This window comes from Streptomyces nogalater, assembly GCF_039532885.1.
In the GTDB taxonomy this organism is placed as follows: domain Bacteria; phylum Actinomycetota; class Actinomycetes; order Streptomycetales; family Streptomycetaceae; genus Streptomyces; species Streptomyces nogalater.
In genome coordinates this window covers 53,141-110,363 of the sequence record NZ_BAAASM010000002.1, presented here as the reverse complement: position 1 = coordinate 110,363, position 57,223 = coordinate 53,141, and the positions used below count along the sequence as shown (strand labels likewise).

General features: G+C 72.6%; 52 protein-coding genes, 1 tRNA gene and 2 pseudogenes (1 of these 55 only partly in view). 31 read left to right on the top strand and 24 right to left on the bottom strand.

The window, feature by feature from the left end:
- Positions 1-273, top strand: partial view of a glycoside hydrolase family 6 protein gene (locus tag ABD350_RS02450; RefSeq protein WP_344345960.1) — the 3' portion only. Its footprint begins 1,467 nt before the window's first position; only the last 273 of its 1,740 coding nucleotides appear in the window; its start codon lies beyond the left edge, outside the window; the stop codon is at positions 271-273.
- A 144-nt stretch (positions 274-417) separates the two neighbouring features.
- Complete coding sequence (locus ABD350_RS02445; protein ID WP_344345958.1) at positions 418-1,329, top strand: class I SAM-dependent methyltransferase; 912 nt, start codon at positions 418-420, stop codon at positions 1,327-1,329.
- A 45-nt stretch (positions 1,330-1,374) separates the two neighbouring features.
- Here the strand turns inward: ABD350_RS02445 and ABD350_RS02440 are convergent, their stop codons facing one another.
- Positions 1,375-2,067 (bottom strand): glycoside hydrolase family 75 protein, encoded by a 693-nt coding sequence (locus ABD350_RS02440; RefSeq protein WP_344345956.1) that lies wholly within the window; start codon positions 2,065-2,067, stop codon positions 1,375-1,377.
- 201 nt (positions 2,068-2,268) lie between these two features.
- Here ABD350_RS02440 and ABD350_RS02435 point away from each other — a divergent pair, with 201 nt between their 5' ends.
- The gene (locus ABD350_RS02435; protein ID WP_344345953.1) at positions 2,269-2,880 is read left to right on the top strand and encodes a hypothetical protein; all 612 of its coding nucleotides are present in this window, start codon (positions 2,269-2,271) and stop codon (positions 2,878-2,880) included.
- A gap of 43 nt (positions 2,881-2,923) precedes the next feature.
- Here ABD350_RS02435 and ABD350_RS02430 read toward each other — a convergent pair whose 3' ends face one another.
- The 3 genes from ABD350_RS02430 to ABD350_RS02420 form a co-directional block, all read right to left on the bottom strand.
- Positions 2,924-3,760, bottom strand: a complete 837-nt coding sequence (locus tag ABD350_RS02430) for an aldo/keto reductase (protein WP_344345951.1) — start codon at positions 3,758-3,760, stop codon at positions 2,924-2,926.
- Positions 3,761-3,887: 127 nt separating this feature from the next.
- Complete coding sequence (locus tag ABD350_RS02425; protein ID WP_344345949.1) at positions 3,888-5,714, bottom strand: AMP-dependent synthetase/ligase; 1,827 nt, start codon at positions 5,712-5,714, stop codon at positions 3,888-3,890.
- A gap of 693 nt (positions 5,715-6,407) precedes the next feature.
- Positions 6,408-7,898 carry an MFS transporter gene (locus ABD350_RS02420; RefSeq protein WP_344345947.1) on the bottom strand — a complete coding sequence of 497 codons (1,491 nt, stop codon included), beginning with the start codon at positions 7,896-7,898 and terminating at the stop codon, positions 6,408-6,410.
- A 112-nt stretch (positions 7,899-8,010) separates the two neighbouring features.
- On the opposite strand from ABD350_RS02420, the gene ABD350_RS02415 reads away from it, so the two are divergent.
- Positions 8,011-8,988, top strand: coding sequence for an Lrp/AsnC family transcriptional regulator (locus ABD350_RS02415; RefSeq protein ID WP_344345945.1), 978 nt, complete (start codon positions 8,011-8,013; stop codon positions 8,986-8,988).
- Positions 8,989-9,009: 21 nt separating this feature from the next.
- Here the strand turns inward: ABD350_RS02415 and ABD350_RS02410 are convergent, their stop codons facing one another.
- Positions 9,010-9,879, bottom strand: coding sequence for a LysR substrate-binding domain-containing protein (locus ABD350_RS02410; RefSeq protein WP_344345943.1), 870 nt, complete (start codon positions 9,877-9,879; stop codon positions 9,010-9,012).
- A gap of 193 nt (positions 9,880-10,072) precedes the next feature.
- On the opposite strand from ABD350_RS02410, the gene ABD350_RS02405 reads away from it, so the two are divergent.
- Positions 10,073-11,137 (top strand): bile acid:sodium symporter family protein, encoded by a 1,065-nt coding sequence (locus tag ABD350_RS02405; protein ID WP_344345941.1) that lies wholly within the window; start codon positions 10,073-10,075, stop codon positions 11,135-11,137.
- Here the strand turns inward: ABD350_RS02405 and ABD350_RS02400 are convergent.
- Both ABD350_RS02400 and ABD350_RS02395 read right to left on the bottom strand, forming a co-directional pair.
- Positions 11,087-12,955 (bottom strand): exo-alpha-sialidase, encoded by a 1,869-nt coding sequence (locus ABD350_RS02400; RefSeq protein WP_344345939.1) that lies wholly within the window; start codon positions 12,953-12,955, stop codon positions 11,087-11,089. The genes ABD350_RS02405 and ABD350_RS02400 overlap by 51 nt on opposite strands.
- 111 nt (positions 12,956-13,066) lie before the next feature.
- Positions 13,067-13,984 (bottom strand): quinone oxidoreductase family protein, encoded by a 918-nt coding sequence (locus ABD350_RS02395; RefSeq protein WP_344345937.1) that lies wholly within the window; start codon positions 13,982-13,984, stop codon positions 13,067-13,069.
- A 149-nt stretch (positions 13,985-14,133) separates the two neighbouring features.
- On the opposite strand from ABD350_RS02395, the gene ABD350_RS02390 reads away from it, so the two are divergent.
- Complete coding sequence (locus ABD350_RS02390; RefSeq protein ID WP_344345935.1) at positions 14,134-14,634, top strand: MarR family winged helix-turn-helix transcriptional regulator; 501 nt, start codon at positions 14,134-14,136, stop codon at positions 14,632-14,634.
- Positions 14,635-14,655: 21 nt separating this feature from the next.
- On the opposite strand, the gene fdhD is transcribed toward ABD350_RS02390, so the two are convergent.
- Positions 14,656-15,504, bottom strand: a complete 849-nt coding sequence (fdhD, locus tag ABD350_RS02385; protein WP_344345933.1) for a formate dehydrogenase accessory sulfurtransferase FdhD — start codon at positions 15,502-15,504, stop codon at positions 14,656-14,658.
- A 244-nt stretch (positions 15,505-15,748) separates the two neighbouring features.
- On the opposite strand from fdhD, the gene ABD350_RS02380 reads away from it, so the two are divergent.
- A complete protein-coding gene (locus ABD350_RS02380) occupies positions 15,749-16,696 on the top strand; it encodes a beta-ketoacyl-ACP synthase III (RefSeq protein WP_344345931.1) in 948 nt (315 codons plus the stop codon).
- A 136-nt stretch (positions 16,697-16,832) separates the two neighbouring features.
- Positions 16,833-17,510, top strand: coding sequence for a GntR family transcriptional regulator (locus ABD350_RS02375; RefSeq protein WP_344345929.1), 678 nt, complete (start codon positions 16,833-16,835; stop codon positions 17,508-17,510).
- Between the two features lie 85 nt (positions 17,511-17,595).
- Here ABD350_RS02375 and ABD350_RS02370 read toward each other — a convergent pair whose 3' ends face one another.
- From ABD350_RS02370 to ABD350_RS02355, 4 genes are all read right to left on the bottom strand, one after another.
- Positions 17,596-19,005 carry an OFA family MFS transporter gene (locus tag ABD350_RS02370; protein ID WP_344345927.1) on the bottom strand — a complete coding sequence of 470 codons (1,410 nt, stop codon included), beginning with the start codon at positions 19,003-19,005 and terminating at the stop codon, positions 17,596-17,598.
- A gap of 168 nt (positions 19,006-19,173) precedes the next feature.
- Complete coding sequence (locus ABD350_RS02365; RefSeq protein WP_344345925.1) at positions 19,174-21,321, bottom strand: acetate--CoA ligase family protein; 2,148 nt, start codon at positions 21,319-21,321, stop codon at positions 19,174-19,176.
- Entirely contained in the window at positions 21,322-22,554 is a 1,233-nt protein-coding gene (frc, locus tag ABD350_RS02360; protein WP_344345924.1) for a formyl-CoA transferase, read from the bottom strand.
- A gap of 11 nt (positions 22,555-22,565) precedes the next feature.
- On the bottom strand, positions 22,566-24,299 hold the full coding sequence (locus ABD350_RS02355) for a thiamine pyrophosphate-binding protein (protein ID WP_344345923.1): 1,734 nt from the start codon (positions 24,297-24,299) through the stop codon (positions 22,566-22,568).
- Positions 24,300-24,640: 341 nt separating this feature from the next.
- On the opposite strand from ABD350_RS02355, the gene ABD350_RS02350 reads away from it, so the two are divergent.
- Positions 24,641-24,728, top strand: a tRNA-Leu gene (locus tag ABD350_RS02350).
- 89 nt (positions 24,729-24,817) lie between these two features.
- Here ABD350_RS02350 and ABD350_RS02345 read toward each other — a convergent pair.
- Positions 24,818-25,147, bottom strand: a complete 330-nt coding sequence (locus tag ABD350_RS02345; RefSeq protein ID WP_344345922.1) for a hypothetical protein — start codon at positions 25,145-25,147, stop codon at positions 24,818-24,820.
- Between ABD350_RS02345 and ABD350_RS02340 the strand changes: the two genes are divergently transcribed.
- A complete protein-coding gene (locus ABD350_RS02340) occupies positions 25,139-25,666 on the top strand; it encodes a recombinase family protein (RefSeq protein WP_344345921.1) in 528 nt (175 codons plus the stop codon). The genes ABD350_RS02345 and ABD350_RS02340 overlap by 9 nt on opposite strands.
- 21 nt (positions 25,667-25,687) lie before the next feature.
- Here the strand turns inward: ABD350_RS02340 and ABD350_RS02335 are convergent, their stop codons facing one another.
- The 8 genes from ABD350_RS02335 to ABD350_RS02300 form a co-directional block, all read right to left on the bottom strand.
- Entirely contained in the window at positions 25,688-26,542 is an 855-nt protein-coding gene (locus ABD350_RS02335) for a phosphotransferase (protein ID WP_344345919.1), read from the bottom strand.
- Positions 26,523-27,428, bottom strand: a complete 906-nt coding sequence (locus ABD350_RS02330; RefSeq protein ID WP_344345917.1) for an aldo/keto reductase — start codon at positions 27,426-27,428, stop codon at positions 26,523-26,525. Before ABD350_RS02330 ends, ABD350_RS02335 begins: the two co-directional genes overlap by 20 nt.
- Entirely contained in the window at positions 27,425-28,612 is a 1,188-nt protein-coding gene (locus ABD350_RS02325) for a cupin domain-containing protein (RefSeq protein ID WP_344345915.1), read from the bottom strand. Before ABD350_RS02325 ends, ABD350_RS02330 begins: the two co-directional genes overlap by 4 nt.
- 14 nt (positions 28,613-28,626) lie before the next feature.
- A complete protein-coding gene (locus tag ABD350_RS02320) occupies positions 28,627-28,764 on the bottom strand; it encodes a hypothetical protein (RefSeq protein ID WP_344345913.1) in 138 nt (45 codons plus the stop codon).
- Between the two features lie 79 nt (positions 28,765-28,843).
- Positions 28,844-28,966: a hypothetical protein gene (locus ABD350_RS02315; RefSeq protein ID WP_344345911.1), complete on the bottom strand. Its 123-nt coding sequence runs from the start codon at positions 28,964-28,966 to the stop codon at positions 28,844-28,846.
- A gap of 301 nt (positions 28,967-29,267) precedes the next feature.
- The gene (locus ABD350_RS02310) at positions 29,268-30,101 is read right to left on the bottom strand and encodes a helix-turn-helix domain-containing protein (protein ID WP_344345909.1); all 834 of its coding nucleotides are present in this window, start codon (positions 30,099-30,101) and stop codon (positions 29,268-29,270) included.
- Complete coding sequence (locus ABD350_RS02305; protein ID WP_344345907.1) at positions 30,098-30,610, bottom strand: DUF6879 family protein; 513 nt, start codon at positions 30,608-30,610, stop codon at positions 30,098-30,100. The genes ABD350_RS02310 and ABD350_RS02305 overlap by 4 nt, the downstream gene beginning before the upstream one ends.
- A complete protein-coding gene (locus ABD350_RS02300; protein ID WP_189418471.1) occupies positions 30,594-30,803 on the bottom strand; it encodes a hypothetical protein in 210 nt (69 codons plus the stop codon). Before ABD350_RS02300 ends, ABD350_RS02305 begins: the two co-directional genes overlap by 17 nt.
- A 573-nt stretch (positions 30,804-31,376) precedes the next feature.
- Between ABD350_RS02300 and ABD350_RS02295 the strand changes: the two genes are divergently transcribed.
- From ABD350_RS02295 to ABD350_RS02250, 10 genes and pseudogenes are all read left to right on the top strand, one after another.
- On the top strand, positions 31,377-32,852 hold the full coding sequence (locus ABD350_RS02295) for an HNH endonuclease (RefSeq protein WP_344345903.1): 1,476 nt from the start codon (positions 31,377-31,379) through the stop codon (positions 32,850-32,852).
- A gap of 101 nt (positions 32,853-32,953) precedes the next feature.
- Positions 32,954-33,550: a TetR/AcrR family transcriptional regulator gene (locus tag ABD350_RS02290; RefSeq protein ID WP_344345901.1), complete on the top strand. Its 597-nt coding sequence runs from the start codon at positions 32,954-32,956 to the stop codon at positions 33,548-33,550.
- 196 nt (positions 33,551-33,746) lie between these two features.
- Positions 33,747-34,973: an MFS transporter gene (locus ABD350_RS02285; protein ID WP_344345899.1), complete on the top strand. Its 1,227-nt coding sequence runs from the start codon at positions 33,747-33,749 to the stop codon at positions 34,971-34,973.
- A 246-nt stretch (positions 34,974-35,219) separates the two neighbouring features.
- The gene (locus ABD350_RS02280) at positions 35,220-36,536 is read left to right on the top strand and encodes an ABC transporter substrate-binding protein (RefSeq protein WP_344345897.1); all 1,317 of its coding nucleotides are present in this window, start codon (positions 35,220-35,222) and stop codon (positions 36,534-36,536) included.
- Positions 36,537-36,544: 8 nt separating this feature from the next.
- A complete protein-coding gene (locus ABD350_RS02275) occupies positions 36,545-37,534 on the top strand; it encodes a carbohydrate ABC transporter permease (RefSeq protein WP_344345895.1) in 990 nt (329 codons plus the stop codon).
- A complete protein-coding gene (locus ABD350_RS02270; protein WP_344345893.1) occupies positions 37,527-38,408 on the top strand; it encodes a carbohydrate ABC transporter permease in 882 nt (293 codons plus the stop codon). The genes ABD350_RS02275 and ABD350_RS02270 overlap by 8 nt, the downstream gene beginning before the upstream one ends.
- Before the next feature lie 29 nt (positions 38,409-38,437).
- Positions 38,438-39,802 (top strand): GH1 family beta-glucosidase, encoded by a 1,365-nt coding sequence (locus ABD350_RS02265; RefSeq protein WP_344345891.1) that lies wholly within the window; start codon positions 38,438-38,440, stop codon positions 39,800-39,802.
- 124 nt (positions 39,803-39,926) lie between these two features.
- Positions 39,927-41,807, top strand: coding sequence for a discoidin domain-containing protein (locus ABD350_RS02260; RefSeq protein ID WP_344345889.1), 1,881 nt, complete (start codon positions 39,927-39,929; stop codon positions 41,805-41,807).
- Between the two features lie 139 nt (positions 41,808-41,946).
- Positions 41,947-42,549: pseudogene (locus tag ABD350_RS02255) on the top strand (ADP-ribosylglycohydrolase family protein); the annotation flags it as partial.
- A gap of 259 nt (positions 42,550-42,808) precedes the next feature.
- Positions 42,809-43,003, top strand: a complete 195-nt coding sequence (locus tag ABD350_RS02250) for a hypothetical protein (RefSeq protein ID WP_344346428.1) — start codon at positions 42,809-42,811, stop codon at positions 43,001-43,003.
- Between the two features lie 51 nt (positions 43,004-43,054).
- On the opposite strand, the gene ABD350_RS02245 is transcribed toward ABD350_RS02250, so the two are convergent.
- Entirely contained in the window at positions 43,055-43,312 is a 258-nt protein-coding gene (locus tag ABD350_RS02245) for a hypothetical protein (protein ID WP_344345887.1), read from the bottom strand.
- 405 nt (positions 43,313-43,717) lie between these two features.
- Between ABD350_RS02245 and ABD350_RS02240 the strand changes: the two genes are divergently transcribed.
- The 4 genes from ABD350_RS02240 to ABD350_RS02225 all read left to right on the top strand — a co-directional run bounded on the left by ABD350_RS02240 (position 43,718) and on the right by ABD350_RS02225 (position 48,859).
- Positions 43,718-44,290, top strand: a complete 573-nt coding sequence (locus tag ABD350_RS02240) for a GNAT family N-acetyltransferase (protein ID WP_382466857.1) — start codon at positions 43,718-43,720, stop codon at positions 44,288-44,290.
- 76 nt (positions 44,291-44,366) lie between these two features.
- Complete coding sequence (locus ABD350_RS02235; RefSeq protein ID WP_344345883.1) at positions 44,367-45,860, top strand: ABC transporter substrate-binding protein; 1,494 nt, start codon at positions 44,367-44,369, stop codon at positions 45,858-45,860.
- Positions 45,861-46,166: 306 nt separating this feature from the next.
- Entirely contained in the window at positions 46,167-47,624 is a 1,458-nt protein-coding gene (locus ABD350_RS02230) for an ABC transporter permease subunit (protein WP_344346400.1), read from the top strand.
- Positions 47,621-48,859, top strand: coding sequence for an MDR family MFS transporter (locus ABD350_RS02225; RefSeq protein ID WP_344345881.1), 1,239 nt, complete (start codon positions 47,621-47,623; stop codon positions 48,857-48,859). The genes ABD350_RS02230 and ABD350_RS02225 overlap by 4 nt, the downstream gene beginning before the upstream one ends.
- A gap of 298 nt (positions 48,860-49,157) precedes the next feature.
- Here the strand turns inward: ABD350_RS02225 and ABD350_RS02220 are convergent, their stop codons facing one another.
- Positions 49,158-49,931, bottom strand: a complete 774-nt coding sequence (locus ABD350_RS02220; protein WP_344345879.1) for a CDP-alcohol phosphatidyltransferase family protein — start codon at positions 49,929-49,931, stop codon at positions 49,158-49,160.
- Positions 49,932-50,037: 106 nt separating this feature from the next.
- On the opposite strand from ABD350_RS02220, the gene ABD350_RS02215 reads away from it, so the two are divergent.
- The 5 genes and pseudogenes from ABD350_RS02215 to ABD350_RS02195 all read left to right on the top strand — a co-directional run.
- On the top strand, positions 50,038-51,027 hold the full coding sequence (locus ABD350_RS02215) for a dehydrogenase (RefSeq protein WP_344345877.1): 990 nt from the start codon (positions 50,038-50,040) through the stop codon (positions 51,025-51,027).
- 112 nt (positions 51,028-51,139) lie between these two features.
- Positions 51,140-51,538, top strand: coding sequence for a 6-pyruvoyl trahydropterin synthase family protein (locus tag ABD350_RS02210; RefSeq protein WP_344345875.1), 399 nt, complete (start codon positions 51,140-51,142; stop codon positions 51,536-51,538).
- Positions 51,535-52,695 (top strand): glycosyltransferase family 4 protein, encoded by a 1,161-nt coding sequence (locus ABD350_RS02205; RefSeq protein ID WP_344345873.1) that lies wholly within the window; start codon positions 51,535-51,537, stop codon positions 52,693-52,695. The genes ABD350_RS02210 and ABD350_RS02205 overlap by 4 nt, the downstream gene beginning before the upstream one ends.
- Positions 52,692-53,690 carry a methyltransferase domain-containing protein gene (locus tag ABD350_RS02200; RefSeq protein ID WP_344345871.1) on the top strand — a complete coding sequence of 333 codons (999 nt, stop codon included), beginning with the start codon at positions 52,692-52,694 and terminating at the stop codon, positions 53,688-53,690. The genes ABD350_RS02205 and ABD350_RS02200 overlap by 4 nt, the downstream gene beginning before the upstream one ends.
- A pseudogene (locus tag ABD350_RS02195) lies at positions 53,687-54,679 on the top strand (lysylphosphatidylglycerol synthase transmembrane domain-containing protein); the annotation flags it as partial. The gene ABD350_RS02200 and the pseudogene ABD350_RS02195, both read left to right, overlap by 4 nt.
- A 185-nt stretch (positions 54,680-54,864) precedes the next feature.
- Here the strand turns inward: ABD350_RS02195 and ABD350_RS02190 are convergent.
- Positions 54,865-55,626: a creatininase family protein gene (locus ABD350_RS02190; RefSeq protein WP_344345869.1), complete on the bottom strand. Its 762-nt coding sequence runs from the start codon at positions 55,624-55,626 to the stop codon at positions 54,865-54,867.
- Between the two features lie 39 nt (positions 55,627-55,665).
- Between ABD350_RS02190 and ribA the strand changes: the two genes are divergently transcribed.
- On the top strand, positions 55,666-56,292 hold the full coding sequence (ribA, locus tag ABD350_RS02185) for a GTP cyclohydrolase II (RefSeq protein WP_344345867.1): 627 nt from the start codon (positions 55,666-55,668) through the stop codon (positions 56,290-56,292).
- Positions 56,293-56,372: 80 nt separating this feature from the next.
- On the top strand, positions 56,373-57,223 hold an 851-nt coding region (locus ABD350_RS02180; protein WP_344346399.1), incomplete at its 3' end, for an NAD(P)/FAD-dependent oxidoreductase.

Here is a 57,223-nt window from a genome sequence, read left to right as displayed (position 1 = left end):
GCCGGACTCGGCGAACGGCCCACCGCGGCTCCCGCCGCCGGGATAGACGCCTACGTCTGGGCCAAGCCGCCGGGGGAGTCCGACGGAGCCAGCTCCGCCATCGACAACGACGAGGGCAAGGGCTTCGACCGGATGTGCGACCCCACTTACGGCGGCAACGCACGCAACGGCAACAACCCCTCGGGCGCGCTGCCGAACTCCCCGCTGGCCGGGCACTGGTTCTCCGCCCAGTTCCAGCAGCTGATGCAGAACGCCTACCCGCCGCTGCCGTAACGCGGTGACTCCGCCGGGGCCCGCCCGACCTCCGGGCCCCGGCGGTCCGCATCGGCATCCGTGTTTGCCGGAACGGCAACGGAAGTGGCCTCCGGCCGGTGTGCCGTCGCACCCTGACGGCAACCGGACGAGAGGCTGACCACCATGGCACACGCACACCACGAGCAGCACCACCAGCACCACACCGGCCACGGGCACGGGCACGCGCACGGCACGGACATCGACTGGAACGAACTGGCCCCCCTGCTGGAGTCGCAGGCGGAGCTGTTCGCCCCCGTCTACCGGGAGGCCATGGCCTGGCTCGGGCAGGACGTCACCGAGCCGGGGCTCGTCGTGGACGCGGGCAGCGGCCCCGGCGTCGTCTCCTGCCTGTTCGCCGAGGCGTTCCCCACCGCCCGGGTCGTCGCCGTCGACGGCACCGCCCCGCTGCTGGAACGCGCCCGCGACCGGGCCGCCCGGCTCGGTGTCGGCGACCGTTTCGACACCGTCGCCGGTGAACTGCCCGAGGCGCTCGGCCGCCTGGACCGCCCGGCCGACCTGCTGTGGGCCAGCCGCAGCCTGCACCACCTCGGCGACCAGCGGGCCGCGCTCACCGCGTTCGCCGGACATCTGGCCCCCGGCGGCATCCTGGCCCTCCTGGAGGGCGGACTGCCCTCCCGCTTCCTGCCCCGGGACCTCGGCATCGGCCGCCCCGGACTCCAGGCCCGGCTCGACGCGCTGGAGGAGGAGTGGTTCGCCCGGATGCGGGCCGAACTGCCGGGCTCCGTCGCCGAGACCGAGGACTGGCCCGCCCTGCTGACCGCGGCCGGCCTGAAGCACACCGGCACCCGCACCTTCCTGCTCGACCTGCCCGCCCCGGCCGACGACCGCGCCCGCGCCTATGTCGCCGCGCACCTGTCCCGGGTGCGCGAGGGCGTCGGCGACGCGCTGGACGCCGACGACCGCGCCACCCTCGACCGGCTCCTGGACCCGTCCGACCCGGCGAGCGTGCACGTACGCCCGGACGTGTTCGTGCTCGGCGCGTACACCGTGCACACCGCCGTCCGCCGGGGCTGATCCCGCACTCGACGGGGAGCGCCCGCCACGTGCGGGCGGCGGGCGTCAGTTGGCGGCCAGGAACTGCTTGGCCAGCTGGTCTCCGAGGGAGACCGCGGCGCTGTGGCTCTCGATGGGGGAGACCTTGGAGTTCTTGAACAGGATGTAGGTCACCCCCGAGTCCGCGCCGCCGGTCTCCGGGTCCGGGTCGATGCCGAGTGCCTTGGCGGTGGCGTACGACGCCTCGCCGATGATCTTCGAGGGGCCGGTGTCGCCGACGACGGCGTACTCGACCTTGTTGTCGTAGATGACGGCGACCACACCGCCGCCCTTGATCCCGGCGTTCGAGTAGTTCCAGATGCTGCTGGTGCTCGGCACCACCACGTACGGCAGGGTCTCCGCGTTCAGCGGCTTGCCGTCGGACTGGTGGAAGGCGGTGTCGGCCTGGAACCAGGGGTCGCGGTCCTCGTTGCAGTTGGCCGTGCGCTGGCCGTCGCAGTCGATGTCCATGTCCGCCTTCCAGAACACCGCGCCGTTCTTGCCGCACACGGGGACCGTGGCCGAGGTCTCCTCGTCGGTCTTGTACTTGCCGGTGGAGATCTGCGAACAGGACGTCACCTTGGCGAGCAGGTCGGCGGCGCTGACCGTGCCTTCTCGGGCGGACTTCGAAGCGGCGGCGGAGGCGTGGGCGGGCAGCAGACCGGCGGCGAGCAGGGCGGTGCCGGAGGCCGCGGCGAGGGTGAGGGTTCGGAGACGCACGGCGGGACCCTTCTGTTAGGAAAGTTTCCTTACCGGATGGGTCCACCGTGCCCGGGCGGCATGCCCCCGTCAACCCTCGGGTTGCGAACGGCTGAAACCCGTGCGCATTGCGGTGATTGCGGTCGGTGGAGAGACTGGTGGAGTCGGGCACCGCTCGGATGTCCGGCTGATCCGCAGTCGCCGTTTGCGGAGGCGAGTGTCATGTTCGTACGCGCGGTGTACGCGACCGGTGATCCCGCACTGCTGGACACGGCCGTGCGGTCGCTGAACAGCGAGGGGCGGGACCTGCTGGAGGAACGCCCGGGATACCGGGGCGCGGGCATCTTCGTGGACCGCGGACTCGGCAAGCTCCTCACGGTGAGCTGGTGGGAGACCGAGGAGGCGCGGCACAACAGCGACGAGGTCATGCGCGAGCGGCGCGAGGCGCTGCTGGAGCCCTTCGCCGGCACGGTGTCGGTCGCCAACTACGAGGCCGCGGTGTTCCATCAGATCGAACACCCCCGGCAGGGCGGCGGACTGCGCGCCGCCCGGCTGGAGTTCGACCCGCGCGACGCGGATCTGGTCGTCGACGCCTTCCGGGCCACGGTGGTGCCGCGGGCCGAGGCGCTGCCGGGACTGTGCCGGGCCTCCCTGCTGCTCGACCGGGAGCGGGGACGGGCGGTGGCCGGCGCCCTGTTCACCGACCGCGCCGCGCTGGCCGCCTCCCGGGCGGCCATGGCCGGCGCGCGCCACGAGGCGTCGGCCAAGGCGCACGTCGACGTGACCGGCCTGGAGGAGTTCGAGGTCGTCTACGCCGACGTGCGCCCCGACTGAGCCGCCCGGCCGGTGGCGCCGGGCGGCGCGGCCGGCCCGGTGGTCAGGCCATGTCGAAGGCGGCCGGGTCGGGGCCGAGCCGCCGGTCCTCGTTGAGCGCGCTGATCGCCGCGAGGTCCTCGTCGTCCAGGCTGAAGTCGAACACCGCGATGTTCTCCTTGATCCGGGACGGCGTCACGGACTTCGGGATCACGATGTTGCCCAGCTGGAGGTGCCAGCGCAGCACGACCTGGGCCGGGGTGCGGTTGTGCTTGCGCGCGATCGCCACGATCGCGGGCACCTCCAGCAGGCCCTTGCCCTGGCCGAGCGGCGACCAGGCCTCGGTGGCGATGCCCAGCTCCGCGTGCAGGGCGCGCGACTCGCGCTGCTGGAGGTGCGGGTGCAGCTCGATCTGGTTGACCGCCGGGATGACCGACGTCTCCTGGGTCAGCCGCCGCAGGTGCTCGGGCAGGAAGTTGGAGACACCGATGGCACGCACCCGCTTGTCGGAGTACAGCTTCTCGAACGCCTTGTAGGTGTCGACGTACGTGTCCCGGGACGGCAGCGGCCAGTGGATCAGGTACAGGTCGACGTAGTCGAGCCCCAGCTTCGCCAGCGACGCGTCGAAGGCGCGCAGCGTGGCGTCGTAGCCATGGTCGCTGTTCCAGACCTTGGTGGTGACGAAGATCTCGTCGCGGGGCAGGCCGGAGGCGGCGATGGCCTTGCCGGTGCCCTCCTCGTTGCCGTAGATCGCGGCGGTGTCGATGCTGCGGTAACCGGACTCCAGCGCCGTGGCGACGGCTCGCTCGGCCTCGTCGTCCGGCACCTGCCAGACGCCGTATCCCAGCTGGGGCATCTCGACGCCGTTGTTGAGGATGATCGGGGGGACGTTGCTGCTCACGAGCCTCTTGGTCCTTCGGTTGTCGACAGGTGTTACTCCCATGGTCAACGATCACGGGCCGTTTCGCATTCCTGACCACGCCGATCACCCCGGCCGCCGGTCCGCAAAGGTGCCGCGCGGCCGGGCGTCAGGCGCGGTAGAGCGCCTCCACCTCGTTCGCGTACGCCTTCTCGATCGCCTTCCGCTTCAGCTTCAACGACGGCGTCAGCAGGCCGTGCTCCTCGGTGAACGGCCGGGCCAGGATGCGGAAGGTGCGGATCGACTCCGCCTGCGAGACCAGCGTGTTGGCGGCCACCACCGCGCGCCGCACCTCCGCCTCCAGGTCCGCGTCGCGCACCAGCTCGGCCGGGGCCATCCTCGGCTTGCCGCGCATCTGGAGCCAGTGCTCGACCGCCTCCTGGTCCAGCGTGACCAGGGCGGCGATGAAGGGGCGGTCGTTGCCCACCACGATGCACTGGCTGACCAGCGGATGCTCACGGACCCGCTCCTCCAGCACGCCCGGGGAGACGCTCTTGCCGCCGGAGGTCACCAGGATCTCCTTCTTGCGGCCGGTGATGGTCAGGTAGCCGTCCTCGTCCAGCGCGCCCAGGTCACCGGTGGCCAGCCAGCCCTCGTGCAGGGTCTCGTCGGTGGCCTTCCGGTTGTTGAGGTAGCCCTGGAAGACGGTGCCGCCGCGCAGCCAGATCTCCCCGTCGTCGGCGATGTGCACGGTCACGCCCGGGACGGGCGGGCCCACGGTGCCGTAGCGGGTGCGCCCGGGCGGGTTCGCGGTCGCGGCGGCCGTCGACTCGGTCAGGCCGTAGCCCTCGTAGATCTGCACGCCCGCGCCCGCGAAGAACAGCCCCAGCCGGCGGTCCATCGCCGATCCGCCGGACATCGCGTTGCGGATCCGTCCGCCCATCGCGGCGCGGACCTTGGCGTACACCAGCTTGTCGAACAGCTGGTGCTGCATCCGCAGCCCCGCCGACGGTCCCGGCCCGGTGCCCCACGCCTTGGCCTCCACCGCCTCCGCGTACTTCACGGCGATGTCGACGGCCTTCTCGAACGGCCCCGACCTGCCCTCCCGCTCGGCCTTGCGGCGGGCCGCGTGGAACACCTTCTCGAAGATGTACGGCACCGCCAGGATGAACGTCGGCCGGAACGCTGCCAGGTCGGGCAGAAGGGCGGCGGCGTGCAGCTGCGGCTGGTGCCCGAAGCGGACCCGGCCGCGGATCGCGGCGACCTCCACCATCCGCCCGAAGACGTGCGCCAGCGGCAGGAACAGCAGCGTGGACGCCTCGTCGCCCTTCCTGGAGTGGAACACCGGCTCCCACCCGCGCAGCACGGTGTCCGCCTCGCACATGAAGTTGCCGTGGGACAGCAGACAGCCCTTGGGGCGGCCCGTGGTGCCGGAGGTGTAGATGACGGTGGCGACCGAGTCCGGGGTGACCGCCTGCCGGTGCCGGTGCACCACCTCGTCGTCCAGGTGCGCCCCGGCGTCGTACAGCTCCTGCACACAGCCGGCGTCCAGCTGCCACAGCCGGCGCAGCCGCGGCAGCCGGTCGATGACGGTGGCGACGGTCATCGCGTGGTCCTCGTGCTCCACGACCGCCGCGGTCACCTCCGCGTCGTGGAGCATCCACAGGCACTGCTCGGCCGAGGAGGTGGGGTAGACGGGCACCACCTGGGCGCCGATGGTCCACAGGGCGAAGTCGAAGAGGGTCCACTCGTAGCGGGTACGGGACATGATCGCGACGCGGTCGCCGAACCGGATGCCGCCGGCCAGCAGGCCCTTGGCGAGGGCCATCACCTCGTCGCGGAACTCGGCGGCGGTCACGTCCCGCCACTGCCCGGCGGCGTCCTTGCGGCCGAGCGCGATGTGCTGTGGATCGGTCAGGGCGTGCTCGAAGACGATGTCGGCCAGACCGCCCGCCGGCGGTGGCGACACCAGCGGAGGGTTGGTGAACTCGCGCAACCTCGCTCCCCGTTTCTCGCGTCTCGGTGACGTTGGTCCACGCACCGCAACAGCGCCGTGAAAGCTACCTCACACGGTCCGTGGGCGGGAGGGCACCGGGAGCCGGACAAACCATGCGTTCCGCCCGAACGGTCACCGGGAAATGCCCGCACATGGGGAAGGGCCGGACACAATACCGACGGCACCGTAAGTTTCGGTACCGTAATCTCCACCGAATCTGTACGCCCCGATTACGGCGGCCGAAAAGCGCCCGCACGGGCCGGCCGACGGCCCGTGCGGGCGGCGGCGGAGGAAGCCGGCGCGTCCCCTCCGCGCGGACGGCGTGTGCTCCAGGGGCGGGTGTACGGCGGCACGCGCGCGGGGCGGTCGGCAGCGGATGGCACGTGCTTCGCGGGTGGCACATATGTGTGGGGGGTCGGCGGTCGGACGGCGTATGCACCAAAGGCGGGTGCGTGGCGCGCACACACGCGCCAGGCGGTCAGTGCGTGACCAGGCTCGGCTCGGCCGTCCCGGCGACGGGCACACACCGCGCGGGGCGGCCCCGGAACCCTCGTTCCGAGACCGCCCCATGGGTGTGGCGTACCGGCGCAGCCGCCGGTGTGCCGTTCGTGCCTCGCGTGGCGTACCGGCGCAGCCGCCGCCGGTGTGCCGTTCGTCCGCTTCCGCCCTGGACCGGCGGAGCCGCCCGCGTCGCTAGTCGCGTGTTGCCATCGCCTTCTCGGGGGCCGTTGCGGGGGCCGGGGCGGGTGTCGGCCGGCCCAGCCGTACCAGCGCCATCACCAGGGCGCCCGCCACCAGCCCGGCCACGCCCGCCACCACCAGGGCGCCGTTCAGCCCCGTGGCGAACGCGGCCCGCAGGGAGTGTTCCGGTACCCCGCCGCGCAGCAGCGCCCCGGCACCCCCGCCGGCCAGCGCCTGCGCCGCGTCCTCCGGGAGCCGGCCGGACATCCGCGAGGTGAGAACGGTGCCGAAGACGGCCACCCCGAGCGCGTACCCGAGCTGCCGGACGGTGTTCACCGCGCCCCCCGCCATCCCGGCCCGCTCGGCCGGCACCGAGGCCAGCGCCGCCCCGGCCACCGTCGGCGCCACGAACCCGGTACCGGCCCCGACCAGGACGAACCCCGGCACCAGCGCCGTCCAGTCCGAGCCCGCGCCCAGCACCGCCTGGCACAGGGTGCCCGCGCCGATCAGCAGCAGCCCGCCGCCCACCGTCAGCCACGCCGGCACACCGTGCAGCAGCCGGCCCACCAGTACCGCCACCACCATCGACATCACGGTCATCGGCAGCAGCGTCAGCCCACCGCGCACCGGCGACATCCCGAGCAGCGTCTGCATCCATATCGACAGATACGGAACGGCACCGAAGGCGACCCCGTTGAAGGCGAACGCGCCCAGCATCGTGCCGACGAACGCCGGCCGGCGCAGCAGCGCCGGATCCAGCAGCGGATGCGCCACCCGCCGCTCCACCAGCGCGAACACCACCACGGCCAGCGCGGCCACGGCGAACGCGGTCAGCGTCGCGGGCGCCGTCCAGCCGTCCTCGCCGGCCCGCACCACGGCGTACGTCGCCCCGCCCGCGAACACCGCGAAGGCCGCCGTCCCCGCCCAGTCGACACGCATGCCGCGCGGCCCGCGCGACTCCGGGACCGTCCGCAGCGTCAGCCACATCGCCACCACGCTCACCGGCAGGTTCACGAAGAAGATCCAGCGCCAGCCGGGACCCTCGGTGATCAGTCCGCCCAGCACCGGGCCGATCGCCGCGGCCCCGCCGCTGACCGCGCCCCACACCCCGAGCGCGGCCGAGCGCTGCCGGCCCTGGTAGACCGAGCCCAGCAGCGGCAGCGTCGTCGCGAACATCGCCGCCCCGCCGATCCCCTGCAACGCCCGCGCCGCCACCAGCAGGCCCGGATCCGCGGCCAGCCCGCACAACAGGCTGGCCAGCGCGAACAGCACCACGCCCGCCACGTGCACCCGGCGCCGGCCCAGGATGTCGGCCGCCGCCCCCGCCCCGAGCAGCAGCGCGGCCAGCGCCAGCGCGTACCCGTCGACGACCCACTGCAGATCGCCCAGCGAGGCGTGCAGCGACCTCGTCATGTCCGGCAGCGCCACCACCACGATGGTCACGTCCAGCAACAGCATGAACGTGCCCAGGCATATGGCCGTGAGCGTCCCCCAGCTCCGCAATCTCCTCAACTCCCTGATCGAACGTGCGGTCTACCGCCGCGTACGATGTCCCGACGACGGCCGATCGGACGTCCCACCGGGCCGGGCGCGACGGAATCCGACGGGGGAGAGCATGCTGCGGATGGAATCCGACGCCTTCGATCTGCTGGACCTCCAGTTGCTCTCCGCGCTGGAGATCGACGGCCGGGCCCCCTTCAGCCGGATCGCCGCCGTGCTCGGCGTCTCCGACCGCACCATCGCCCGCCGCTACCGTCGCCTGTGCGCCGAGGCCGGGCTGCGGGTCGTCGTGCTGCGGGACGCCGTGCGCCTCGGCGAGGACCAGTGGATGCTGCGGCTGCGCTGCGCCCCCGACGGCGCCGCCGTCATCGCCGACGCCCTCGCCCGGCGCCCCGACACCTACTGGATCGGGCTGTGCTCCGGCGGCACCGAGATCGCCTGCATCACCCGGCCGCGCAGCCCCGGCGACCACGACGACCTGCTGCTCGGCAAGCTGCCCCGCACCCCCAGCGTCGTCGAGATCCGCGCCCAGCAGCTCCTGCACCGCTTCTACGGCGGTCCGGTCGGCTGGCTGCCCAGGTTCCGGGCGCTCGACGCGGAGCAGACCGCCGCGCTCCGCCCCGACCTGCCCGAGCCGGGCCCGGTTCGGCTGGAGCCCGAGGACGCCCCGCTGCTCGCCGTCCTGGAACGGGACGGCCGCGCCGGCTACCCCGAACTCCAGCGCGCCACCGGCCGCTCCGAGTCCGCGCTCCGACGCCGGCTGTCCGCCCTGATCGCCTCCGGCGCGGTGTACGTCGACGCCGAGTACGACACCGCGGCCCTCGGCTTCCCCAAGACGGCCATGCTGTGGATCACCACCTCCCCGGGTGCCCTGGACTCCGTCGGCCGGACCCTCGCCGGTCACGACGAGGTCGCGTTCGCCTCCGCCACCGCCGGCCCCTCCCAGATCGTGGTGACCGTCGTCGTCCGCGACACCGCCGCCCTGTACGCCTATCTCAGCGGCCCCCTGGGCCACCTGGAGGGGGTGCAGCACGTGGAGGTGACGCCCATCCTGCGCGGGGTCAAGCAGCTGACCTACCGCCCGGCGCGATGACGCCCCGGCAGGCCGCGGGGGTCAGCCGCCGCTGCGCCGCAGCCGCTCGCCGCCCGCCAGTACCGCCGCCGCCAGCGCGTCCGCGGCGTCCCCGGCCGGGCCCCGGCGGCGACCGTGCACCAGGACGAAGTCGACCTTGCCCAGGTCGGGCAGGCCCGCCCGGTCGGGCAGCCGGAACAGGCCCGGCGGGATCAGCCGCCGGGAGTGGGCCATCACGCCGAGCCCGGCCCGGGCCGCCGCGATCAGCCCGTTGAGGCTGCCGCTCGTGCACACGATCCGCCACGGCCGGCCCTGCCGCTCCAGCACCTGAAGCGCGCGGGCCCGGGTGAGGCCCGGCGGCGGATAGACGATCAGCGGAACGGGCCGGTCCGCCTCCAGCCGCAGCCGCTCGGCGCCGATCCACACCAGGTCGTCGCGCCACACCAGCTCACCGCGCGGGTCCTCGGGGCGCCGCTTGGCCAGCACCAGGTCGAGCTTGCCCGCGGCCAGCCGTTCGTACAGGGTGCCGGACAGCTCCACCGTCAGCTCCAGGTCGACTTCCGGATGGTCGTAGCGGAAGCCCTCCAGGATCTCCGGCAGCCGGGTCAGCACGAAGTCCTCCGAGGCGCCGAAGCGCAGTCGGCCCCGCACGCGCGTGCCGGAGAAGAACGCCGTCGCCTGCTCGTGCACCTCCAGGATGCGGCGGGCGAACCCCAGCATCGCCTCGCCGTCCTCGGTCAGTTCCACCGAGTGGGTGTCCCGGGAGAACAGCTGCCGCCCGGCGGTCTCCTCCAGCCGCCGCACATGCTGGCTCGCGGTGGACTGGCGCAGCCCCAGCCGCCGGGCGGCCTGGGTGAAGCTCAGCGTCTGGGCGACCGCCAGGAAGGTGCGCAGGTGCGTCGGCTCGTACACACCCCGAGCCTAGCGCGGTCATCACGGAACGCGATGACAGTCAGAGCGGTATACCGGATTCCCGATCGGCCACGTCAGGAGGACGATGGAGAGGGGCCCTGCGACCCCGGACACACAGCGCACCACGACACACAGCACCACCACATACAGCACCACGACATACAGCACTACGACACACAGCAATCGGAGCACCGTGACACGCCTGCGCCGGCCCAGTTGGCTGCCGATCGACCCGTACATCGTGCTGCTGCTCGGGACGGTGGGGCTCGCCGCCCTCCTCCCGGCCCGCGGCACCGCCGCCGACGTGACCTCGGGCGCCTCCACGGCCGCCATCGCCTTCCTCTTCTTCCTCTACGGCGCCCGGCTGTCCACCGGCGAGGCGCTGGACGGACTGCGCCACTGGCGGCTGCATCTGACGGTGCTGGTCTGCACCTTCGTCGTCTTCCCGGTGTTCGGACTGGCCGCCCGGGGCCTGGTGCCGGTCCTGCTGACCCAGCCGCTCTACCAGGGCCTGCTGTTCCTGACGCTGGTGCCGTCCACCATCCAGTCGTCCATCGCCTTCACCTCCATCGCCCGCGGCAACGTCCCCGCGGCCATCTGCGCCGGGTCCTTCTCCTCCCTCGCCGGCATCGTCCTCACCCCGCTGCTCGCGGCGGGACTGCTCGGCGGCGACGCGGTCGGGTTCTCCACGGACTCGCTGGTGAAGATCGTGCTCCAGCTGCTGGTGCCGTTCCTCGCCGGGCAGCTGCTGCGGCGCTGGATCGGAACCTTCGTCACCCGGCACAAGAAGGTCCTCGGCCTGGTCGACCGCGGCTCCATCCTGCTGGTCGTCTACACCGCGTTCAGCGAGGGCATGAACCAGGGCATCTGGCACCAGGTCAGCCCGCTGCGGCTGGCCGCGCTGCTCGGTGTGGAGGCCGTTCTGCTGGCGGTGATGCTCGCCTTGACCTGGTACGGCGCCAAGGCGCTCGGTTTCGGCCGGGCGGACCGGATCGCCGTGCAGTTCGCCGGGTCGAAGAAGTCCCTCGCCTCCGGGCTGCCGATGGCGAGCGTCCTGTTCGGCAGCCAGGCCTCCCTGGCCGTCCTGCCGCTGATGCTCTTCCACCAGATGCAGCTGATGGTGTGCGCGGTCATCGCCAAGCGCCGCTCCCGCGACCCGGAGGCGGCCGAGGACACGTCCACGCGGGAGGGGAACGCGTCCGAGGGGTCAGCCGCGGACCCGGTCCAGGGGCAGCCAGGCAACCGTGTCCTGCGCTGACCGCGGCACCTCCCGGTCCGTCGGTTCCCCGTCGCCCAGCGCCCTGTCCCACACCCGCACCTCGTCCAGCGCGCCGGTGAGGAAGGCACGGCCGTCCACGCGCTGACCGAGGTGCACGCCGAAGGGCGAGTTACGGCTGACCGAGCCCGGCTTGTCCGCAGTGGAGACGACCGTGCCGTCGACGGACAGCGACAGCAGCCCGCCGCCCCGGCGGAGCACGGCGTGGTGCCACCGGCCGTCGTTGTAGGCGGTCGAGGTCCGCACGGACGCGGACTGCGGCGCACCGGCCCCGTTCCGCACGGTGATCAGCGCCTGCACCCTGTTGCTCGCGGGCTCCCCGCGCAGCCACACCTGCGGCTGGTTGGTGCCGGTCCCGCCCATCCACAGCAGCGGCTGCTCGCCGGCCGTCGCCGCGTACCGGAACCACAGCGACACCGTGAAGTCCTTCGCGCCGAGGGGGAGCCCGGCGCGGTACGGCAGCCGGACCGCGTCGCCCGCGCCGTCGAACCCCAGCGCGCCCCCCGACACACCGTCGGTCCGCTCCGGGTCGCCGAGCACCGCCGCCGGGCGGGCGTGCCGGGCGAGGTCGGGGGTGACCGGGTCGGGGCCGCGGCGCGGGGCGAGCCGGTCCTCGGTGAAGCGGGCGAAGCGGATCTCGTCCCGGGCGTCCACCGCCCCGCCCTCGTACAGCAGGCCGACCCCGGCGGAGCCGATGCGCACCAGGTCCGAGTAGCCGGACCAGTCCGTGGTGACGACCGTGCCCCGGTCCACGGCGTCCCAGGTCCGCCCGCCGTCCCAGGAGGAGCGGAGCATCATGGTGCGGCGCCGGTCGGGGTCGCCGGGGCAGGCGAGCAGCAGGCGGTCGCCGAGCAGCAGCATCGAGCCCTGCACCTGCGGGGTGTACAGGTCCGGCAGGGCGCGGAAGGGCCCGGTGAAGGAGGTGCCGCCGTCCCGGCTGACGGCCTGGGTGCGGTGGCCGAGGTCGGTGCCGTCCTGCTCCCGCCCGCTGACGAGGACCGAGCCGTCGCCCCGCTCGGCGAGGGTGAGTTCGGAGGGCTTCTGCCGGAAGGTGCCGTCGGCGGCGATGGGCCAGGTGTCGGTGGCGCCGATCCGCCAGTGGCCGCCGTGGTCGTCGCTGACGATCAGCGCCGCATGGTTGGCGGTGACCCGGGTGCCGTCCCACGTCTCGGTGTTGACGCCGAACACCAGGCGTCCCGCGTGCCGGCCGCGAGTGAGCTGGATGCCGTGCACGGGCCCGGTGGCGTACCAGGAGTTCCAGTCGGCGGGCAGGATCTCGGGGCTCAGATCGCGCGGCGCGGACCAGGTATCGCCGTCGTCGTCGCTGTACTGCAGGTGCGGGTTGCGGTCGCAGGGGACTTGGCAACCGGCACTGTCGGTACGGCCCGTGTTGTAGGTCTCCGCGAGCCAGATCCGGCCGGTGTCCCGGTCCACGACCGGCGCCGGGTTGCCGTGGGTGTCACCGGCGCCCTCGGTGACGACCCGGAGCGGCCCCCAGGTGCGTCCGCCGTCGGTGGAGCGCTTGAGCACGATGTCGATGTCGGCGGCGTCCCCGCAGTTGAGGACGCGGCCCTCGGCGAACGCCAGCAGGGTGCCGTCGGTCGTGCGCACCAACGCCGGGATGCGGAAGCAGGCGTAGCCGGGGTCCCGGTCCGCCCTGAACAGCACCTGCTGCTCGAACTCCGGTGCCGCTGACGAGGACTGGGCGCGGGCCGGGGCGGCGGGCAGGAACGGCAGGAGCGACCCGGCGGTGACGAGGGCGAGTACGGAGCCGAGACGGGCGCGGAGAGATGACGGCACGGTGCGACCTGCCCTTCGTCGGCCGGACGTGCGGACATCCGGACATCCCACGTCCAACGTGCGCCCGACCGACGGTAGTTGGCCGGTGCCCGGCCCACAAGAAGCGTGCACTCACAGGCGCAGGACGACTTTGCCGAGGTTGGCCCGGCCGGTGATCACCCGGTGCGCCGCCTCCGCCTCCTCCAGGGCGAACTCCCCGTGCACGGCGGGCTTCAGGACGCCCTCGGCGTGCAGCCGCCACAGCTCCCGGCGCCAGCGCTCGTACAGCTCCGGCTGCTCGCGGGCGACCAGCGCCATCTGGAAACCGGTCACCGACTTGGCGCCCACCAGCAGGTCGTACGCCTGGATCGTGCCGCCGCCCGAGCTGTAGGCGACCAGGCGGCCGTGCGGGGCCAGCGCGGTCAGGGCCGGGGTGAGCAGCTCGCCGCCGACGGCGTCCAGGACGCAGTCGACGGGCTCGCCCCAGCCGGCGTCGTCGTACCGCACGCAGGCGTCCGCGCCGAGGGAGCGGACGAAGTCCGCCTTCGCGGCGCCGGAGACGGCCCCCACCACCCGGCCCGCGCCCCGCGCCCGGGCGAGCTGCACGGCGAGATGCCCGACACCGCTCGCCGCCGCCGTGACGAGGACCGACTCGCCCGGCGCGAACCGCGCCGCCTCCAGCGCGCCGTAGGCCACCAGGCCGCTGCGCACCAGTGCGACCGCGGTGACGAAGCCGGCGTCGTCCGGCACCGGTGAGGCCATGGCCTCGCGCACCACGGCGAAGTCGGCGTACCCGTGGCCGAAGCACAGCCCGGTCACCCGGTCACCGGTCCGGAAGCGGGAGACGCCGGGGCCGGTCGCCACCACCTCGCCCGCGACCTCCCCGCCCAGCGGCACCGGCTCGGCGGCCTCGGTCACCTTGCGGACCACCGGCAGGGTGAGGCCGACGGCGGCGCAGCGCACCAGCAGTTCGCCGGGGCCGGGCCGCGGGACGGGCACCTCCTCCAGGAACAGGGGGCCGCCGGCGGACTCGTACCGGACGCGACGCATCGCACACCTCCTCGGGCCGGGCACCCCGGCACCGTCGGCCGTGAGGCCGTTCGTTGGGATCGTGGGGAATACCCATGAATTCGTTGGGAGGTCCAACGGTAAGGGAGGTTCGTGGGGAAGTCCAATGATTCTTCGGTTAGGCTGCGGCCATGGCCGAAGCACCCCTGCCCGCGATCCGTTCCCTGCCGAGCTGGCTCCTGGGCCGGGCCGCCGCCCGGGGCCGCGCCCTGGTCGCCGGCGCCCTGGCGGCCGAGGGGCTGAAGATGTGGCACCACGTCGTGCTCTCCGCCGTCCGTGACCTCGCCCCGGTCGCGCAGGCCGACCTCGGCCGAGGCGTGGGACTGGACCCCAAGGACGTGGTCGGCATCCTGAACGACCTTCAGTCCGCGGGCCTGGTCGAGCGCGCCCCCGACCCCCGTGACCGGCGCAAGAACGCCGTGTCCCTCACCGACGAGGGCGCCCGGCTCCTCGTCCGCTGCGAGAAGGCGGCGCGCGAGGCCAACGACGACCTGCTCGCCCCTCTGTCGGCCGGCGAACGCGAGCAGTTCGTGCGGCTGCTGACCCGGATCTCCGGCGTCTCCGCCGTCTCCGGCAGTCCCGCCGTCTCCGGTGTCTCCGGCGGTGACAGTGCTTCCGGCTCGGAGGGCTGACGTCGCCGCCCGGCGTTCCCGTCAGCCGTGGGTGGCCGGCTCCCGCAGGGCGATGCGGTGCTCACCCGCGTACACGTTCATCGAGGTGCCCCGCAGGAAGCCCACCAGGGTCAGGCCGGTCTCCACGGCCAGGTCCACCGCGAGCGACGACGGCGCCGAGACAGCCGCGAGCACCGGGATGCCCGCCATGACCGCCTTCTGCGCCAGCTCGAAGGAGGCCCGGCCGGAGACCATGAGGATCGTCCGGGACAGCGGCAGCGCGTCGTTCCGCAGCGCCCGTCCCACCAGCTTGTCGACCGCGTTGTGCCGGCCCACGTCCTCGCGCGTGTCCAGCAGCTGCCCGTCCTCGTCGAACAGGGCCGCCGCGTGCAGCCCCCCGGTGCGGTCGAACACCCGCTGGGCCGCCCGCAGCCGGCCGGGGAGGTCCGCCAGCAGCTCGGGGGGGACCCGGAGCGGGGGAGTGTCGGCGATGGGCCAGCGCGCGGTCGTCCGGACGGCGTCCAGGCTGGCCTTGCCGCACAGGCCGCAGGAGGAGGTGGTGTAGACGTTCCGCTCCAGCGTGAAGTCCGGGAGGGCGACGTCGGGGGCGGTGCGCACGTCGACCACGTTGTAGGTGTTCGAGCCGTCCGCCGTGGCGCCCGCGCAGTAGACGATGTTCCGCAGGTCCGCCGCCGTGGCCAGGGCCCCCTCGCTCACCAGGAAGCCGGCCGCCAGATCGAAGTCGTCGCCCGGGGTCCGCATGGTGATCGCGAGCGGCTTGCCGTTCAGCCGGATCTCCAGCGGTTCCTCCGCGACGAGGGTGTCCGGCCGGGTGGAGACCGCCCCGTCGCGGATGCGCAGGACCTTGCGTCGTTCCGTGACTCGTCCCATGTTCCGATCAGCCCCGGTTCTGTGCGTGCTGGCCGCCGACCGTCCCATTGTCCTGCACATGGGGAGCGGGGGACCGGGCGGGGGCGGGTCATGAGCGGCGCGCGGATTATATGGACGTCCGACGGTCTGACCGGAGCCGACAATCGCAGCGCCGGTTTCCTGTGGCCTCACCTGCCGTCGTACCGGCCGGTCACTGACCACACTGGTGGATCCCGCCACCCACGGCCACGAGGGGATTCCCGCCATGAACGGCTCGCGCATCGTCGCCATCGGCCACTACCAGCCCGCCCGGGTGCTCACCAACGACGACCTGGCGGCCATGGTCGACACCAGCGACGAGTGGATCCGCAGCCGGGTGGGCATCCGGACCCGGCGCATCGCGGGCCCCGACGAGCCGGTGGACGAGCTGGCCGCGCACGCCGCCGCCAAGGCCCTCGCCGCGGCCGGGCTGACCCCCGACGACATCGACCTGGTCCTCGTCGCCACCTCCACCGCGATCGACCGCTCCCCGAACACCGCCGCCCGGGTAGCGGCCCGGCTCGGCATGCCGGGGCCCGCCGTGCTGGACGTCAACGTGGTCTGCGCCGGGTTCACCCACGCGCTCGCCACCGCCGACCACACCCTGCGAGCCGGCGCCGCCACCCGCGCGCTGGTCATCGGCGCCGACAAGATGTCCGACGTCACCGACTGGACGGACCGCAGCACCTGCGTCCTGGTCGGCGACGGGGCCGGCGCCGCCGTGCTGACCGCCTGCCCGCCGGGGTCCGCACCCGGCATCGGGCCGGTGCTGTGGGGGTCGGTGCCCGCGATGGGGCACGCCGTGCGGATCGAGGGCACCCCGCCCCGGTTCGCGCAGGAGGGCCAGAGCGTCTACCGCTGGGCCACCACCCGGCTGCCGGCCATCGCCCGCCAGGCCTGCGAGAAGGCCGGGGTGGCCCCCGAGGAACTCGCCGGGGTCGTCCTGCACCAGGCCAATCTGCGGATCATCGAGCCGCTGGCCCACAAGCTCGGCGCCGTGAACGCGGTGATCGCCCGCGATGTCACCGAGTCCGGCAACACCTCGGCCGCCAGCATCCCGCTCGCCTTCTCCAAGCTGCTCGAACAGGGTGCCCTGCGCAGCGGCGACCCGGTGCTGCTGTTCGGGTTCGGCGGCAACCTGTCGTACGCCGGGCAGGTCGTGCGCTGCCCCTGAGGACCGGCCGTCGTACGGGATTTCCCCTTTCCGCGCGGCTGCGGGCGGGATCCTGTGCACCGTAGACTGTAGACGAAAGACAATCGATACCGACTGTCCCTCGCCCACGCGTTCAGACCCGCCCAGGAGGCCCGCGATGTTGTCGACCGGACTGCCGCAAGGGGCGGTGCCCAGGCTGGAGCGGCCGGGACCGCTGCGCGAGCGCGTGTACGAGGCGCTGCTGGAACTCATCACCACCCGCGCCCTGCGGCCCGGCCAGCACCTGGTGGAGAGCGAACTCGCCGGGCACCTCGGCGTCTCCCGGCAGCCCGTGCGCGAGGCACTGCAACGGCTGAACACCGAGGGCTGGGTCGATCTGCGGCCCGCCCAGGGCGCGTTCGTGCACGAGCCGACCGAAGAGGAGGCCGACCAGCTGCTCACCGTCCGCACCCTGCTGGAGGCGGAAGCGGCCCGGCTGGCCGCCGCGCACGCGGACAGCGCCGGCGTCGCCGCCCTGAAGGAGCTGTGCGCCGAGGGCGAGCAGGCCGTGGCGGCCGAGGACGTGGACCGCGCGGTCGCCCTCAACGCGGCCTTCCACAGCAAGGTGATGGAGCTGGCCGGCAACACGGTCCTCGCCGGGCTCGCCGCCCAGGTGGACCGGCGGGTCCGCTGGTACTACACCCCGGTGGCCCGGCAGCGCGGCAGCCAGTCCTGGGTCGAGCACCGGGAACTGATCGCCGCCATCGACGCCCGGGACGAGCAGCGCGCCACGCATCTGATGCGTGAACACACCGAGCACACCCGGCGGTCGTACCACGAGCGCGAGACCGCCTGAGCGGCACGCGCCGGGTGTTCCCCCGTCCGGACACGGGCGGGGGGGGAACAACCGGGAGGGCGCGGCCGGTTGGACCGGTGGGCCGTCAGGCGGCCGGACGCGGTGCGGGGGCCGGTGCCCGGTCCGCGTCGCCCCGGCCCGGCTGCCGCAGCAGCAGGGCCAGCGCCGCCGCCACCATCGAGACCCCGCCGGCCAGCGCGTAGGCGCCGTCGTAGCCCCAGGCACCGACCACCATGGAGCCGAGGCCGCCGCCGAACAGCCCGCTGATCAGCTTGCCGCTGTACACCAGGCCGTAGTTGGTGGCGTTGTAGTTCTCGCCGAAGTAATCCGGGGTCAGCGCCGCGAACAGCGGGTAGAACGCGCCGCCGCCGAAGCCGGAGAGGAAGGCGAAGAACAGGAACAGCCACTGGTTCTTCAGCTCGCCGGCCCAGATGACGCCGAACTGGGCGAGCCCGAGCACCACGATGACGAACACCAGCGTCGTCCTGCGGCCCCACAGGTCCGACAGCCAGCCGACCACCGCGCGGCCGACGCCGTTGATGACGGCCATGACACCCATCGAGGACGCGGCGACCAGGGGGCCGAAGCCGACCTCCTTGGCGAAGTCGACCTGGAAGGAGATCCCGAAGATCGACACCCCCGCCGTCATCACGACCATGACCCACATCAGCGGCAGCATCCCCGTCCGCACGGCCTCCCCGGGAGTGAACTGGCGCACCGCCGGCGGATTCTTCGCCAGGCTCGCGGCGCTCGTGCCGTTCCCCGGGCGCGCCAGTGGGTCCACGTCGGCCGGCCACCAGTTCTTCGGCGGGTCCTGGAAGAAGAACGCGCAGCCCGCGACCACCACCAGGACGTAGCAGCCGATCAGATCGAGCACCCGCTCGTAATTCCCGGTGTCGAACGCGTAGTTGAAGACGAAGATGAAGGGCAGCGAGCCGTAGGCGAAGCCCCCGTTGACGAAGCCGGTCTTCGCCCCGCGCCGCTCCGGGAACCACTTGCCGACCATGTTGATGCATGTGGCGTAGATCAGCCCGGAGCCGACCCCGCCCACGACACCGAAGCCCACGATCGCCGGCAGGACGTCGCGCAGGTGGGACAGGGCCAGGAAGCCGAGCAGACACATCACGGCGCCGAGGTACATCGCCCGGCGCGCCGTGAGCAGGCCCCGCTCGCGCAGCCAGCCCGCCGGGAACGCGACGCCCGCCTGGAAGAAGATCCAGACGCTCAGGATCCAGAACGTGTCGCTCCGGGTCCAGCCGTGGGCCGCGGACAGGGTGTCCTCCGCGGAGCCGTAGGCGTACTCCGAGACGCTGATGGCCATCATGGAGAGCCAGGGGAGGTACACCATGAGCCTGCGGGAGTGACCGAGGATGTCCCGGTCCGTCTCGCCGACGCGGTAGACCCGGCCGCGGGCGTCGGTCACCTCGCGGTACGTGTGCCGCGGCCGGCCCGGCCCGGCCGGGGTCTGCCGTGTCTTCATGTGATCTGACGTCATGTGGGGTCAGCTCCTCGCCGGTGGGGGAACGGATGGAGGACGGACGGTGCGCCGGGCACGGGGCGGGGCCCGGCGCCGTACGTGAAGAGGGGGGAGGCGGGTGGGGCGAGCAGAGGGGGCGGAGCCGGCGGGACGCACCCTCGGATCCGGGACCGCCGGCCGGTCATCTCATGAACCGCCGCGCAGCAGGCCGGCCGCCCGCGCCCACCGGTACTTGGCGCCGAGCACGGCCACCGGCTTCTCCGTCGTGTACGGGTACGCCACGACGCCCCGCTCGAACAGGCACCGGCAGGCCTCCTCGACCTCCACGTCACCGGCGAGGGAGGCCACCACCGGCTTCTCGACGCCGCGCTCGCGGAACTCGGCCACCACGCGCGCGGTCAGCTCGGCGAACACCATCGGCGGGGTGACGATGGTGTGCCAGTAGCCCAGCACCAGGGCGTGCACGCGCGGGTCCCCGAGTGCCAGCCGGATCGTCGCCTCGTACGTCGACGGCGGCTCGCCCCCGGTGATGTCGACCGGGTTGCCGGACGCGCCGAACGGCGGGATGAACCGGCGGAACGCCTCGTCGAGGTCGGGCGGGATCTCCATCAGCGACAGCCCGTGGTCCGCCGCCGCGTCCGACAGCAGCACCCCGCTGCCGCCCGCGCCGGTGATGATGACGACGTTGTCGCCTTTTGGGGCGGGCAGCACCGGCAACGCGCGCGCGTACTCCAGCAGGTCCTCCAGGCCGGGTGCCCGGATCACCCCGGCCTGCCGGAGGATGTCGTCGTAGACCGCGTCGTCGCCCGCGAGCGCCCCGGTGTGCGAGCCGGCCGCCCGCGCGCCCGCCGCCGTACGGCCCGCCTTCAGTACCACCACCGGTTTCCTCGGCACCACTTCGCGGGCCGCCGCCACGAACGCCCGCCCGTCCTTGAGGTCTTCCAGGTGCATGGCCACGCACTCGGTGTGCGGATCCTCGCCGAACCAGGTGAGCAGGTCGTCCTCGTCCAGGTCGGCCTTGTTGCCGAGCCCGACGATCGCCGACACGCCCGTCCTCGTGGTGCGCGCGAAGCCGAGAACGGCCATGCCGATGCCACCGGACTGCGAGGTCAGCGCCACCGGGCCCTTGACGTCGTACGGCGTGCAGAACGTGGCGCACAAATCCTGCCAGGTGGAGTAGTAGCCGTAGATGTTCGGGCCGAGCAGACGTACGCCGTACCGCTCGGCGATCTCCACCAGTTCCGCCTGGAGCGCGTGCTCGCCGGTCTCCGCGAACCCGGACGGGACGAGCACGGCGTTGGGGATGCCCTTCCGCCCCACCTCCTCGAGCGCCGCGGCCACGAACCGGGCCGGGATGGCGAAGACGGCCACGTCCACCTCGCCGGGCACGTCGGTGACGCTCCGGTACGCCTTGCGGCCCAGGATGTCGTCGGCCCGGGGATGCACCGGGTGGATGTCACCGGCGAACCCGCCGTCGAGAAGGTTGCGCAGCACCGAATTGCCGATCTTTCCGGGCTCGTTTGAGGCGCCGATCACGGCCACCGAACGCGGCCGCATCAGCCGGTGCATCGAGGCGAGGATCTCCTCGCGGCCGTACCTCCGCCGGGGTGCGGGCCGTTGCCCGGCGAGGATGATCCGGATGTCGGCGGCGACCGCGCCCCGGTCCGTGGCGATCACCGGATTGAGGTCCACCTCGCCGATCTCGGGGAAGTCCGCGACCAGCCGGGACACCCGCCGGATCTGCTCGGCCACCGCCCACCGGTCCACCCCGGGCCGCCCGCGGACCCCGCGCAGGACCTGGGCCGCCCGGATGGAGTCGAGCATCCCCAGCGCCTCGTCGGCATCGACCGGCGCGAGGCGGAACGTCACATCCTTCAGCACCTCCACCAGCACCCCGCCCAGCCCGAACGCCACCACCTTCCCGAAGGCCGGATCGGTGACCGCGCCGACGATGACCTCCTGGCCCGCCGGCAGCAACTCCTGGACCAGCACCCCCTCGATACGGGCCCCGGCGTCGTAGGCCCGCGCGTTGCCGACGATCTCGTGGAACGCGGCCCGCACCCGCTCCGCGCCCTCCACCCCCACCATGACCCCGCCGGCCTCGGTCTTGTGCGGGATGTCCGGTGAGACGATCTTCAGCACCACCGGTCCGCCCAGCCGCGCCGCCGCGGCCACCGCCTCGTCCACGTCCCCGGCCAGTTCCTCGCCCGGTACGGCGATCCCGTACGCGTCGGCGACCACCCTGCCCTCGGGCGCGGTCAGCGCGGTACGGCCCGCGGCCCGCACCGACTCCAGCAGCGCCCGTACCCGTGCCACCCGGTCCCCGTCCCCCACTCAGATCACCCCGTCCGACTTCAGCAGGCGCAACTCGTCCACGGTGAACCCCAGTTCACCGGCGTAGATCTCCTCGTTGTGCTCACCGAGCAGGGGCGAGGCGGTCACCTCCACGGGGGAGTCGGAGAGTTTGATCGGGCTGCCGACGGTGACGAACTCGCCGCGCTCGGGGTGCGGAACGCGCACCACCATGCCGTCGGCGGCCAGCGAGGCGTCCTCGATGATCTCCTTGGTGGACAGGATCGGCCCGCACGGGACGTCGTGCGCGGTCAGCCGCTCCAGCACCTCCCGCTTGGACAGCGTGGCCGACCACTCCTCGATCAGCTGGAACATCTTGTTCAGCTTCGGCAGCCGGGCCTCCGGTGTGGCCCACTCGGGGTCGTCGGCGAGCTCGGGCCGGCCGATGAGTCCGGTGATCGGCCGCCAGCCGACGGGCTGGACGATGACGTACACATAGTCGTTCGGGCCGCCCGGCGCGCACTTGACCGCCCAGCCCGGCTGACCGCCGCCGGACGCGTTCCCCGAGCGGGGGACCTCCTCGCCGAAGTCCTCGTTGGGGTACTCGGCGAGCGGCCCGTGGGCCAGCCGCTGCTGATCGCGCAGCTTCACCCGGCACAGATTGAGCACGGCGTGCTGCATGGCCACGTCGACCCGCTGCCCGCGCCCGGTCCGCTCGCGCTGGAACAAGGCCGCGAGAATCCCCGCCACGGCGTGCACCCCGGTTCCCGAGTCGCCGATCTGGGCCCCCGTCGCCAGCGGCGGCCCGTCCTCGAAACCGGTGGTCGCCATCGCCCCGCCCATGGCCTGCGCGACGACCTCGTAGGCCTTGAACCGGGTGTACGGGCCGTCCCCGAACCCCTTGATGGAGGCGTACACGAGCCGCGGGTTGATCTCCCGGACGCGTTCCCAGCCGAACCCCATCCGGTCGACCGCGCCCGGCCCGAAGTTCTCGACCATGACGTCCGAGCGGCGGATCAGCTCGGTGAGGATCTCCTTGCCGCGCGCGGTCTTGGTGTTCAGCGTGATGCCGCGCTTGTTGCAGTTGAGCATCGTGAAGTACAGGGAGTCGACGTCCGGCAGGTCCCGCAGCTGCCCGCGGGTGATGTCACCGGCCGGCGCCTCCAGCTTGACGACGTCCGCGCCGAGCCAGGCGAGCAGCTGGGTGGCGGACGGCCCGGACTGGACATGGGTCATGTCGAGGACGCGGATACCCTCAAGTGCCTTGGCGGACATGAGCGGTCACCTCACTTGTACATGGTCTGGTTCATGGTTCCGGGGGCGTACGCGTCCGGGTCGATCCAGACGTTGATCAGTGACGGCTTCCCGGACTCGCGGGCCCGGCGCAGGGCGGGGCCGATGTCGGCGGGGTCGCGGACCTCCTCGCCGTAACCGCCCAGGATCCGCGCGAACTTGTCGTACGGCACATCGCCGAGGGTGTTGCCGACCCGCTCGCGGTCCTTGCCGTACTTGGCGGCCTGGCCGTAACGGATCTGGTTCATGGAGGAGTTGTTGCCGACGATGCCGACGAACGGGAGGTCGTAGCGGACCAGCGTCTCGAAGTCCCAGCCGGTCAGCGAGAAGGCGCCGTCGCCGAAGAGGGCGACCACCTCCTTGTCCGGGCGGGCCTGCTTGGCGGCGAGCACGAAGGGGATGCCGACGCCGAGGGTGCCGAGGGGGCCGGGGTCCATCCAGTGACCGGGCGACTTGGGCTGGACGACCTGTCCGGAGAAGGTGACGATGTCGCCGCCGTCGCCGATGTAGACCGAGTCCTCGGTGAGGAAGTCGTTGATCTCGCCGACCAGCCGGTAGGGGTGGATGGGCGAGGCGTCCGACCTGAGCTGCGGCAGCCGCTTCTCTACGGCCGCCTGCTCGGCCGCGCGCAGCTCCTCCAGCCACTCCTTGCGCCGCACGGCCCCGCCGTCGGTCCGTCCGGACGCGGCCTGGGTGACGGCCTTCAGGACCAGTCCGGCGTCGCCGACGATGCCGAGGCCGATGTCCCGGTTCTTGCCGACGGTCCGGTAGTCCAGGTCGATCTGCACGACCGTGGCGGTGGGGGAGAGGCGCCTGCCGTAGCCCATGCGGAAGTCGAACGGGGTGCCGACGATCACGATGACGTCGGCGTGCGAGAAGGCGTACCGGCGGGTCAGCTGGAAGTGGTGCGGATCGCCGGGCGGGAGGGTGCCGCGTCCGGCGCCGTTCATGTACGCCGGGATGTTCAGGGTGCGCACCAGCTCGACGGCGGCCTCGGTGCCGCGGGTCGTCCACACCTGGCCGCCCAGCAGGATCGCCGGCTTCCGGGCGTGCACCAGCAGGTCGGCGAGCTTCTCGACGGCTTCCGGGTCGCCGGCCGAGCGGGTGGAGGCCCGGTAGGCGCCGGCCCGCGGCACCCGGGCCCGCTCGCGCGGCACCTTGGCGTCGAGGACGTCCCGGGGGATCTCCAGGAAGGAGGGGCCGGGGGCGCCGTGGTAGCACTCGCGGAAGGCCATCGACACCATGTCCGCGGCGCGGGCGGTGTCCGGCACGGTCGCCGCGAACTTGGTGATCGGCGTCATCATGTCGACGTGCGGCAGGTCCTGGAGGGACCCCATCTTGTGCTGGCCGAGTGCGCCCTGGCCGCCGATGAGCAGCATCGGGGACTCCGCGCGGAAGGCGTTGGCGACCCCCGTGACGGCGTCGGTCGTGCCGGGGCCGGCGGTGACCACGGCGCAGCCGGGTTTGCCGGTGATCCGGGCATAGGCGTCGGCGGCGTGCGCGGCGACCTGCTCGTGGCGTACGTCGACGACCTCGATCCCCTCGTCCACGCAGCCGTCGTAGATGTCGATGATGTGGCCGCCGCAGAGGGTGTAGACGCGGTCGACCCCTTCGGCCTTCAGCGCCTTGGCGACGAGATGACCGCCGGAGATCAGGTCGTGGGCGGGGTGGGCGGGCTGGGCGCGGTCGGGGGTGTCGCCGGGGGTGTCGCCGGTGGGCTGGGGCATGGCGAGGTCCTCTCCCTGTCGGAGGGCGTGCGTGCAGGGCGTGCGTACAGCACTGTGGATTGCATACAGTCGACGAATACTGTATGGACTGGTTATCCCTCATCCGGTGGGCGCTGTCCAGGGGGTACGGGCGCCTTTCGGCCACCGGGGCTCGGTGGGATTCCGGCCTGTCACGCGACGTACCGAGATGTTCGCGGACTGTGTGGAGACGGCCGGCCGCGCAGGTGAGAGCGTTTCCGGCTGCCCCCCGGCGGCGGATACGCAGGTGAAACGCGCTCCGAAACCTTGGTATTGTTGTCCATGTCGCCGCGGGGAACACCCCCCAAGGCGGCAGACACCTGGTCCGGGTGGCGGAATGGCAGACGCGCTAGCTTGAGGTGCTAGTGCCCTTTATCGGGCGTGGGGGTTCAAGTCCCCCCTCGGACACCAGCGGAAGACCCCAGTTCACCTGGGGTTTTTCTGTTTTTCCAGATGTGGCGTGACCAACCACGTGACCAACAGCCGAGCGAACTTCCTGGTCAGACCAGGGATGACAGGCCGATTCGGGCAGCGCTGGAAGCGGCCAGCTTCTTCGCCCCTTCGGCGCGACGCCTGCCGTACCGCGCCATGGTGTAGCCCGGCGAGTGGTGCCGGGCGTTGGCCGAGACCTCTACCGGGTTCTCGTGGTTGTCGAGATCATTCGTGATCTTCGACGCCCGCCAGTCGTGCAGCCGGAAGTTCTCCGGCAGGTGCAGACGGTTGCGTGCCGTCCGCCAGCGGGCCGACACCTTCTCGGGGTCCTGTGGTCCGCCTGCCTCGCCCCGGTACAGCTTGAAGCCGTCACGGGCGAAGACGAGATCATGGTCCACCCAGAGATCCCCGAGGCGTTCCCGCTCTCCGAGAAGATCAGTACCCGCGTGAAGGAGCGGCCGGAACTGGAGAAGGCGTTGGCTCTGGCGCGAGAGATCAAGACAGCCGCCCCGAACCAACCGGTGATCCTCACGGTGGTGGAGATGAAGCGTCTTGCCCGCAACGCGGCAGAACTCATGACGTTGTCCTCCACCCTGCAAGCGGACGGCATCCAACTGGAACTCCTCTCCGGCCCCTTGCAGGGTGTGTACGACCCGAACGGGGCAGGTGCGATCGTGTTCGCCGTCCTGGCCGTGGCCGCAGAGGTAGAGCGGGAAGGCATCCGGGAGAAGACGTTGGAGGGGCTGGACACTGCGGCCCGCAAGGGCAACCACGGTGGACGCCCCTCCGTGGTGGACGACGACAAGCTAGCCGTGGCCCGTGCCCGGCACGCCAAGGGAGAGAGCGTCACCGCCATCGCCAAGGCGCTGGGGATCTCCCGGGCCACCTTGTATCGGCACATCGGTGAGAGCGCCTGAGACAGGCGCACAGGGGCGCAGTCAGGCGCTCACCTCGGAGCGCACCGGGACGGGTGGGCGAACACCGGTGAGCGCCTCCGCGCGGGCAACGAGCCGGGGTGCAAGGTCGGGGTACCAGCCACGGGCTACGGCTTGCAGCATCTCGGCCAGGGCCGCGAGTTCCCCGATTCGGCCGGCCGGGGTGTCGAGGGTCGGCGCGAACTCCCTGCGGATGCGGGCGGCTACGTCGGGAACGAGGAGGCTGTTGGCGTGGAGGAGCCCCGCGTCATAGCCGAACGGCACCAAGCCCCACCGCTCCCAGTCCAGCAGACACAGGGGCGCGACGGTGAGGTTGCCCCAGTGCAGGTCACCGTGACCGGTCACCCGCTCCACCTTGCCCGGGGCCGGGATGCCGAGGAACTGGGGGAAGGCCCGTTCGATCCACCCATCCCGGACGGTCGTCTTCACACCCTCCGCTTCAGCGAGAAGGGCAAGGGCTTGGCGAAGGTCCGCCCACCACTCGTCAGGCAACCCCGGATCGTGGTCGATGTCGGCCCGGTCCGGGGACACGATCGGCTGCGTCACGTAGTCGAGGACTTCCGCCTCGAAAGCCCACTCGCCGTCAGTCCAGTCGTGCACCTCGTACAGGCGGGGACGAGGGACGCCGTCAGGCACCAGCTCAGAGGCGCCGACGATGCCCTCCCCCCGCTTCCTGCCCGCGTTCCTCTTCGCCGTCCGGCTCAACCGCAGCCACCGGTCCCCCGCTCGGCGTCCGAGGGTGACACCAAGGAAGCCCCACGCCAGCGGCCCCGTGCAGGTGAGACCCAGTGCCTTGGCCGCCCGGTCGTGAGCGGCCTCCATCAGGGCCTGCACCTCCTCATTCACCGGCGAGTTCATCCGTCACCCTCCTGAGTTTCTGGGCCGTCAGAGGCGCAGCCAGAGCCTTCGCCGCATCGTCCCAGTGTTCACGGGTGCTCGCGGAAGTCAGGACGACATCGAGGCCAGGGCACGAGCCAGCGGCCAGCAGGGCAGCGGCTGCGGCCGACAAGCCAGGGCGGATGAGGTTCACCAGTTCGGGTGTCATGGCGTCGAGGAGGGCGCCCCCGTGCAGGGGCGCGGAGCCGAACGTGATCAGCCCCGCGTCCTTCGCCTGCACCAGTGGCCCGCCACCGTTCAGGGCCTGTGTGATCGGGGCATCCATGATCAGGCTGACGGGCATCTGCAAGCCCGTGAAATGGTGCTCGGCGGAACCCGCCGCCTGCCGGGCGAGAGTGAGCAACTCGGGCACGCTGAACGCCCCGGAGGTCAGACCCGACCAAGTGGCGACGCCGTACCCGCCGATCCTGCCCGCATGGGCGAACTCCTCCAGCGCCGTAAAGGCTTCCCGCACACGCCCGTGCAGAGCCGTACGGTCAAGGCCCTGGCCGTCGTGCTCCGGGTTGTGCACGAACACCAGGTCCACGCGCCCGAGCGCGGCCAACGAGCGCTCCATCTGCCAGCGGACAAAGCCCCGCCCCAGGCTGTGCCTACCGGCCGCCTCTTCCCAGGCGAGCACGCCGTCAGCCAGTGCGGTGCGGCCCTGCTCCTCCGTGAAGAACCCCGCCTTCGTGGCTACCCGCACGGTCGCGTACTCCCTGAGAAGCGGGCGCAGCTCCTCATGCGCCCGACCGTGGGCGTAGTTGGGTGCCGTGTCCACCCACGGGCTACCAGCAGCCAGGGCGGTGCGTGCCGCCTGACTGACAGCACGCACGCGGTATGTCCCCAGAGAGAGCGCGGCGGTCACAGCGCCGTCCCCACGACTGCGACGGCGTGGCCGTCGATGAGGACGGAGACCAGTTCGGCTACGTCCTTGACCTCCAGTCCGGCGGAGTCGGCCATCTCGCCCAGCGTGGTCGGCTGGTTGGTCAGCAGCGTGCCCAGTACGGGAGCGGCGGACTCGGCGAAGTCCCACGCGGTACCGGCTGCCGAGAAGGTGATTGTGCCCTCTGCCGGGTTCGCCGTCAGGCGGCCCCTCGGAGCGGTCAGCTTGACCGTGATCTCCCCTCGTGCGGGGAGCCCGTGTACGTAGGGCAGGGACGGAATCGCGTGGCCCAGGTCGGTCGTGTCGATCGACTCCGCCCACCGCTCCACGAGGCGCGGGTCCGCCATCATGTCGGTCACCTCACGGCGCACGGCGTCGATGAAGTCCGCCTGTTCCGCCAGCGGACCGAAGCGTGGGATGTCCCTGCGGAGCGCGAGGGACGCCCGGAGCTGATCCACGACCCAGAGCATCAGGTCAGCGCCCGTGTGCGTGACCGTGCCGAAGGTGAGGTGAAGGGATTCCGTCCCCTGGTCAGCGGTGACCGCGTGCCACCAGCCGCGCGGCAGGTAGAGCACGTCACCCGGGGACAGAACGAGGTCCGCCAGGGGGTCGCCCTCCGGCTCCTCCGGCGACTCCACGTCTCGGAAGGTGGGCGCCTCGCGGGTCATCCCCCACAGGCGCCACCGCTTCGAGCCATGCAGTTGGACCACCACCACGTCGTGGTCGTCCCAGTGCCGGCCGAAGCCCTCCCGCTCGGTCCACGAGGCGTACACGTTGGCCTGCACGGAAGTCCCGAGGAAGCGAGCCAGCCCCTCCGCAGCCGCCCCCACAGCGGGGTGGATCTTCTCCACCGCGTCGAGGACCAGCGACGCCCCGTCCCTGAGCTGGGCGTGGAAGTCGGACGGTTGGATGCGGGACCAGGTGACCGCTCGGCGGTTCGTGGTGGGGATGGCGTAGCGGTGCAGCGGGACCATCTCGCCGTCGACCGAGAGGCGCAGCCGGGGCGGCTCCAGCCGCTGTGTGGCGATGATTCGGTTCAGGTCGTCCCAGGAGAACATGCCCGCCGTGTCGGCGGCTCCGGGGATGTGTGCGTAGGAGCGGTGGTACGTCTGGGCGAGGAACTTGTCCCCGCCCAGACGCCCCGCCCACGAGGCTGCATCAAGCAACGTGGGCGCTCCCGTCAGTCGTTGCCGTCGGAACGGCCACCGCTGACGTCCGACTCCTGCTCGGCACGAGTGCGCGCGGCCACGATCTTCCGCTTCGCGATGAGCAGGCCACCCCCCTCGGGGGCCACGGAACTGGTGTTCTCTTCCACCATCGGACTACCTCTCTCTTCTCGGGGACTCCCGCCCGGGATCAGGCGGGAAGCAAAGGGGGCACAGCGGCGAGCCCGGCGGTTACCGGATCGCTAGGACCCCGGCGAGAACCACGGCACAGCCGCCGAGGATCATGGCCAGGTACAGCGGCCCCGCGTACCAGCCGAAGTGGCGCAGCACCCAGCGGCCCAGGGCACGACTCACGCCGTCTTCGGCTCCGCCGCGACAGGGCGGAGATCGCTCACAGACGGCGAGCTGCGGCCCGTGCACCGAGGGCACCCGCAGGGCGGGTACTTGGTCGGTGAACCCAAGATCACTGCGTTGCGCGGGTCCACCTGCACCTCACGAACCGGGCCGTACGTCCGGCCGCCGTCGTATGACACCCGCAGGGTCATACGTCCGCCGTTGCGCTTTCTCGTTTCGTCTCGCTCGGTCGCCGCCATGGGGGAAATCATTGACCTGGAAAGCGGGGGCTGTGTAGTTCTTTCCCGTCACGGACTAAAGATCATGAACGGCAAGCAGCAGACCACTCCGCCAACAAGGCTCGTGCTTTGTCCCCGAACAGTGCATAGCCCTCCAGTGTGGAGAACAGTTCCAGGTGCATTTCGATGTCTCTTGGATCTCTCAGAATCACGACACCGGTCGTGTTCTCCACAGTGGCCAGCGCGTTGTCATAGACGGTGAAGGTGTCCATGGGCGCCATAGGCTTGTATCCCGCGATTGGGATAACCCCGAGCTTCACGTTCGTAAGGTGGGTAAGTGAGGCCAGCCGGTCAATCTGCATTGCCATCGCGGCCGGGGGAAGGAGCGGCCACCTCACAGCCTGCTCGGTCAGGATGAAGGTGAACCGCTTCTTCGTGTCGTAAAGAACCTCCTGCCGCTCCAGCTTCCTCGCGATCGTCTTAGTGACATCGGCCGGGGAATGGGCAAGGCTGGCCCGGATGTACTCAGGGGTGGACAGCAGTCCTGTAATCATCGAGAGCAAGAAGAAGCGGAATTCCGTAGACGAGGATTCAAGGGCTGCAAGTTCAGTCTGCTTCTTCTCCAGCCCCCTACGGCGCAGCGAGCGCAGGTCTTGCCATTCGGTGTTGGCCAGCCGCGCAAGGGCGATGACCTCCTCGATGACCTCGGGCGGAGCCACGACGGCCCGGAGGATTCTTTCCAGGTCCAGCAGACTCGGTTGGACCTTCCCATTCTCGATCCGGCTGATCTTCGATTGGGACATGTTGCAACGCCGAGCGAGCCGGTCCCCAGTGAGGCCGGCTCGCTTGCGTAGTTCTTTCAGCAGGGCCGCAAGTTCCTGTTTAGGCTGGCCCAACTGCTCAGGATCGAACGTCACCCGCTCACGTACTCCAGGAATGGAACCGACTCGGCAACAGCAATTCGCTTCCACTGCCGATACGGCTCGGGATCGCCCTCGTGCAACTCCCGGTTTATCTGCGTCCCGTCCGCCCGGTAGTTCATCAGGACCACCTTGGACTCATCGAACATCCAGAAATCCTGATCCGGAAGTCCCGGGTTTTCCCGGTCGGTGAGATCGAGGATGCGGATATCCTCACCCACCTTCACGTGATGCCGGTAGTAATACTCGAACTCGAACCGAAGGTAGTCCGAGAGCGGGCGGGTCACGACGTGCACCCTGCCGACGCTCTTTCCTTCCGAGGCCCATTGCCGAACCTCGTCCATCCATGCCGACGTGTAATCGTCGGGGGATTTCTCCCCGGCGAGGAAGCGCTTCAGCTTCTCCGCTTCCTGGGGCATGGTGTAGGCGGGCAGCGTTTCCAGCCGCCACGCCTCACGCTCCATGGAATCGAAGCAGTTATTCCACGCGTCACCATCCAAGTGCACGGAATGCCTCCCTGAGAACCGCCTCGGGGATTTCCACGAGCCCTTCCCCGGAGGGCGGGGTGAAGGCGTCGGACACGTCGCCCTGCACCACGAACGACCCGGTAGCCGTGCGGTACACGTTCGGGCAGTCCTTCTCTCCGCACTCGCCGTTGCCGTTGCCCGTGAGCCGGGTGAGTGCCGAACGTTCGGACATGCCAAACCCCCTTGCTCTGGCCCCGTTTGGGCCACCTGCCGAACGACAGTAGAGGGGGTGGCGCTACGCGTCTATGCGCGAACGCGACTATGCGTGTCCTTGCATAAACAGCTTCCGACCGCCCCGCCCACCCCCGGTACGTGGTCGCGTACGCGCCCGTGCAGACTGGGCGTAGCCTCGTGGCGCCGTCCGGGAAGCCTGACCAGGGACGGACGCCTCGGAGGAGGGTTGGTCACGTGACCAACGCATGACCAACAGGGGCCCGAGAGGGCCTGAAACAGCAGGAAAGAACAGGAGAAACGCCCGCCGAAATCCAGCCTATCGACGGGCGTTTTCCCAGGTCAGAACGGTTGGGGGCTGGTGCCCGAGAGGAGAGTTCAAGTCCCCCCTCCAGTGGAAGACCCCAGTTGATCTGGGGTCTTTCTGTTTCCCCGGTGTGATGTGACCAAGAGCCGGGGGTGGGCCTCCGCCGCCGCCTGCGAAGTCCATCGTCCAAGGGGCTGCGCTCGCCGGCCGACAGCAGTGCGATGAGGTGTTCGGCCGGTTGTCAGTGGCGGCGCCTACTGTGCGCCCATGGACGACAGCTCACAGCAGCCGGTCAACGCTCGGCGCTCCGCCCGCCCCGAAGCCAAGGGGAACACGGTCCCTCCTGAGGGGCCGGTGAAGCCCAAGGGCATCGCGCTGTATCACGACATGCGGGTGGAAGAGGACTTCACCAAGTGTGCGACCCGCCTCTTCTCGATCCTCAAGAAGGCGGCGGCGACGAGTCCCGGCGCCCCTCGCTATCTCTACCTGGACGTCCAGGGGCACCGCGACACCGCCGGTGACTACGACGCCGACGCCCGGGAGATCATCCAAGTGTTCCTGCCGGAAATCCTCGGCCCGTATCTCACCGAGATCAGTACACCGCTCTACCAGGTGAGGAACCCCGAGCCGCAACGCGAGGACCTGCCTGCCGTCCTGAACATACGAGACCCCGACCGCGCACACACCTACGACCACCGCGAACTGCCCGTGCGCAACCGGGAGAGCCGACCCGACCGGCGCCGGTCGAGGCCCTCGCTCCGGGCCATCGCCGACTACCTCGGTCTCGATGAGCCGATCTGCCTGATCTGCTGGCAGGCGCCGGTGGAACGGGCCCATGTCGTTCCGGATTCGCTGGGCGGTTCCAACGATGTGCGCAACTTCGCCCTCCTCTGCCCACGCCACCACCGTGAGGCCCCCGATGTCGCGGATGCCGAGGCGTTCTGGTCCTGGGTCGACTACGCCTGTGAACGCGACGGCCATATGAAGTGGCAGGGGGTGGAGCCGGAGATGCTGGCCAAGGCGGAACGCGTCGGCCTCCGCATCGACACATCGGGACCGGTCCGGAAGAGTCTGCACCATTTCGACCGAGTCCGTGACGAACTCGTGCGCCACTACGGCTGGTCTCCGGAGGACTTCGCCGGCGGCGACCACTGGGGAGCGCTGATGCGAGAGTTCCACACGGTCATGGACGCGGCGACCAGCACTCACTTCAACGTCGCCAAGAAGGCGTCCACCGAGGCATGGGCCTTCGAAGTGGCTCGCAGACGTCTGAGAGACGGGGCCGCGCAGCACGAGGCCGGCGACGACCGGCTGCCCGTGTCGGACCGTCCGTCGCTCGCGTTGGCGGAGCGGACGGCGCGCAAGTCGCCCGACCGCGGTGGCGCGCAGAGCCTGGTCGACGCCGCGCGGCGGGCCGACATCGCGATCGAGGCAGCGGCACTCGTGCGCGACCTCATCGATTCGGCGGGGGTTTCCACCGCCGAGGAGGTGCTGCGGGGCCTCAAGGAGGAGGTGGCGGACCGTACCGCGCAACTCGACCGCCTGTCCGACGAGTTGATGAGTCACGCGGACTGCCGGTACTGCGGTCACGCCATAGCCCGGATCGGGGACGGCCCGTGGCTCCATACCGCTGCGGCACCCATGTCCCGAGGCTGCCGGGCCGCCAGTTACGACCGCGACGGCACTTGGGACAACTCCCTCGACCGGGCGTGGAAGGCGACTCCGCCGAAGTCTTACCGGTGAGTTGTCCGCGGGTGTCGTAGCGAAGGGGCCGGGGGTGTCGTGTGCCGTGGGTGGCGGTCGGGTGTATTGCAATGCACAGTCCAAAACCGTAGGCTCTGGGCATGGCTCGACCTAGGACGTTCGACGAGGAACAGGCTCTGGAAGCGGCGATGCGGACCTTCTGGCGGAAGGGGTACGAGGCCACCTCCACCGAGGATCTGTGTGCCGCCACCGGGCTGGGGCGCAGCAGCATCTACAACACCTTCAAGAGCAAGCACGCCCTGTTCCAGCGCGTCCTGCACCGCTATACGACCACCATGAACGCGCGCCAGATGGCCGTGCTGGAGGATCCGGCGCGCAGTGGTGCCGACCGGATCCGCGCCCTGTTCGCCATGGTGCTCGACGGTGACGCGCGGGACCGGCCCACCGGTCGCAGCCTGGGCTGTCTCGGTGTCAACACCACCATCGAACTCGCCGGCCGGGACGCCATGGCGGCCGGGATCCTGGAACGTGACACCGCCCATCGGCTGGACGCGCTGCGCGCCGTCGTCGAGGTCGGCCGGCGAGACGGCAGCATCACCTCCTCCCGGGACGCGGGCGACCTGGCCCGGTTCCTCAACGCCACCATCGCCGGCCTGCGTGTCTCGGCCCAGGGTGGCGCCGACCGGGCCGCCCTGGACGCCATCGTCGCGATCGCCCTCGATGCGTTGACCGCCTGACCGCCTGACCGCCTGACCGCCTGACCGGCCGACTGATCGGTTTGTCCTGTCGGCGCGGGTTCGTGCGGTCTAGCTGCTGCCCAAGTTTTGAACTAATCCATCCAAAACGATCCCTCACGACCTAGTTTTGAACAGTTCAGTCCATAATTGCTCCGCCCGCCACCAGCGCGGGCCCGTACGTCAAGGAGTGCCCACCGTGCCCCGTGCCGTCTACGTCCTGGCGCTCGGCATCTTCGCCATGGTGACCAGTGAGTTCGCGGTCGCCGGTCTGATGCCGCAGATGGCCGCCGGCCTGCACGCCACCGTCCCGCAGATCGGCTATCTCATCACCGCGTTCGCCGCCGCCATGGCCCTCGGCGGCCCGGTGCTCACCGTGGCGTTGATGAAACTCCCGCCCCGCACCGCCCTGCTGGTGCTGTTCGCCGTCTTCCTGGCCGGCAACGTGCTCGCCGCCACCGCGACCGGCTACGGCATCATGCTCGTCGCCCGTATCATCACCGGCGTTGCCTCCCAGGCCTTCTTCGGCGTCGCCATCTCGCTGTGCGCCCGGCTCACCCGGCCCGAAGTCCGAGGGCGTGCCGTCGCCGTCGCCATGAACGGGCTGATGCTCGGCACCCTGCTCGGGCTCCCGCTGTCCACCCTGATCGGCGAACGGCTCGGCTGGCGCGCCGCGTTCTGGGCCGTCTCGGTGCTCGCCCTGGCCGCCGCCGCGGCCACCGCCGTCGGTGTGCCGCGCCTCGACGCCGCACCGAGCGGCGGCCTGCGCGCCGAGGCCGGTGTCTTCGCCCGGCCCCGGCTGTGGCTGGCGCTGGCCACCAGCACACTGATCATCGGCGCCACCTTCTCCGCCTTCAGCTACTTCAACCCCATCCTCACCGGCCTCACCGGCTTCTCCGCGGAAACCGTCCCGCTGCTGCTGATCGCCTACGGCGCCGCCACCGTCGTCGGGAACACGGTCGTCGGGCGGCTCGCCGACCGGTACACCATGCCGGTCCTCGCCGTCGGCCTGGTGCTCGGCCTGCTCTTCCTGAGCGGCTTCGCGGTCTTCGCCGGGGTGCCCGCGCCCGCCGTGGTCTGCATGCTGGGCGTCGGCCTGGTGGGCGTCACCATGAACCCGGCGATGGTCACCCGGGTGCAGCGCGCGGGCAACGCCGGGCCGCTGGTCAACACCGTCCACTCCTCCTTCATCACGCTCGGCGTCATCCTCGGCTCCTCCCTCGGCGCGGTCGCCATCGATCTGTGGAGCCTGCGCGCCCCGCTCTGGCTCGGCGCCGGCCTCGCCGCCGTAGGACTTCTCACCGTCCTGCCCGAACTCGGCCGCCGACAGCCCGACATGGGCGACGCGGTAACAGAGGTACGGGAAGCGACGCCGGGTGCGCGAGAAGCGGCGGCCGGTGTGCGGGAAGTGGTGCGCGAGAGCTGACCCGTCGGCGGCTGCCCGTCCGTGGCCGCCCGGCGCCCGGCGGCCCATCGGCCCGTGCTCCACCGCGCCGGGTGGCCGCCGGCCCGTCCTCCACCACGCCCCCCACCAACCAGCCCAACTCGCCCCACCCCGCCCCGCAATCCCAGACGCTCGCCTGTCGAATCCCTTGACGATCGCCTTCCCGGCGGATTAACTCACGTCCTAAATTAAGTCATGAGTGCAACCCCCGAAGGGACACCGGGACGCATGCGCAGCATCCGAGCCGCGGCCGTAGGCGCCGTCACCCTGTCACTCGCCCTCGCGGCCACGGCCTGCGGAGGCGGGTCGGCCACCGGCGGCGGGTCCAACGACTCGCCGAAGACGCTGACGTACTGGGCGTCCAACCAGGGGGCCAGTATCGAGGCGGACAAGCAGGTGCTCCGGCCCGAGCTGGACAAGTTCGAGCAGCGGACCGGGATCAAGGTCGAGCTGGAGGTCGTGCCCTGGTCGGACCTGCTCAACCGGATCCTGACCGCCACCACGTCGGGCCAGGGCCCGGACGTGCTGAACATCGGCAACACCTGGAGCGCCTCCCTCCAGGCGACCGGCGCGCTGCTGCCCTGGGACGAGGAGAACTTCGCCGCGATCGGCGGCCGGGACCGGTTCGCCGAGACCGCGCTCGGTTCGACCGGAGCCCAGGGCAAGGACCCGGCCGCGGTCCCGCTGTACTCGATGGCGTACGCCCTCTACTACAACAAAAAGATCTTCGCCGAGGCCGGCCTCTCCAAGCCCCCGGCCACCTGGGCCGACCTGGTCGCGGCCGGCAAGAAGATCAAGGCCAGGGGCAAGTCCCCGCTGGGCGCGGAGGGTTCGAACCTGTCGGAGAACATCCACCACGTCTTCGTCTTCGCCAAGCAGCGCGGCGCCGACTTCTTCACCGCCGACGGCAAGCCCGACTTCACCAACCCCAAGGTGGTCGACGCGGTCAAGAGTTACGTCGATCTGATGGCCAGGGACAAGGTCATCCCGGCCGGCGACGCGGAGTACGCGCAGAACCAGTCCGTCAGCGACTTCGCCAAGGGCAAGCAGGCCATGCTGCTGTGGCAGACCGCCTCCGCCAACCTCAAGTCCCAGGGGATGAGCGAGGACGCCTACGGCATCGCGCCCGTGCCGGTGATCTCCGGGACGCCCGGCGGCGGCACCCAGGTCAACTCGCCGGTCATGGGCATCAACATGGCCGTCTTCAAGAACACCGACAACCTCGACGGCGCCAAGGAGTTCGTGAAGTTCATGACCTCCGACGAGGAGCAGAAGATCCTCAACAAGGCCTACAGCGCCATCCCGCCGGTCAAGGCCGCGCAGGCGGACCCCGCGTTCGCCGCCCCGGACACCGCGGTGCTGAAGGACACCCTGGCCACCAGCGCCGCCGCGCTGCCGCAGGTCCCGTCCGAGTCGCAGTTCGAGACGACGGTCGGTACGGCCGTCAAGGACCTGTTCGCCGACGCCGCCGCCGGGCGGCCGGTGACCACCGGCTCGGTCGAGGCCAAGCTGCGCAAGGCCCAGCAGCAGATGCCGGCGGCGTGAGCCCGACGATGACCACCACCGCCTTCAAGGAACCGGTGCGCCGGGCCCCGTCCGGTGCGGCGGCGCGCGCACCCCGCCGTCGCGCCGGACGGCTGCGCCGCATCTCGCTGCCGTATCTGCTGCTCCTGCCCGCCCTGCTGCTCGAACTCCTCGTCCACCTGGTGCCGATGGTCATCGGCGTCGTGATGAGCTTCAAGGAACTCACCCAGTTCTACATCCGCGACTGGAGCACGGCCCCCTGGTCCGGCCTCGGCAACTACCAGGTGTCGGTGGACTTCGACGCCCCCGTGGGCGAGGCCCTGCTGCACTCCTTCCTCGTCACCGTCGGCTTCACCCTGCTGTCGGTCGGCCTGTGCTGGCTGATCGGCACCGCCGCCGCGGTCTTCATGCAGGACACCTTCCGCGGACGCGGACTGCTGCGGGCCCTGTTCCTGGTGCCGTACGCGCTGCCCGTCTACACCGCCGTCATCACCTGGGTGTTCATGTTCCAGCACGACAACGGCCTGGTGAACCATGTGCTGCACGACCAGCTGCACCTCACCGACAAGCCCTCCTTCTGGCTCATCGGCGACAACAGCTTCTACGCCCTGCTGACCGTCTCGGTGTGGAAGGGCTGGCCGTTCGCCTTCCTCATCGTGACCGCCGGGCTGCAGAACATCCCCCGGGAGCTGTACGAGGCCGCCGCGCTGGACGGCGCCGGGACGTGGCAGCGCGTCCGCCGCATCACCCTGCCCTCGCTGCGTCCCGTCAACCAGGTTCTCGTGCTGGTGCTGTTCCTGTGGACGTTCAACGACTTCAACACACCGTACGTGCTGTTCGGCAAGTCCGCGCCCGAGGCCGCCGACCTCGTCTCCGTCCACATCTACCAGGCGTCCTTCGTCACCTGGAACTTCGGCACCGGCTCCGCCATGTCCGTCCTGCTGCTGCTCTTCCTGCTCGCCGTCACGGGCGGCTACCTGCTGTTCACCTCGCGCGGACGGAGGGCCGCCGATGTCTAGCACCCACCCGCGGACCACCCCGGCCCGTTCGCCCATGGCACCCCCGCGCACCTTCCTGTGGTGCCGGCGGATCTTCCTGACCCTGCTGGCCGGTTTCGTGCTGGTTCCGGTGTACGTGATGGTCTCCAGTTCGCTGAAGCCGCTCGCGGACGTCACCGGCGAGTTCCGCTGGCTGCCCAGCGGGCTGACCCTCCGCCCGTACATCGACATCTGGTCGACGGTCCCGCTCGCGCGGTACTTCGTGAACTCGGTGATCGTGGCGGGCGCGGCGACGGTCTGCTCGGTCGTCATCGCCGTGTTCGCGGCCTACGCCGTCAGCCGCCACGACTTCCGCGGCAAACGCGTCTTCACGGTGACCGTGCTGTCGACGCAGATGTTCCCCGGCATCCTCTTCCTGCTCCCGCTGTTCCTGCTCTACGTCAACATCGGCAACGCCACCGGCATCGCCCTGTTCGGCTCGCGCGGCGGACTGATTCTGACCTACCTCACCTTCTCGCTGCCGTTCTCCATCTGGATGCTGATCGGGTACTTCGACTCGGTGCCGCGCGACCTGGACGAGGCGGCGCTGGTGGACGGCTGCGGCCCGCTGAGGGCACTGCTGCGGATCGTCGTGCCGGCCGCGACCCCCGGCATCGTCGCGGTCGCCGTCTACGCCTTCATGACCGCCTGGGGCGAGGTGCTCTTCGCGTCCGTCATGACCAACGACACCACCCGCACCCTCGCCGTCGGCCTCCAGGCCTACTCCACCCTCAACGACGTCTACTGGAACCAGATCATGGCCGCCTCGCTGGTCGTCAGCGTGCCCGTGGTGGCCGGGTTCCTGCTGCTCCAGCGCTACCTCGTCGCGGGCCTGACGGCGGGCGCCGTCAAGTGACCCCCACCCCTGATCCCGAAGGGACTTCCGTGTCCGAACCCATCGACCTCGCCGCCTTCCCGCCCGACTTCCTGTGGGGCACGGCCACCGCGGCGTACCAGATCGAGGGGGCCGTGGCCGAGGACGGCCGTGCGCCCTCGATCTGGGACACCTTCTCGCACACCCCCGGGAAGATCGCGAACGGCGACAACGGCGATGTCGCCTGCGACCACTACCACCGCTGGCGCGAGGACATCCATCTGATGCGCCGACTGGGCGTCAACGCCTACCGGTTGTCGGTCGCCTGGCCCCGGGTGATCCCCGGCGGCACCGGAGAGGTCAACCCCAAGGGGCTCGACTTCTACGACGCGTTGGTGGACGCGCTGCTGGAGGCGGGCATCACCCCGTCCGTCACCCTCTACCACTGGGACCTGCCCCAGGTGCTCCAGGACCGCGGCGGCTGGCCGGAGCGCGACACCGCGCAAGCCTTCGCCGAGTACGCCTCCGTCGTCGCCGGCCGCCTCGGCGACCGCGTCTCCCTGTGGACCACCCTCAACGAGCCCTCCTGCTCGGCCTGGATCGGCCATCTGGAGGGCACGATGGCGCCCGGCTGGACCGACCTGACCGCCGCCGTCCGCGCCTCCTGCCATCTGCTCCTCGGGCACGGCCTGGCCACCCGGGCGATCCGCGCCGCCGCCCCCGGTGCCCGGGTCGGCATCGTCAACAACCTCTCCACCGTGTACCCGGCCACCGACCGCCCCGAGGACGTGGCGGCGGCCCGCCGGCACGACGGCCATGTCAACCGCTGGTGGCTCGACCCCGTGCACGGCCGCGGCTTCCCCGCCGACATGGTGGACACCTACGGAGTCGAACTGCCGTTGAAGGACGCCGACTTGGCGGCAGTCTCCACCCCGCTCGACTGGCTCGGCCTGAACTACTACTTCCCGCAGTACGTCGCCGACGACCCCGGGGGACCGGCGCCGTACGCCCGTTCCGTCCGGCGTGAGGGCGTCGCGCGCACCGGCATGGACTGGGAGATCGACGCCTCCGGGATCGAGACGCTGCTGCTCCGCCTCACCGAGGAGTACGGCGCCCGGGCGCTGTACGTCACCGAGAACGGCTCCGCGTTCCCGGACGTCGTACGCCCCGACGGCAGCGTGGCGGACCCCGAACGCCAGGACTACCTGGAGCGCCACCTCGCGGCCTGTGCCGCCGCCGTCCGCAAGGGAGCCCCGCTGGCCGGCTACTTCGCCTGGTCCCTGCTGGACAACTTCGAGTGGGCGTACGGCTACGACAAGCGGTTCGGGCTGGTCCACGTCGACTACCGCACCCAGGCCCGCACGATCAAGGGCAGCGGCCGCCGGTACGCGGACCTCGTCCGCGCCCACCGCGGCCTGACACGCCGGGCCGCCTGAGCCCGGCCCGGACGGCCGGTGGACACGGCAGGGGAGTCCGTGTCCACCGGCGCGCCACACCCCGTCTATGTCATGAGCACGACAAGAACAGAGAGTGCCCCTCCACCCCCACAAGGAGAGCCGCATGCGATCCCGCACCCTGCTCGCCGCCCTCGCCGCCCTCGCCACCACCGCCCTGCTGTCCTCGGGCCCGCTCCTGGCCGCCCCCGCCCCCGCCTCCGCCGCCCCGGCCGCCGTCGGCTGGGACACCGACCGGGCGGCCGCCGCCTACGCGCTGAACCCGGCCGCCGTCACCGCCTCCGGCAGCGAGAACGCCGGCACCGGCCCCGGTCTCGCCTTCGACGGCGACGCGGCCACCCGCTGGTCCAGTGATTTCACCGACGACGCCTGGCTCCGTATCGACCTCGGCTCGGTGCTCCGGGTCGACCGCGTCACCCTCGACTGGGAGGCCGCCTACGGCAAGCGCTACGTCCTGGAGATCTCGAAGAACGGCACCGACTGGACGCCGTTCTACACCGAGACCGCGGGCACCGGCGGTTCGGTCACCGCGTACACGTACCCCCAGGAGGTCACCGGCCGCTACGTCCGGCTGCGCGGTCTGGAACGCGCCACGCCCTACGGCTACTCGCTGTGGAACCTCAAGGTCTACGGCGGCGAGCCGGCCCCGGCCTCGGCCACCCGCACCAACCTCGCCCTCAACCACCCGGCGTACGCGAACTACTACCAGGACGCGGGGCACTCACCGGCGTTCCTCACCGACGGCGGGTGGCCCGCGAGCCTCAAGGGCGATGCCAGCCGCTGGTCCAGCGACTGGAACGCCGACCGCTGGGTCTCCGTCGACCTCGGCGCACCGTCCACCATCGACACGGTGGACCTCTACTGGGAGTCGGCCTACGCCGTCGACTACCTCCTCCAGGTATCCGACGACAACCGCACCTGGCGCACGGTGTACGCACCCTCGCCCGCCGACGTCGCCGCCCGCCGCGCCCACGTCACATCACCGTCCGACGCGGCCGGACTGCACGACTCGGTCCGGCTGCCCGCGCCCGTGACCGGCCGCTATGTCCGCATGCTCGGCAAGGAGCGCCGCTCCTTCCACAACCCGGCCCCCGCCACCGCCCAGTTCGGCTACTCGCTCTACGAGTTCCAGGTCTGGGGCACGGGCGGCAGCGCCTCGGCCGCGTACCCGGCGCTCCCGGCCGACCCGCCGGGCGGCTACCGCACCACCTTCTTCGACGACTTCACCGGCGCCGCCCTGGACCGCTCCAAGTGGCGGGTGGTGCGCACCGGCACCGAGATGGGCCCGGTCAACGGCGAGTCCCAGGCGTACGTCGACTCGCCGGACACCGTCGCCACCCGCGACGGCAGCCTGGTCCTCAAGGCCGGGTACTGCAAGGGCTGCACCCGGGCGGGCGGCGGCACCTACGACCTCACCTCCGGCCGCGTCGACACCCACACCCACCTCGACTTCACCTACGGCAAGGTCAGTGCCCGGATGCGACTGCCGGTCGGCGACGGGTTCTGGCCGGCCTTCTGGCTGCTCGGCAGCGACGTCGACGACCCCTCCGTGTCCTGGCCGGCCTCCGGCGAGACCGACATCATGGAGAACATCGGCTACCCGGACTGGACCAGCACCGCCCTGCACGGTCCCGGCTACTCGGCCGACGGCAACATCGGCGCCCGCCAGACCTACCCCGGTGGCGGCACGGCCGGCCAGTGGCACACGTACGCGGTGGAATGGACCCCGACGGCACTGCGCATCTCCGTGGACGACCGCCTGGTCCAGGAGACGACCCGCAACAAGCTGGAGTCCACCCGGGGCCAGTGGGTCTTCGGCCACCAGCAGTACCTCATCCTGAACCTCGCCCTCGGCGGCGCCTATCCGGCCGGCTGGAACAAGGTCACCACCCCCTACTGGGGGCTGCCCCAGTCGAGCGTCGACAAGATCGCGGCCGGGGGAGTGCAGGCGGAGATCGACTGGGTGCGGGTCGAACAGAAGGACTGACCCGGCCGGCCCGCCGTACGCTCCTGTGCCGCCCCTCGGGCCGGGCGTTACGGTGGGCCGGAACACCGGGAGGGGAAGGAAGCGAGGGCACGTGGCCGGGCCGGATCCGCGGAAGGAGTACCAGCGCGGGGTCGCGCGGATGGAGTCCCGGACGCGCGGGCTGATGCTCGGGCTCGCCCTCGGCGACACCCTGGGCGCGGTCCGGGGCCGGGCGCCGGCCGCCGGACCGCTGCGGGCCGGAGTCGCCACCCAGCTGGCCTGCTTCACCGCCGAGGGCGTCATCCGGGCGATGGTGCGCGGGCAGCACAAGGGCGTCTGCCACCCGCCGGGCGTCGTCCTGCACGCCTACTGCCGATGGGCGGCGCTCCAGGGCATCGAGGAGGAGCGGATGCGCCGCCGCTGGGCGTCGTACCCGCCCGGACGGCCCTGGCCGGACGGCTGGCTCGCGGGCGTCCCCGCGCTGACGGAGCGGCGCGGCAGCGCCCCGGCGACGGTGGCCGCGCTGTCCCGGATCGAGGACCCGCACAGCCGGATCGCCACCGGCAGCCGGGGCTGCCACGCGCTCGTGCGGACCCTGCCGGTGGCGGTCGCCGGGCCGCACTGGACCGAGCAGGCAGGGGAGTTCGCCGCGCTCACCCACGGGGACCCGGCCGCGCGGTCGGCCGCCGAGCGGGCCGCCGTACTGCTCCGGCACTGCCTGACCGCGCCCCGCCCGGACGGCCCCGGCGACCGGGGGGGAGCGCATCGCGCGCGAGGCCCTGGAGAAGGGGCTCGCCGCCCTGCCTTGCGACGAGGGGCGGGAGGGGGCCGCGACGGCGCTCCGGTACGCCGCCGACCGGCCCGGCCGGCGCGACCTGCTGGCCCGGCTCGCCCCGGACGCGACGGCCCCCTCCGCGCTGCTGGGTGGCCTCTACACGGCCGCCTCCTTCCCCGGCCGGGACCGGTTCCGGGCCGCTCTGGAGTTCGCGGCGGGCGCGCCGGACGGCGAGTCCGCGGCCTGTGTGACCGGGGCGCTGCTCGGCGCGGTGCACGGCGCCGAGGCGCTGCCCGCGGACCTGGTGAGCCGCCACGAACTGGCCTGGGTGCTGGATACGCTGGCCCGTGACCTGCTGGCCCAGATCGAGGACTCGCCCAGCGGCAGCGAGTACACCCCCGCCTGGGACCCGCACTGGTGGGACCGCTACCCCGGCTGGTGAGCCGCTCCGGCGGCCGCGGTCATCGGAACGGGCACGCCGTCCGCCGTCCGCTCAGCCCTTCCTGCGGCGCCCCGTTCCCGCCGTCAGCAGCAGCGCCGACAGGGCGGAGGTCACCCAGGCGGCCACGAGGACGCCCGCGTCGCCGGAACCGAACATGCCCGCCGCGACCAGTGCGAGGAACACGCCGGCGGACTGCGTGCCGGTGCCGGGCGGCATCGGGCCCGCCGTCCACGGGCGTCGGCGCGGCACCCACAGGCGCAGCAGCTCCGCGGTGGCCGCGAGCGCGGCGAGCCGGGAGTCCACCCGCAACCACAGCGGGGCATGGTGTCGCCCAGTTCGCCGACGCCGGTCACGGTGAACAGGGCGAACAGGAAGACGGGCAGCAGCCAGGCGGGGCTCGCGCGCACGTGGGTTCCGGGCGCCCCGACGGCCCGGTGGCCACCCGCCGGTGCCTCCTCTTCGGAACCGGGGCCCGACTCGCGAGGAGTGCGGGGAGCGCGGGGAGCCCGGACGGCCGGGAGCGGGCGCAGGGCGCGGGACTGGGCGTGGCGCAGGCGGCGGCCCGCGTCGCCGTACCGGTCCCGGTGTCTCGCTCAGGGGGCTGGAGACCGCGGGCCGCGACCCGGAGGCGTCGCCTCCGCAGAGGCGACGGCCGAGCGGGTGGGAAGGTTGCCCCGTGATCATGACCACGGACTTAATGCATATGATGTGCAAGTGCGTACATATAGCGTGAGGCCCGCGACCGCCGACGACCTCGACAGTGCGAGGTCCGTCATGCTCGACACCGTCTACCACGACTTCGGCACCGGATACGTACCCCGGTGGCACGCCGACATCGTGGACCCGGCCGCCTACTACCTCGCGCCCGCCCGGCACACCCTGCTCGTCGCCGTCGACGCGGACGGGCGGGTCGTCGGCACCGGCGCCCTCGACTCGCGCGGCCCGCAGTCGCCGCCGAACCCGCCCGGTCTGGCCGAACGGTACCCCTCCGGCGAGACCGCGCAACTGCGCCGCGTGTACGTGCGCCCCGGGCACCGGCGCCGGGGCATCGCACGCGAACTGGTGGCCCGGCTGCTGGACTTCGCCGCCGCGGACGGCGGCTACCGGTCCGTGTACCTGCACACCGATCCCGCCGTGCCCGGCGCCGAACCCTTCTGGCGCTCGCTCGGCACCGTCGTGCACGACGAGCGCGAGGACGCCGGGGGCGGCCAGAGCGTCGTGCACTTCGAGCTCCCCCTGAAGCGGACCGGGAGCGCGGTGGACCGCCCCGAGCACGCGACGGCTTAGTGGAAATGATTTCCATGTAATCTGTCGTCCGGAGCCATCCGCACGTCACACCCCCCACCAGTACGAACCGAGGACCATGCCTGCCCCGCGCCCTTCCCGCCTGCTCGCCGCCCTGCTCGCCGCGCCCCTCCTGGCCGGCTGCTTCGCCTCCTCCGGCGAGACGGACGACAAGCCCGCCGACGGCTCGCGGCTCCGTGTCGCGCTCGCCTTCCCGCCCGCCGAACGGCTCTCCCCGTACGGCGCCGACGCCACCATCCTGAGCCGGCTCGGCATCACCGAGAGCCTCACCGCGCTCGACGGCAACGGCACCGCCGCCCCCGCCCTCGCCTCCTCCTGGCGCCGGCAGGACGCGCGCACCTGGCAGTTCACCCTGCGCGAGGCCACCTTCCACGACGGCTCCGAGGTCACCGCCGACGCCGTGGCCGCCTCCCTCGACCGGGCCGCCCACGCCCGGCCCGCCCCGGCCGCCCTGTCCGGGGTGACGCTCACCGCCAAGGCCGTGGACCGGCACCGGATCAGCGTCAGCACCGGCCGGCCCGACCCCATCCTGCCGCTGCGGCTGTCCAGCCCGAGCCTCGCCGTGCTGTCCGCGAAGGCCTACCGGGACAAGGACCACATCGACCCGGCCGGCGCCGGCACCGGCCCCTTCGTCCTGAAGAAGGTCACCGGCGCCACCTCCGCCACCCTCGACCGCCACGACGGCTACTGGGGCGGACGCGCCCAGGCCGCCGGCATCGACGTCCGCTTCGTCCCCGACGGCACCGCCCGCACCAACGCCCTGCGCAGCGGCGACACGGACATCGCCGAAGCCGTCCCGGTGGCCCAGGCCGCCACGCTCCAGCCGGACACCCGCCGGGAGACCGCCACCACCCGCACCACCAGCCTGCTGCTCAACCACCGCTCGGGCCCGTTCGAGGACGCCCGGCTGCGCGCCGCCGCCCGCGCCGCCGTCGACACCTCCGCCCTCGCCAAGGGTGTCTACGAGGGCCACGCCGACCGCGGCACCGGCATCTACGGCCCCGCCGTCAGCTGGGCCGAGGGACGGCACCCCGAGCCGGTCGGCAGGGCCACCCCGAAGCGGCCCGACGGCACCCGGATCACCCTCGCCACCTACGACAACCGGCCCGAACTCCCCGAGGCCGCCCAGGTGCTCAAGCAGCAGCTGGAGAAGGCCGGCTTCCGCGTCCAGCTCGTCGTCCGCGAGTACGCGCGGCTGGAGAGCGACGCCCTCGCCGGCAAGTTCGACGCCTTCGTCCTCGCCCGCAACAGCCTCGTCGACACCGGCGACCCGGTCGCCATCCTCGCCGGCGACTACACCTGCGACGGCAACTACAACCTGGCCCAGCTGTGCGACAAGGACGTCGACCGGGCCGTGGCCGAGGCCGAGCGCACCGCCGACACCGTCAAGCGGCAGGACGCGGCGCTGCGTGCCGAGGCACGCGTCCTCGGCACCGACTCCGTCGTACCCCTGGTCCACCAGCGCGTCATCACCGGCGTCGGCCGCTCCGTCAAGGGCGTGCTGCTCGACCCCTACGAGCGCACCCTCATCGGCACCGGCACCCGGCGCTGACCCGTGCGGAGCGTGCTGTGGCGGGCCTCGCTCGCCTCCGTCCTGGTGTGCGGGATCGGTCTGCTGCCCTGGCTCAGCCGCACCGACCCCGCGCTCACCGTGCTCAAGGCCCGCGCCCAGGACCGCGACCCGGACCCCGCGGTGCTCGCCGCCATCCGCGACCAGCTCGGTCTGGACGACGGGCCGCTGACGCTGCTCGGACGCTGGCTCGGCGGACTGCCGCGCGGTGACGCCGGCCGGTCCTGGATCTCCGGGGCCGAAGCCGGACCGGTCGTCGTACAGGCGCTCGGTGCCTCCCTGCTGCTCATGGCGGTCGCCCTCCTGGTGGCCGCCTGCACCGCCGCCGCGGTCTGCGCCCGCACCCTGTACCGGGGCGGCCGGAACCGGCCCGGCGGCACCGGCTCCGCGATGCTCGCCACCCTGCCGGAGTTCCTCACCGCCTCCGTCCTCGCCACCGTCGTCGGCGTCCAGCTCGGCTGGCTGCCCGCCCTCGGCTGGTACGGGCCCCGGTACACCGTGCTGCCCGCGCTCGCCCTCGGCCTGCCCGCCGGAGCCGTCCTCGGCCGGCTCCTCGACGACCAGCTGCCCGGCGCCTTCGCCGAACCCTGGGCGCGCGCCGCCGCCGCGCGCGGAATGCCCCGGGCGCGCATCGCCCGCCAGGCGGTACGGCGCTGCCTGCCCGGACTGCTGCCGAACACCGCCCTGTTCGTCGTCGGCATGACCGGCGGCGCCGTCGCCGTCGAACAGCTCTACGACATCCCCGGCCTCGGCCGCACCACCCTCCAGGCCGCCCTCGCCCAGGACCTGCCCGTCCTCCAGGCCGGCACCCTCGCCCTGCTGCTGCTCGCCGCGCTCGCCACCGGCGCGGCCCGGCTCGGCGTCCGGCTGCTCACCGGCCCCGCCCTGCGCGACGGCGCCCTGCCCGCCCTGCCCCGGCTCACCCCGGCCGTCCGCCGCACCCCGCCGCTGCTGCTCGGCGGGGCGCTGCTCGCGGTCCTGGCGGCCGGCCTGCCCCGCGATCCGCTCGCCCTGAACACCACCGCCCGCCTCCACCCCCCCTCCTGGGCCCACCCGTTCGGCACCGACGCGCTCGGCCGCGACCTGCTCGCCCGGGTCGCCCACGGCGCCCTGGACACCCTGCTGCTCGCCCTCGCGATCAGCGCCGGCACCCTGCTCGCCGGACTGCTGCTCGGCCTGCTGCCCCGGCTGTCCGGGCCGCTCGCCGACACCGTCAACGCCGTACCGCCCGTGCTCGCCGCACTGCTGGTCACCGCCGTCACCGGCGGCGGACCGGCCACCCCCGCGATCGCCGTCGCCGCCGTCGCCTGGGCGCCCCTGGCCACTCACACCTCCGCCCTGCTCCGCCAGGAACGCGCCGCCCTCCACATCACCGCCACCCGGGCCCTCGGCGCCGGCCGCTGGTACCTGCTGCGCCGCGAACTCCTGCCCGCCGTCGTCCCGTCCGTCACCCGGCACGCCCTGCTGCGGCTGCCCGGCACCGCGCTCGCCCTCGCCGCGCTCGGCTTTCTCGGCCTCGGCGCCCAGCCGCCGTCCCCCGAGTGGGGCCGGCTGCTCGCCGAGAACCAGCCCTACGCCGAGCGCGCCCCCTGGGCCGTCCTCGCCCCCGCCGCCGTCCTCGCCGTCCTCGGCGCGCTGGCGGTGACCTCCGCGGGCGCCCTGCACCGCCGCCGCCCGGCCCGGCCCGCCGTAGGGGAGAAGCCGGCCCGCCCCGCCACCGCCGTAAGGGAGAAGTCCGCCCGATGAGCGCCCCGCGCACCGACCGGGCCCCGCTGTCACCACTGCTGCGGCTGCTGATCCTCACCCAACTCGCCTTCAACATCGGCTTCTTCGCCGTACTGCCGTTCCTCGCCGAACACCTCGGCACGGCGATCGGCATGGCCGGCTGGCTGGTCGGGGTCGTCCTCGGGCTGCGCACCTTCAGCCAGCAGGGGCTGTTCGTGGTGGGCGGCGCCCTCGCCGACCGGTACGGCGTCCGGCCCGTCGTCCTGACCGGCTGCGCGTTGCGCGTCGCCGGGTTCGCCTGGCTCGGATACGCCGAACGGACCTGGTCGGTGATCGGCTCCGTCCTGTTGATCGGCTGCGCCGCCGCGCTGTTCTCCCCGGCGGTGGAGTCGGAGGTCGCCCGGCAGGCCGTCCTGCGGGAGGAGGCCGGCGACGGGCCGCGCGCCCGGGTGCTGGCCCTGTTCACCGTCGCCGGGCAGGCGGGCGCCTTCACCGGTCCGCTGCTGGGCGCGCTGCTGCTGACGGCCGACTTCCGCACGGTCTGCCTGGCCGGCGCGGCCGTCTTCACCGCCGTCCTCGCCGGACACGCCGTCCTGCTGCCCCGGCACATCCCCGGCCGCGAACCCGTCACCGTGCGCGGCGGACTCGGGCCGCTGCTGCGCAACCGTCGCTTCCTCGCCCTGTGTTGCGGCTACGGCGCCCAACTGCTCGCCTACAACCAGCTCTACCTCGCCCTGCCCGCCGAAGTGCGGCGCGCCTGCGGCTCCCAGGCGCCGGTCGCCTGGCTGTTCGCGCTGTCCTCCCTGCTGGTGGTGGGCGCCCAACTGCCCGTCACCCGCTGGGCGGGCCGCCGGCTCACCCCGCGCCGCTCGCTGACCGCCGGGCTGCTGCTGACCGGCGCGGGCTTCGCCGCCGTCGCCGCCGCCCGCCCGGCCGGCCTCACCGGCATGGCCGGACTGGCCCCGCTCGCCGCCCTGGTCGTCCTGCTCACCGCCGGCCAGATGCTGGTCGCGCCGGTCGCCCGCGCCTGGCTGCCCGACCTCGCCGAACCCGGCCGCATCGGCCTCTACACCGGCGCCCTGTCCTCCGTCTCCGGCCTGCTGGTCCTGCTCGGCAGCACGGCCTCCGGCGCGCTCCTCGACCTCGGACTGCCCCCGGCGCTGCCCTGGGCGGCCCTGGCGGCGATCCCCCTGGCGGCGATCCTGCTCCTGCCCGGAGACCACCCCACCCATGCCAGGGCCCCCGAACCGGCTTGATCCCGGCCCCCGGCGGCGCCGCTTCCGGCAGCCGGGCTCAGCGTGCCGCGGGTTCCGCGTGCAGCGGCTTGGGCGGGGCTCGGTACGCTGCCGGCCCCGCGTGCAGCGGCTCGTGTTCGGGGCTGGGTGCCGCGGGTTCCGCCTGAGGTGGCTTGGGCCCGGCTGGTGTGCCGCTGGTTCTGGCAGGTCCGAGTCGGCTTGTGTTGGGGTCAGTGGGCTGCCGGGCCTGTGTGGAGTGGCTTGGGCCCGGCTGGTGCGCCGCCGGCTCCGGCAGTGCCCGAGTCGGCGTGAGCCGGGCTCAGTGTGGCGTCGGCTCCGGCAGGCGGGGTTGCCGTGTCCGCCCGGCCCGTGCCCCGGTCGTCGCTCGCGCGGTGCGCCGCAGCCAGCGCACATCCCGCCCGAACGACCACACCAGCGAACCCAGCGCGAGCAGTACGACCGCGAGGTCCGCCGGGTACGGCAGCAATCCGGCGCCCGCCACCAGCAGGCACACGCCCTGCACGGCGGCGACGGTCTTGCGGGCGAAGGACGGCGGCAGCGGCGCGGTCAGCCACGGCGCGAACCGGGCCGCCGCGACGAACACGTAACGCATCGAACCGATCAGCAGCACCCACGGCCCCAGCCGCGCCGACACGTACACGCTGAGCACCAGGATCAAAAACGCGTCCACCTCCATGTCGAACCGCGCCCCCAGCGCCGAGGCGGTACCGGTCCGCCGGGCCACCCGGCCGTCCACCCCGTCCAGCAGCAGCGCCACCGCCGTCAGGGCGACCAGCACCGTCACCGGCGGCGCACTCGCGAAGGAGTCCGCGACCAGCGCCGTCACCCCGCCGACCAGACCGGCCCGGCCCAGCGTGACCCGGTTCGCCGGCCCGAGGGACCGCAGCCGCGAGCGGTGCCCGGCACGGCGGAGCACCGCCCAGGTGGCGCACGCGAAGGCGAGCCCGGTCAGCCACCCGGCCGGCCCCATGCCGGTCGCCGGTCCGAGCAGCGCCAGCAGCAGGACCTGCGCACCCGCTCCCACGGCGGTCTCCTGCCGGATCCTCGCGTCGTACGTGTCGTTCAGGGCCACCGCGCATCCTCCGGCCGAGTGACAGAGTCGATCAACGCCGCGTACTGTGCGCGGCCTGTGCACCCCCCGGTACGTGAACAGCTTCCCGACCGTTCAGGAGGACGCCATGCACCGCACCGCCCGCGCGTTCTGGCTCCGCTCGCCCGGCCACGGAGAACTCCGCGAGGTCACCCTCCCCGAACCCGCCCCGGACGAGGTCCTGGTGCGCGCCCTGTACTCCGGGGTGAGCCGGGGCACCGAGACGCTCGTCTTCCGCGGCGGGGTACCCCAAAGCCAGCACACCGTGATGCGCGCGCCGTTCCAGGAGGGCGACTTCCCTGGCCCGGTGAAGTACGGCTACCTCAGCGTCGGCGTGGTGGAGCGGGGCCCGGCCGCGCTGACCGGCCGTACGGTGTTCTGCCTGTACCCGCACCAGAGCCGCTACGTCGTCCCGGCGAGCGCCGTCACCGTGGTGCCCGAACGGGTGCCCGCCGCACGGGCCGTGCTCGCCGGCACCGTGGAGACCGCCGTCAACGCCCTGTGGGACGCGGCACCGCTGATCGGCGACCGGATCACGGTGGTCGGCGGCGGCATGGTCGGCTGCGCGGTCGCCGCGCTGCTCGCCCGGTTCCCCGGTGTCCGGCTCCAACTGGTCGACGCCGACCCGGCCCGCGCGGCGACCGCACGGGCACTCGGCGTGGACTTCGCCCGGCCCGCCGACGCCCTCGGCGACCGCGACCTCGTCGTGCACGCCAGCGCCACCGAGGCCGGCCTCACCCGGTCCCTCGCCCTCCTCGCCCCCGAGGGCACGGTCGTGGAACTGAGCTGGTACGGCGACCGGAGCGTGGCCCTGCCGCTCGGCGAGGCCTTCCACTCCCGCCGGCTCACCCTCCGCGGCAGCCAGGTCGGCACCGTCTCCCCGGCCGCCCGGCCCGGCCGCACCTACGCCGACCGGATGGCGCTCGCCCTGGACCTGCTCGCCGACCCGGCGCTGGACGCCCTCGTCACCGGCGAGAGCCCCTTCGAGGAACTCCCGTCCGTCCTGCCGAAACTGGCGTCCGGCGAGCTCCCCGCCCTGTGCCACCGCATCCGCTACACCGGGCCCGGCCCGATGTGAGAAAAGCAGTGAGAGAGGGCTGAACGCGGGGCAGCGACCAGCCGTACTACACGGCATCCCCCGGCGGGCAAGGGCAGGGGGACCAGAGGCGCCGCACCTGGAGGGTCGTCCGTTGTTCAGCATCACCGTCCGCGATCACCTCATGATCGCCCACAGCTTCCGCGGCGAGGTCTTCGGCCCCGCGCAGCGCCTGCACGGCGCCACGTTCCTCGTGGACGCCACGTTCCGCCGCGAACAGCTGGACGAGAACGGCATCGTGATCGACATCGGCCTGGCCGGCCGGGAACTCCACGCGGTGATCGCCGAGTTGAACTACCGGAACCTGGACGACGAACCCGGCTTCCAGGGCGTCAACACCTCCACCGAGTATCTCGCCAAGGTCATCGCCGACCGGCTCGCCGACCGGATCGCCCGGGGCGGACCGGGCGAGGGCGCCAAGGGCCTCGCGGGCATCACCGTCACCCTGCACGAGTCGCACATCGCCTGGGCGAGTTACGAGCGTGCCTTGTGACCGGCCCGACCACGCGCCGCGGCCGCTGTTCTCCTTCGCCCGCCACCCGGACCGTTCCCCTGTCCCTGCGCACCGCGCACTTCGTGATGCCGGGCGGCGTCGACGACCCGGCCGCGCCCAGCGGCGGCAACGTCTACGACCGCCGGATCCGCCTGGACCTGCCCGGCTTCGGCTGGCGGATCATCCCGCACGCCGTCCCGGGCGGCTGGCCCCGCCCGGACGGCCCCGCCCGCGACCGCCTGGCCCGCACCCTGCGGGACCTCCCGGACGACACCGTCGTCCTCCTGGACGGTCTCGTCGCGTGCGGTGTCCCCGAGACCGTCGTCCCCGAGGCCGGGCGGCTGCGCCTCGCCGTCCTCGTCCATCTGCCGCTCGGCGACGAGACCGGCCTCGACCCGGCCGTGGCCGCCGCCCTGGACACCCGTGAGCGGGCGGTACTGCGGGCGGCGGGCGCGGTGATCGCCACCAGCGACTGGGCGGGTCGCCGGCTCGCCGCCCACCACGGACTGGCCCCCGACCGGGTGCGCGTGGCCGCGCCCGGCGCCGACATCGCGCCCCTCGCCCCCGGCACCGACGGCGTCTCCCGGCTGCTGTGCGTGGCCGCCGTGACCCCGCGCAAGGGCCAGCACCGGCTGGTGGAGGCGCTCGCGGCGGTCCGGGACCTGCCGTGGACCTGCGAGTGCGTCGGCGGCCTCGGCCACGACCCCGAATACGCGGAACATGTAAGGGACTTGATCGCCCGGCACGGTCTCGCCGACCGCCTGCGACTGACCGGCCCCCGCTCCGGCACCGAGCTGGACGCGTCCTACGCCGCCGCCGACCTGACGGTCCTCCCCTCCCGCGCCGAGACCTACGGCATGGCGGTCACCGAGGCCCTCGCCCGGGGCGTCCCGGTTCTCGCCACCGATGTCGGGGGCCTGCCCGAGGCGGTCGGCCGCGCCCCCGACGGCCGGATACCCGGCATCCTCGTCCCGCCGGAGGACCCCGCCGCGCTCGCGGCCGCGCTGCGCCGGTGGTTCGGCGACGCCGGCCTGCGCCGCCGTCTCAGGGCAGCGGCCCGCGGCCGCCGCACCGCGCTCGCCGGCTGGCCCGCCACGGCCCGCACCCTGGCCACCGCCCTTCACCGACTCCCGCACCCGCCGAGGAGGCCGGCATGAACACCCCCGGTACGGGGAGCGAGCAGGCGCGAGGCGCGAGCGCGGTGGGCACCCGGGCCGGTGACCGCGCAGGTACGCCGGGCGAGCGCGCCGGAGGTGAGGCGCGGGACGTGAGCGCGGCCGGCCCGCCCCGGGGCACCGTACGGTCGCGGGGCGCGGGCGGTGCGGGGGCGCCGCGGTACGCGCCCGCGTGGCTGCGGCTGCGGGAGGCCGCCGACGCGGCGGCCCGTGCGCGGGAGCTGCTCGGCCCGCTGCGGAACCGGCCGGCCGGCCGGGCCGACGGCCGTCTGGTCGTGCACGACCTGGGCTGCGGCACCGGCTCGATGGGCCGCTGGCTCGCGCCCCGCCTGGCCGGCGCCCAGCACTGGATCCTGCACGACCGCGATCCCCGCCTGCTGCGCCGCGCCGCCGAGACCGCCCCGCGCGCCGCCGCCGACGGCGGCCGCGTCACCGTCGAGACCCGGCGCGGTGACATCGCCCGGCTCACCACCGAGGCGCTCACCGGCGCCTGGCTGGTGACCGCGTCCGCGCTGCTGGACGTCCTCACCCGGGCGGAGGTCGAGACCCTCGCGGACGCCTGTGCGGGCGCCGGCTGCCCGGCCCTGCTCACCCTCTCCGTCGCCGGACGCGTCGACCTCACCCCGGCGGACCCGCTGGACACCGCGATCACCGAGGCGTTCAACGCCCACCAGCGACGCGCCGGACTGCTGGGCCCGGACGCGGTCTCCGTGGCCCGCGAGGCGTTCGCCGAGCGCGGTGCGACCGTCCGCCCGCACCCGAGCCCGTGGCGGCTCGGCCCCGAGGAGGCCGCGCTGACCGGGCAGTGGCTGCGCGGCTGGGTGGGCGCGGCGGTCGAGCAGCGGCCGGAACTGCGCGGCCCCGCCGAGCGCTATCTGACCGCCCGGCTCGCCGCCTGCGCGGCCGGCGCCCTGCGCGTCACCGTCCACCACACCGACCTGCTGGCACTGCCCCGGCCGACGGGCGGCCCCGCATGACCGGGACACCGACGGCACCGGACCCGACGACGCCCCGCCCCACGCACACCGGCACGCACGCGCGTACGGCACCGGCGAGCGGTGTACCCACACCCGTGTCACCGGCGGACACGAGCCCCCCACCCCCGGCACCGCCGACCGTGGCCCGCCCGCATAGCCCGGCGGCGCGCCCGGCCCGCCCCCACGCCCCGCGCAGGCACCTCGGCACGCTCACCGGTGTCGTCATCCTCGGCGTCCTGCTCTGGCGGCTCGGCACCGGACCGCTGCTCGACGGGCTGGGCCGGATCGACGGCCGCACGGTGCCCCTCGCGTTGGGGATCGGCGTGGTCACCACCGTGTGCAGCGCGTGGCGCTGGCAGTTGGTGGCGGCCGGGCTGGGGCTGCGGCTGCCGCTCGGTCCGGCCGTCGCCGACTACTACCGCGCGCTGTTCCTGAACGCGGCCCTGCCGGGCGGCGTCCTGGGCGATGTGCACCGGGCGGTACGGCACGGCCGCGGCGCCGGTGACGTCCGGCGCGCGGTGACGGCGGTCGTGCTGGAGCGGGTCGCCGGTCAGCTGGCGCTGGCCGTGGCCGGCGCGGTACTGCTGACGACCCTGCCGTCCCCGGTGCGCGCCGGGGTCCGGGCCGGTGCGCCGGCGGCCGGGCTGGCCGTCGCGGGCGTGCTCGCCGTCGTCCTCGCCGTACGGCTGAGCCGACCGCCGGCCCGCCGGGACGGTGCCCTGCGCCGGCGCCTCGGCGAGGTCCGGCGGGGGCTGGCGTCGCGGCGGGGCGGGCCCGGCATCGCGCTGTCCTCCGTGGTCGTCCTGGCCGGGCATCTGGCCTTGTTCGCCGTGGCGGCCCGGGTCGCCGCCCCGGCCGCCCCGGTGGCGGTGCTGCTGCCGCTCGCCGTGCTCGCTCTGCTGGCCATGGGCCTGCCGCTGAACGTCGGCGGCTTCGGCCCCCGCGAGGGCGTCACCGCGTGGGCGTTCGGCGCGGCCGGGCTCGGCGCGGACCGCGGGATGGCGGTCGCCGTCGTCTACGGCGTCCTCAGCCTCGTGGCGAGCCTGCCGGGCGCCGCCGTCCTGCTCCCGCTTCGGCGCCGCCCCGCCGCCGTACGCACCGGCGCCACGGCCCCCGACGACTCCCCGCCGGCCGGGGCCGCCCCCACGGGTCCCGGCCGCGGGGCACCCGCCGGCTATTGCGCGGCGGCGAGCAGTTCCAGGTACGGGCCGAAGGATTCCGCCAGACTCGCCAGCAGTTTCCTTCCCTTGTCCGCCGAACCCAGGGAAGGACGGCCGATGACGCCCGATTCGGTATAGGCGGACATTCCCAGGGTGAGCAGGTGACGGCGGTCGTCGGCGGTGAAATCGGCGGACTCGTGGCCGGGGCGGACGAATGCGGGATGCGCGTGCAGCAGAATGGACGTCTCGATTTCCCCCGCGTGCATGTCGGTGAGCGGCGAGGTGACCACCCCGGCCCGCTCCCGCGCCGTCTCCCAGTCCTCCGCGGCCGGGAACAGCGCCATCCGCTCGCCCCGCGCGGAGGCCTCCTGGACGACGTTGCCCAGCACGTAGTTGCCGCCGTGCCCGTTGACCACGACCAGCGCGGTCACGCCCGAACGGTGCAGCGACGCCGCGATGTCCGAGACCACCGCGTGCAACGTCACCGCGGAGATGCTGACGGTCCCCGGCCAGGAAGCGTGCTCGTGCGAGCAGGAGACGGTGACCGGAGGAAGGAGGTGCACCGGGTACGCGGCGGCGATCTCCCGCGCCACGGCGCAGGCGACCAGCGTGTCCGTGGCCAGCGGAAGGTACGGACCGTGCTGCTCGAAGCTCCCCACGGGAAGGACGGCGACCCGGGTGCCCCGCGCCCGTACGTCCTCGGTGGTGTCCGCCGGCAGCACGCCGGGCGCCGCCGCCGGGCCGTAATCATCCTCCCGCGCACCCGAACCACTCATCTTTTCACGGCCTTTCGTCTCTGCTGAGGAATTCAGATCATGACAGAAAACACCGGCGCCGAACGCGTTGTGAACGCACCCCTGCCGACCGTGTACGGGCAATTCCAGGCGATCGGTTACCTGGACCACGACCGCGGCGACGAACAAGTGGCCCTGGTGTACGGCGACATCGGCACCGACGACGTACTGACCCGGCTGCATTCGGAGTGCCTGACCGGCGACGCCTTCGGCTCGCGGCACTGCGAGTGCGGCGACCAGCTCGCGGCGGCGCTGCGCGCGGTCGTCGCCGAAGGCGGCGGCGTCGTCGTCTACTTGCGCGGTCACGAGGGCCGCGGCATCGGGTTGCTCGCCAAGCTGCGCGCGATGGCCCTGCAGGCGGAGGGGCTGGACACGGTGGAGGCGAACCTCGCGCTCGGCCTGCCGGTCGACGCCCGCGACTACGGCGTGGCCGCCGGCATCCTGCGCGACCTCGGCGTGCGCTCGGTACGGCTGCTGTCCAACAACCCGCGCAAACGGGAGGCGTTGGTCCGCCACGGCGTCCGGGTGGCCGAGCAGGTGCCGTTGCTGATCGAGCCGTGCGAGAGCAACATCACGTATCTGCGCACCAAGCGGGAACGGATGGACCACCACCTGCCCCATCTGGACGCCGTCGCCCACGGCACCTGAGACCCGTCCGGCGGGCGGCGCCTGGCGGTCCGGTCCGCACGGCGGCACGATGGAGCGGTGCGCGGGAGGGAGGCGGCGCGATGGATCCGCGGGCCCGGGTGGTCGTCGTCGGCGGCGGGGTGATCGGCACGAGCATCGCCTGGCACCTCGCCCGCGCCGGAGTGCGGGACGTCGTCCTGGTCGAACGGGACGAACTCGCCGCCGGCTCCACCTCCAAGGCCGCCGGCGGGGTGCGCGCGCAGTTCTCCGACGAGCTGAACATCCGGCTCGGCGCGCGCAGCCTGGAGGCGTTCGGCCGCTTCGAGGAGGAGGTCGGGCAGGACATCGGGCTGCACCGGGTCGGCTATCTGTTCCTGCTCTCCACCCCGCAGCAGGTGGCCTCCTTCGAGGCGGGCGTCCGGCTGCAGAACTCCCTCGGGGTGCCCAGCCGCCTGATCACCCCGGAGGAGGCCCGCCGTCTCTCCCCGCTGATCACCACCGACGGCCTGCTGGCCGCCGCGTACTCCCCGGACGACGGCCACTGCACCCCCGAGGCCGTCGTCCACGGCTACGCGAGCGCCGCCCGCGCCCTCGGCGTGCGCATCCTGCGCCACACCGAGGTCACCGGCATCGACCTGCGCGGCGACACCGTCACCGGCGTCCGCACCGACCGGGGTCCGATCGCCACGGACACGGTGGTCTGCGCGGCCGGCGCCTGGTCGCGGGCGGTCGGCGCGATGGCGGGCGTGGACCTGCCGGTACGGCCGCTGCGCCGGCAGATCGCCGTCACCGGGCCGGTGCCGGACCTGCCGGCCACGCTGCCCATGACCATCGATTTCACCACCAGCCTCTACTTCCACCGCGAGGGCCCCGGTCTGCTGCTCGGCATGTCCGACCCGGACGAGCGGCCCGGTTTCGCCACCGGCACCCACGACCGCTGGATCCCCCGGCT

Coding starts and splice junctions, on each gene's coding strand:
- ABD350_RS02295 (WP_344345903.1), top strand. CDS start 31,377: ATGGACGACAGCTCACAGCAGCCGGTCAACGCTCGGCGCTCCGCCCGC.
- ABD350_RS02435 (WP_344345953.1), top strand. CDS start 2,269: ATGTTCGTACGCGCGGTGTACGCGACCGGTGATCCCGCACTGCTGGAC.
- ABD350_RS02320 (WP_344345913.1), bottom strand. CDS start 28,764: ATGGTGGAAGAGAACACCAGTTCCGTGGCCCCCGAGGGGGGTGGCCTG.
- ABD350_RS02375 (WP_344345929.1), top strand. CDS start 16,833: ATGTTGTCGACCGGACTGCCGCAAGGGGCGGTGCCCAGGCTGGAGCGG.
- ABD350_RS02340 (WP_344345921.1), top strand. CDS start 25,139: ATGGTCCACCCAGAGATCCCCGAGGCGTTCCCGCTCTCCGAGAAGATC.
- ABD350_RS02445 (WP_344345958.1), top strand. CDS start 418: ATGGCACACGCACACCACGAGCAGCACCACCAGCACCACACCGGCCAC.
- ABD350_RS02300 (WP_189418471.1), bottom strand. CDS start 30,803: ATGTCCGAACGTTCGGCACTCACCCGGCTCACGGGCAACGGCAACGGC.
- ABD350_RS02215 (WP_344345877.1), top strand. CDS start 50,038: ATGCACCGCACCGCCCGCGCGTTCTGGCTCCGCTCGCCCGGCCACGGA.
- ABD350_RS02235 (WP_344345883.1), top strand. CDS start 44,367: ATGCCTGCCCCGCGCCCTTCCCGCCTGCTCGCCGCCCTGCTCGCCGCG.
- ABD350_RS02380 (WP_344345931.1), top strand. CDS start 15,749: ATGAACGGCTCGCGCATCGTCGCCATCGGCCACTACCAGCCCGCCCGG.
- ABD350_RS02355 (WP_344345923.1), bottom strand. CDS start 24,299: ATGCCCCAGCCCACCGGCGACACCCCCGGCGACACCCCCGACCGCGCC.
- frc (WP_344345924.1), bottom strand. CDS start 22,554: ATGTCCGCCAAGGCACTTGAGGGTATCCGCGTCCTCGACATGACCCAT.
- ABD350_RS02280 (WP_344345897.1), top strand. CDS start 35,220: ATGCGCAGCATCCGAGCCGCGGCCGTAGGCGCCGTCACCCTGTCACTC.
- ABD350_RS02200 (WP_344345871.1), top strand. CDS start 52,692: ATGAACACCCCCGGTACGGGGAGCGAGCAGGCGCGAGGCGCGAGCGCG.
- ABD350_RS02270 (WP_344345893.1), top strand. CDS start 37,527: ATGTCTAGCACCCACCCGCGGACCACCCCGGCCCGTTCGCCCATGGCA.
- fdhD (WP_344345933.1), bottom strand. CDS start 15,504: ATGGGACGAGTCACGGAACGACGCAAGGTCCTGCGCATCCGCGACGGG.
- ABD350_RS02275 (WP_344345895.1), top strand. CDS start 36,545: ATGACCACCACCGCCTTCAAGGAACCGGTGCGCCGGGCCCCGTCCGGT.
- ABD350_RS02260 (WP_344345889.1), top strand. CDS start 39,927: ATGCGATCCCGCACCCTGCTCGCCGCCCTCGCCGCCCTCGCCACCACC.
- ABD350_RS02370 (WP_344345927.1), bottom strand. CDS start 19,005: ATGACGTCAGATCACATGAAGACACGGCAGACCCCGGCCGGGCCGGGC.
- ribA (WP_344345867.1), top strand. CDS start 55,666: ATGACAGAAAACACCGGCGCCGAACGCGTTGTGAACGCACCCCTGCCG.
- ABD350_RS02230 (WP_344346400.1), top strand. CDS start 46,167: ATGGCGGTCGCCCTCCTGGTGGCCGCCTGCACCGCCGCCGCGGTCTGC.
- ABD350_RS02335 (WP_344345919.1), bottom strand. CDS start 26,542: ATGAACTCGCCGGTGAATGAGGAGGTGCAGGCCCTGATGGAGGCCGCT.
- ABD350_RS02225 (WP_344345881.1), top strand. CDS start 47,621: ATGAGCGCCCCGCGCACCGACCGGGCCCCGCTGTCACCACTGCTGCGG.
- ABD350_RS02395 (WP_344345937.1), bottom strand. CDS start 13,984: ATGCGTCGCGTCCGGTACGAGTCCGCCGGCGGCCCCCTGTTCCTGGAG.
- ABD350_RS02390 (WP_344345935.1), top strand. CDS start 14,134: ATGGCCGAAGCACCCCTGCCCGCGATCCGTTCCCTGCCGAGCTGGCTC.
- ABD350_RS02415 (WP_344345945.1), top strand. CDS start 8,011: ATGCTGCGGATGGAATCCGACGCCTTCGATCTGCTGGACCTCCAGTTG.
- ABD350_RS02190 (WP_344345869.1), bottom strand. CDS start 55,626: ATGAGTGGTTCGGGTGCGCGGGAGGATGATTACGGCCCGGCGGCGGCG.
- ABD350_RS02290 (WP_344345901.1), top strand. CDS start 32,954: ATGGCTCGACCTAGGACGTTCGACGAGGAACAGGCTCTGGAAGCGGCG.